The organism is Bacillus timonensis (assembly GCF_000285535.1).
In the GTDB taxonomy this organism is placed as follows: Bacteria; Bacillota; Bacilli; order Bacillales; family Bacillaceae_L; genus Ferdinandcohnia; species Ferdinandcohnia timonensis.
Window position 1 is genome coordinate 1 of sequence record NZ_HE610985.1, and the last position, 57,671, is coordinate 57,671.

General features: G+C 36.8%; 61 protein-coding genes and 1 riboswitch (1 of these 62 running past the window's edge). Of the genes, 48 read left to right on the forward strand and 13 right to left on the reverse strand.

Annotation, left to right across the window (positions count from 1 at the left end; genetic code table 11):
- Positions 1-612: 612 nt before the first annotated feature.
- The gene (locus BTHG_RS00290) at positions 613-1,350 is read right to left on the reverse strand and encodes an AAC(3) family N-acetyltransferase (RefSeq protein ID WP_010280458.1); all 738 of its coding nucleotides are present in this window, start codon (positions 1,348-1,350) and stop codon (positions 613-615) included.
- A gap of 202 nt (positions 1,351-1,552) precedes the next feature.
- Here BTHG_RS00290 and BTHG_RS00295 point away from each other — a divergent pair, with 202 nt between their 5' ends.
- From BTHG_RS00295 to BTHG_RS00355, 13 genes are all read left to right on the forward strand, one after another.
- Complete coding sequence (locus BTHG_RS00295) at positions 1,553-2,107, forward strand: nitroreductase family protein (RefSeq protein WP_010280461.1); 555 nt, start codon at positions 1,553-1,555, stop codon at positions 2,105-2,107.
- A gap of 524 nt (positions 2,108-2,631) precedes the next feature.
- Entirely contained in the window at positions 2,632-3,333 is a 702-nt protein-coding gene (locus tag BTHG_RS00300; RefSeq protein WP_010280464.1) for a helix-turn-helix transcriptional regulator, read from the forward strand.
- 514 nt (positions 3,334-3,847) lie between these two features.
- Positions 3,848-5,038: a MalY/PatB family protein gene (locus tag BTHG_RS00305; protein ID WP_010280467.1), complete on the forward strand. Its 1,191-nt coding sequence runs from the start codon at positions 3,848-3,850 to the stop codon at positions 5,036-5,038.
- A gap of 78 nt (positions 5,039-5,116) precedes the next feature.
- Entirely contained in the window at positions 5,117-6,742 is a 1,626-nt protein-coding gene (locus BTHG_RS00310) for an ABC transporter substrate-binding protein (RefSeq protein WP_042341464.1), read from the forward strand.
- Between the two features lie 55 nt (positions 6,743-6,797).
- On the forward strand, positions 6,798-7,715 hold the full coding sequence (locus tag BTHG_RS00315) for an ABC transporter permease (protein ID WP_042341466.1): 918 nt from the start codon (positions 6,798-6,800) through the stop codon (positions 7,713-7,715).
- A gap of 91 nt (positions 7,716-7,806) precedes the next feature.
- Entirely contained in the window at positions 7,807-8,697 is an 891-nt protein-coding gene (locus BTHG_RS00320) for an ABC transporter permease (protein WP_010280477.1), read from the forward strand.
- A gap of 16 nt (positions 8,698-8,713) precedes the next feature.
- Positions 8,714-10,762, forward strand: coding sequence for an ABC transporter ATP-binding protein (locus BTHG_RS00325; protein ID WP_010280478.1), 2,049 nt, complete (start codon positions 8,714-8,716; stop codon positions 10,760-10,762).
- Positions 10,763-10,796: 34 nt separating this feature from the next.
- Complete coding sequence (locus BTHG_RS00330) at positions 10,797-12,080, forward strand: amidohydrolase (RefSeq protein ID WP_010280479.1); 1,284 nt, start codon at positions 10,797-10,799, stop codon at positions 12,078-12,080.
- Positions 12,081-12,126: 46 nt separating this feature from the next.
- Positions 12,127-12,789: a carboxymuconolactone decarboxylase family protein gene (locus tag BTHG_RS00335; RefSeq protein ID WP_010280480.1), complete on the forward strand. Its 663-nt coding sequence runs from the start codon at positions 12,127-12,129 to the stop codon at positions 12,787-12,789.
- 27 nt (positions 12,790-12,816) lie between these two features.
- Positions 12,817-13,200: a RidA family protein gene (locus BTHG_RS00340; protein ID WP_010280481.1), complete on the forward strand. Its 384-nt coding sequence runs from the start codon at positions 12,817-12,819 to the stop codon at positions 13,198-13,200.
- 42 nt (positions 13,201-13,242) lie between these two features.
- Entirely contained in the window at positions 13,243-14,514 is a 1,272-nt protein-coding gene (locus BTHG_RS00345) for an MFS transporter (protein ID WP_010280484.1), read from the forward strand.
- 20 nt (positions 14,515-14,534) lie between these two features.
- A complete protein-coding gene (locus tag BTHG_RS00350) occupies positions 14,535-15,089 on the forward strand; it encodes a redoxin domain-containing protein (protein WP_010280486.1) in 555 nt (184 codons plus the stop codon).
- A 239-nt stretch (positions 15,090-15,328) separates the two neighbouring features.
- Positions 15,329-16,675, forward strand: a complete 1,347-nt coding sequence (locus BTHG_RS00355; protein ID WP_010280496.1) for an APC family permease — start codon at positions 15,329-15,331, stop codon at positions 16,673-16,675.
- A gap of 123 nt (positions 16,676-16,798) precedes the next feature.
- Here the strand turns inward: BTHG_RS00355 and BTHG_RS00360 are convergent, their stop codons facing one another.
- Positions 16,799-18,295: an MDR family MFS transporter gene (locus tag BTHG_RS00360; RefSeq protein WP_010280497.1), complete on the reverse strand. Its 1,497-nt coding sequence runs from the start codon at positions 18,293-18,295 to the stop codon at positions 16,799-16,801.
- A 255-nt stretch (positions 18,296-18,550) separates the two neighbouring features.
- Here BTHG_RS00360 and BTHG_RS00365 point away from each other — a divergent pair, with 255 nt between their 5' ends.
- The gene (locus BTHG_RS00365; RefSeq protein WP_010280502.1) at positions 18,551-18,817 is read left to right on the forward strand and encodes a hypothetical protein; all 267 of its coding nucleotides are present in this window, start codon (positions 18,551-18,553) and stop codon (positions 18,815-18,817) included.
- Between the two features lie 101 nt (positions 18,818-18,918).
- Positions 18,919-19,164: a hypothetical protein gene (locus BTHG_RS00370; RefSeq protein ID WP_010280698.1), complete on the forward strand. Its 246-nt coding sequence runs from the start codon at positions 18,919-18,921 to the stop codon at positions 19,162-19,164.
- Between the two features lie 117 nt (positions 19,165-19,281).
- Here the strand turns inward: BTHG_RS00370 and BTHG_RS00375 are convergent, their stop codons facing one another.
- The 4 genes from BTHG_RS00375 to BTHG_RS00390 form a co-directional block, all read right to left on the reverse strand.
- Entirely contained in the window at positions 19,282-19,749 is a 468-nt protein-coding gene (locus BTHG_RS00375; RefSeq protein ID WP_010280700.1) for a hypothetical protein, read from the reverse strand.
- Between the two features lie 70 nt (positions 19,750-19,819).
- Positions 19,820-21,517: a M3 family oligoendopeptidase gene (locus BTHG_RS00380; protein ID WP_010280701.1), complete on the reverse strand. Its 1,698-nt coding sequence runs from the start codon at positions 21,515-21,517 to the stop codon at positions 19,820-19,822.
- A gap of 358 nt (positions 21,518-21,875) precedes the next feature.
- On the reverse strand, positions 21,876-23,018 hold the full coding sequence (locus BTHG_RS00385) for an NADH-dependent flavin oxidoreductase (protein WP_010280703.1): 1,143 nt from the start codon (positions 23,016-23,018) through the stop codon (positions 21,876-21,878).
- A gap of 300 nt (positions 23,019-23,318) precedes the next feature.
- Positions 23,319-23,501 carry a DUF2187 family protein gene (locus BTHG_RS00390; protein WP_010280705.1) on the reverse strand — a complete coding sequence of 61 codons (183 nt, stop codon included), beginning with the start codon at positions 23,499-23,501 and terminating at the stop codon, positions 23,319-23,321.
- Between the two features lie 175 nt (positions 23,502-23,676).
- On the opposite strand from BTHG_RS00390, the gene BTHG_RS27205 reads away from it, so the two are divergent.
- Entirely contained in the window at positions 23,677-24,135 is a 459-nt protein-coding gene (locus BTHG_RS27205) for a hypothetical protein (RefSeq protein WP_010280707.1), read from the forward strand.
- A 196-nt stretch (positions 24,136-24,331) separates the two neighbouring features.
- Here the strand turns inward: BTHG_RS27205 and BTHG_RS00400 are convergent, their stop codons facing one another.
- On the reverse strand, positions 24,332-25,360 hold the full coding sequence (locus BTHG_RS00400; RefSeq protein WP_010280710.1) for a DUF3231 family protein: 1,029 nt from the start codon (positions 25,358-25,360) through the stop codon (positions 24,332-24,334).
- Positions 25,361-25,742: 382 nt separating this feature from the next.
- On the opposite strand from BTHG_RS00400, the gene BTHG_RS00405 reads away from it, so the two are divergent.
- Both BTHG_RS00405 and BTHG_RS00410 read left to right on the forward strand, forming a co-directional pair.
- Positions 25,743-26,633: a hypothetical protein gene (locus tag BTHG_RS00405; protein ID WP_010280715.1), complete on the forward strand. Its 891-nt coding sequence runs from the start codon at positions 25,743-25,745 to the stop codon at positions 26,631-26,633.
- 13 nt (positions 26,634-26,646) lie between these two features.
- Positions 26,647-26,973: a hypothetical protein gene (locus BTHG_RS00410; protein WP_010280718.1), complete on the forward strand. Its 327-nt coding sequence runs from the start codon at positions 26,647-26,649 to the stop codon at positions 26,971-26,973.
- A gap of 93 nt (positions 26,974-27,066) precedes the next feature.
- On the opposite strand, the gene BTHG_RS27210 is transcribed toward BTHG_RS00410, so the two are convergent.
- Positions 27,067-27,576: an SDR family NAD(P)-dependent oxidoreductase gene (locus BTHG_RS27210; RefSeq protein ID WP_332306423.1), complete on the reverse strand. Its 510-nt coding sequence runs from the start codon at positions 27,574-27,576 to the stop codon at positions 27,067-27,069.
- Between the two features lie 7 nt (positions 27,577-27,583).
- Positions 27,584-27,841: an SDR family NAD(P)-dependent oxidoreductase gene (locus BTHG_RS27540; protein ID WP_010280723.1), complete on the reverse strand. Its 258-nt coding sequence runs from the start codon at positions 27,839-27,841 to the stop codon at positions 27,584-27,586.
- Positions 27,842-28,025: 184 nt separating this feature from the next.
- On the opposite strand from BTHG_RS27540, the gene BTHG_RS00420 reads away from it, so the two are divergent.
- From BTHG_RS00420 to BTHG_RS00450, 6 genes are all read left to right on the forward strand, one after another.
- Positions 28,026-28,217 carry a hypothetical protein gene (locus BTHG_RS00420; protein ID WP_026021622.1) on the forward strand — a complete coding sequence of 64 codons (192 nt, stop codon included), beginning with the start codon at positions 28,026-28,028 and terminating at the stop codon, positions 28,215-28,217.
- A 79-nt stretch (positions 28,218-28,296) separates the two neighbouring features.
- A riboswitch (SAM riboswitch) is annotated at positions 28,297-28,405 on the forward strand.
- Between the two features lie 100 nt (positions 28,406-28,505).
- A complete protein-coding gene (locus tag BTHG_RS00425; protein WP_010280730.1) occupies positions 28,506-29,159 on the forward strand; it encodes a carboxymuconolactone decarboxylase family protein in 654 nt (217 codons plus the stop codon).
- 274 nt (positions 29,160-29,433) lie between these two features.
- Positions 29,434-30,402, forward strand: coding sequence for an NAD(P)-dependent alcohol dehydrogenase (locus BTHG_RS00435; RefSeq protein WP_010280731.1), 969 nt, complete (start codon positions 29,434-29,436; stop codon positions 30,400-30,402).
- A gap of 161 nt (positions 30,403-30,563) precedes the next feature.
- Positions 30,564-30,827: a DUF1292 domain-containing protein gene (locus BTHG_RS00440; RefSeq protein WP_010280732.1), complete on the forward strand. Its 264-nt coding sequence runs from the start codon at positions 30,564-30,566 to the stop codon at positions 30,825-30,827.
- 8 nt (positions 30,828-30,835) lie between these two features.
- Positions 30,836-31,213: a hypothetical protein gene (locus tag BTHG_RS00445; protein ID WP_010280734.1), complete on the forward strand. Its 378-nt coding sequence runs from the start codon at positions 30,836-30,838 to the stop codon at positions 31,211-31,213.
- Between the two features lie 9 nt (positions 31,214-31,222).
- Positions 31,223-32,491, forward strand: a complete 1,269-nt coding sequence (locus BTHG_RS00450; RefSeq protein ID WP_010280736.1) for an erythromycin esterase family protein — start codon at positions 31,223-31,225, stop codon at positions 32,489-32,491.
- Positions 32,492-32,591: 100 nt separating this feature from the next.
- On the opposite strand, the gene BTHG_RS00455 is transcribed toward BTHG_RS00450, so the two are convergent.
- Positions 32,592-34,781 (reverse strand): FIMAH domain-containing protein, encoded by a 2,190-nt coding sequence (locus BTHG_RS00455; RefSeq protein WP_148361124.1) that lies wholly within the window; start codon positions 34,779-34,781, stop codon positions 32,592-32,594.
- 383 nt (positions 34,782-35,164) lie between these two features.
- On the opposite strand from BTHG_RS00455, the gene BTHG_RS26560 reads away from it, so the two are divergent.
- Entirely contained in the window at positions 35,165-35,341 is a 177-nt protein-coding gene (locus BTHG_RS26560) for an endonuclease/exonuclease/phosphatase family protein (protein WP_010280742.1), read from the forward strand.
- Between the two features lie 31 nt (positions 35,342-35,372).
- Here the strand turns inward: BTHG_RS26560 and BTHG_RS27545 are convergent, their stop codons facing one another.
- Together BTHG_RS27545 and BTHG_RS00470 are read right to left on the reverse strand one after the other, a co-directional pair.
- Positions 35,373-35,504 (reverse strand): hypothetical protein, encoded by a 132-nt coding sequence (locus tag BTHG_RS27545; RefSeq protein WP_269719471.1) that lies wholly within the window; start codon positions 35,502-35,504, stop codon positions 35,373-35,375.
- Between the two features lie 71 nt (positions 35,505-35,575).
- Positions 35,576-36,682, reverse strand: coding sequence for a C40 family peptidase (locus BTHG_RS00470; protein ID WP_010280743.1), 1,107 nt, complete (start codon positions 36,680-36,682; stop codon positions 35,576-35,578).
- 276 nt (positions 36,683-36,958) lie between these two features.
- Here BTHG_RS00470 and BTHG_RS00475 point away from each other — a divergent pair, with 276 nt between their 5' ends.
- From BTHG_RS00475 to BTHG_RS00575, 20 genes are all read left to right on the forward strand, one after another.
- A complete protein-coding gene (locus tag BTHG_RS00475; RefSeq protein WP_010280746.1) occupies positions 36,959-37,282 on the forward strand; it encodes an ArsR/SmtB family transcription factor in 324 nt (107 codons plus the stop codon).
- Positions 37,283-37,285: 3 nt separating this feature from the next.
- Positions 37,286-37,675, forward strand: a complete 390-nt coding sequence (locus BTHG_RS00480; protein ID WP_010280748.1) for an SRPBCC family protein — start codon at positions 37,286-37,288, stop codon at positions 37,673-37,675.
- Between the two features lie 353 nt (positions 37,676-38,028).
- Positions 38,029-38,400 (forward strand): iron chaperone, encoded by a 372-nt coding sequence (locus BTHG_RS00485; RefSeq protein WP_010280750.1) that lies wholly within the window; start codon positions 38,029-38,031, stop codon positions 38,398-38,400.
- Between the two features lie 61 nt (positions 38,401-38,461).
- Positions 38,462-39,169: an FAD-dependent oxidoreductase gene (locus BTHG_RS00490; protein WP_010280752.1), complete on the forward strand. Its 708-nt coding sequence runs from the start codon at positions 38,462-38,464 to the stop codon at positions 39,167-39,169.
- A gap of 361 nt (positions 39,170-39,530) precedes the next feature.
- On the forward strand, positions 39,531-40,070 hold the full coding sequence (locus BTHG_RS00500; RefSeq protein WP_010280755.1) for a DUF1572 domain-containing protein: 540 nt from the start codon (positions 39,531-39,533) through the stop codon (positions 40,068-40,070).
- Between the two features lie 170 nt (positions 40,071-40,240).
- The gene (locus tag BTHG_RS00505; RefSeq protein ID WP_010280758.1) at positions 40,241-41,563 is read left to right on the forward strand and encodes a short-chain fatty acid transporter; all 1,323 of its coding nucleotides are present in this window, start codon (positions 40,241-40,243) and stop codon (positions 41,561-41,563) included.
- Between the two features lie 526 nt (positions 41,564-42,089).
- Positions 42,090-42,815 carry a GntR family transcriptional regulator gene (locus BTHG_RS00510; RefSeq protein WP_010280760.1) on the forward strand — a complete coding sequence of 242 codons (726 nt, stop codon included), beginning with the start codon at positions 42,090-42,092 and terminating at the stop codon, positions 42,813-42,815.
- A gap of 108 nt (positions 42,816-42,923) precedes the next feature.
- Positions 42,924-44,129: an SIS domain-containing protein gene (locus tag BTHG_RS00515; RefSeq protein ID WP_042341376.1), complete on the forward strand. Its 1,206-nt coding sequence runs from the start codon at positions 42,924-42,926 to the stop codon at positions 44,127-44,129.
- The gene (locus BTHG_RS23930) at positions 44,122-44,580 is read left to right on the forward strand and encodes a PTS sugar transporter subunit IIA (protein ID WP_010280766.1); all 459 of its coding nucleotides are present in this window, start codon (positions 44,122-44,124) and stop codon (positions 44,578-44,580) included. Before BTHG_RS00515 ends, BTHG_RS23930 begins: the two co-directional genes overlap by 8 nt.
- A gap of 4 nt (positions 44,581-44,584) precedes the next feature.
- Complete coding sequence (locus BTHG_RS00525; RefSeq protein ID WP_010280768.1) at positions 44,585-45,319, forward strand: sugar isomerase domain-containing protein; 735 nt, start codon at positions 44,585-44,587, stop codon at positions 45,317-45,319.
- A gap of 16 nt (positions 45,320-45,335) precedes the next feature.
- On the forward strand, positions 45,336-45,614 hold the full coding sequence (locus BTHG_RS00530; protein ID WP_010280770.1) for a PTS sugar transporter subunit IIB: 279 nt from the start codon (positions 45,336-45,338) through the stop codon (positions 45,612-45,614).
- Positions 45,615-45,634: 20 nt separating this feature from the next.
- A complete protein-coding gene (locus BTHG_RS00535; RefSeq protein ID WP_010280774.1) occupies positions 45,635-46,990 on the forward strand; it encodes a PTS ascorbate transporter subunit IIC in 1,356 nt (451 codons plus the stop codon).
- A 21-nt stretch (positions 46,991-47,011) separates the two neighbouring features.
- Positions 47,012-47,869: a tagatose-bisphosphate aldolase subunit GatY gene (gene gatY / locus BTHG_RS00540; RefSeq protein WP_010280777.1), complete on the forward strand. Its 858-nt coding sequence runs from the start codon at positions 47,012-47,014 to the stop codon at positions 47,867-47,869.
- 12 nt (positions 47,870-47,881) lie between these two features.
- The gene (locus tag BTHG_RS00545) at positions 47,882-48,814 is read left to right on the forward strand and encodes a 1-phosphofructokinase family hexose kinase (protein ID WP_010280779.1); all 933 of its coding nucleotides are present in this window, start codon (positions 47,882-47,884) and stop codon (positions 48,812-48,814) included.
- A gap of 26 nt (positions 48,815-48,840) precedes the next feature.
- Positions 48,841-50,136 (forward strand): hypothetical protein, encoded by a 1,296-nt coding sequence (locus BTHG_RS00550; protein ID WP_010280784.1) that lies wholly within the window; start codon positions 48,841-48,843, stop codon positions 50,134-50,136.
- 235 nt (positions 50,137-50,371) lie between these two features.
- Positions 50,372-50,770, forward strand: a complete 399-nt coding sequence (locus tag BTHG_RS00555) for a VOC family protein (protein ID WP_010280786.1) — start codon at positions 50,372-50,374, stop codon at positions 50,768-50,770.
- A gap of 79 nt (positions 50,771-50,849) precedes the next feature.
- Entirely contained in the window at positions 50,850-51,785 is a 936-nt protein-coding gene (locus tag BTHG_RS00560) for an NADP-dependent oxidoreductase (RefSeq protein ID WP_010280788.1), read from the forward strand.
- Between the two features lie 274 nt (positions 51,786-52,059).
- Complete coding sequence (locus BTHG_RS00565; RefSeq protein ID WP_010280791.1) at positions 52,060-52,677, forward strand: NUDIX hydrolase; 618 nt, start codon at positions 52,060-52,062, stop codon at positions 52,675-52,677.
- A gap of 92 nt (positions 52,678-52,769) precedes the next feature.
- Complete coding sequence (locus tag BTHG_RS00570) at positions 52,770-53,042, forward strand: hypothetical protein (RefSeq protein WP_010280793.1); 273 nt, start codon at positions 52,770-52,772, stop codon at positions 53,040-53,042.
- A gap of 148 nt (positions 53,043-53,190) precedes the next feature.
- Positions 53,191-53,817 carry an NUDIX hydrolase gene (locus tag BTHG_RS00575; RefSeq protein ID WP_010280795.1) on the forward strand — a complete coding sequence of 209 codons (627 nt, stop codon included), beginning with the start codon at positions 53,191-53,193 and terminating at the stop codon, positions 53,815-53,817.
- Positions 53,818-53,996: 179 nt separating this feature from the next.
- Here BTHG_RS00575 and BTHG_RS23935 read toward each other — a convergent pair whose 3' ends face one another.
- Positions 53,997-55,430 (reverse strand): IS110 family transposase, encoded by a 1,434-nt coding sequence (locus BTHG_RS23935; RefSeq protein WP_010280800.1) that lies wholly within the window; start codon positions 55,428-55,430, stop codon positions 53,997-53,999.
- Between the two features lie 1,153 nt (positions 55,431-56,583).
- Between BTHG_RS23935 and BTHG_RS27550 the strand changes: the two genes are divergently transcribed.
- The 3 genes from BTHG_RS27550 to BTHG_RS00595 all read left to right on the forward strand — a co-directional run.
- Positions 56,584-56,718 (forward strand): hypothetical protein, encoded by a 135-nt coding sequence (locus BTHG_RS27550; protein ID WP_269719472.1) that lies wholly within the window; start codon positions 56,584-56,586, stop codon positions 56,716-56,718.
- Between the two features lie 102 nt (positions 56,719-56,820).
- On the forward strand, positions 56,821-57,204 hold the full coding sequence (locus BTHG_RS00590; RefSeq protein WP_010280806.1) for a hypothetical protein: 384 nt from the start codon (positions 56,821-56,823) through the stop codon (positions 57,202-57,204).
- A 132-nt stretch (positions 57,205-57,336) separates the two neighbouring features.
- On the forward strand, positions 57,337-57,671 hold the 5' portion of the coding sequence (locus BTHG_RS00595; protein WP_010280809.1) for a hypothetical protein. It continues 37 nt past the right edge of the window; only the first 335 of its 372 coding nucleotides appear in the window; the start codon lies at positions 57,337-57,339; its stop codon lies off the right edge, out of view.

Below are 57,671 nucleotides of genomic sequence, written 5' to 3' on the forward strand. Positions count from 1 at the left end.
ATGTCAAAACCGAGAGGTTTTGTGGTAACAAAAGCCTTTTAAACGAAGATTATGTACTTAAGTGTTGGGTTTCGAGGAGCGAAGAGTTCAAGGAAGCAAGGGAGCGACAACCGGAATGTACTATGTTACATGAAATTGGTCCGCAGATGGAAAAGATTAGGTAACGGCGAGCAAGCAAACGTCAAAAAGAAGCTCCAAAATGAAAAAAGGATAACACAAACCATGAAAGGCCAATTACGATCTGTTGCCGCAAAACACCCAGCCCTACCACCGACAATAATAAACAGGTTGAAAAGTATGAGAAAAAGTTAAAAACAACTTAATTAGACAGAAGTTATCATAGTGAAAAGGCATTGGTATTCCAATGCCTTTTCGTTTGCTAATTTCTGTTTAAAAATATTTATATGCCAATTTAGATAACCATCTTCTATTTCAAAACCTAACCCGTTACCATTTTGGATGGTCTATAATTTACCTTTTAACTTCGATCAAATAGAGCATTTACTAACAATATAAATCAACCTTTAATACACAGATACTGGTTTTCAGAAAGTCCTAATTGTTCTTTTCAGGTTTAAAATAATTTAAGTTATTAATAGAAAGTACCCCATTTTAAGAAAATAGATCAGGTTTCTCTTTTAATAATGCGTTTAGCAAGGTCGTCATTTTTTCTGTATCACAGATTCTTACGTTAGCATCGCCAAAATGACCTTTGTACATAACTTGATTATTGAGAAATGCTTCTTCAACACGATTGTATTTTTCAGAAGTATGCCCAATATGTCTTCTCTGTGGTACGGAAATTTCAGTTTTATCCGGTAGTACGGTGTAAAGCTTTTCGTGAGAATCTGTCAATCGACCCGGTATATCGAGCCATTCCTCAACTCCATGAATATAGGTACATCTTCGTAAATCGACTCCTACTAACAAAATAGTTGCCTTGTGGTCTAGTAATTTACCCCAGCTAGATTCCCGAGCACATGGTGTGTCCCATTTTTCATTTCCTGCAATAAATTCTTGAGCTCCTTTTCCCAATGCAGCTACAGAATGTGTAGGATGCCATGAGCGAATAACACCCGGACGTTGCCGGAATAGTTCTGTTAAAAGACCAACACAAGAGGGGGATTCATTTACATAAAATCGAGGATTTTCAGCATTAATATACGACCACGTATGGGTCGGGAAGACCAAAAGGCCATCTTTCATATACTCTGACAAAGCATCTAGGACTGTTTCGGCTCCTCCTTCTACTTGGCCAATACTCTTCATTGACGAATGAACGAGCAATGTTCCATTTTCATCAATACCTAAATCTTTCAGATGATTTAAAAAATCTTGTTTTGTGTACATTAATCTCTACCTTTCCATCTATGTATCTTATATCATAGAATACCATATTTCCCTTTGAAGTCTATGTTTCTATGAGGGTTATTGATATGGTGCCAGCTTACCCTCGGTGAGTTGATGAACAAAAGTCCATAGAAATTATTCGTATACTAATTACCCATTCATCTGTATAGACTTTAAGTAAGAAGGTAAAGGAGGAGATTTGATGGATGTCCACGAGGCGATTAGGTCACGTCGGAGCTTTGGGCTTGTGAAGGATGTAGAGGTCGAAAAGGAAAAAATTGAACAAATCATAGATGCGGGTACATGGGCGCCTTGTCACTTCAGAACCGAACCTTGGCGCTTTTTTGTCTTTCAAGGAGAGGGGAGGAAACGCCTTGGAGATGTACTACTCAACATAGCAAAGAAAAACGGCGAAACTGATGAGAAAAAGCTTGAGAAGATACAAGCAAAGCCATTTCGTGCTCCAGTGATAGTAGCTGTTGCTGTTGAACCTAGTGATAACCCTAAGGCAATAAAATTAGAAGAATATGGAGCAACATACGCTTGTATCCAAAACATGTTACTTGAAGCACATAGCTTGGGGCTTGCAGGCTTTTGGCGAACAGGTAAGCCGACTTACGATCATGTTATGAAAGAATTCTTTGGTTTAACCGAAAATGGAGAAGTATTAGGCTTTCTTTACTTCGGATATCCGTCACGGAGTTTACCAGAAGGAAAACGAAATTCATACGAATCCGTGACAAAATGGATCAACTAAGTTCTTGATAGTAAAAATAGCGATTTAGAATAAATAGGACGGGGGAATGAATTTGTTCCCTTGTCTTACCTTATTCCTATAACCATTTTATATAATCATTATTTGAGAGTGGTAGAACCCATATTCTCCTTGTAGAGTCGTAATTACCGTGTGCAAGGCTAGTCGAATTTTTCATGTTCCTCAACAAATCCTCGAGCACCTATACATCTTCATTATTATCTTCATAAAATTATTAGTTTATGATCTGTAAAATGAATTGTAGATTAGTAGAAGTTATTCAAAAAGATAATCATCTAAAACTATTTCCATTTTCTATTGTTTATAAAATAATTAATCGTGTACAACTTCTGCGACTAAAATATCATTAAAACCTTTTACATAAATATCCTTTTCAGAATTTACATAATATATAGAATATTTAGTTGACAATTCGTATATCATGTATTAATAATTAATTATCGAGACAATAATCCATTATTATGATAAATATTTATTGTCAGTATTATTATAAAGGAGCTGATTGAATGGTGGTGAAAAAAAGCGCCTCAGATCTTCTTCAGAATTATATCCCACTTGTCGAATTTTTAGGCAGTGTAATGGGGCAACATTGCGAGGTCGTTTTGCATGATATCCGAAATCTTGAAAGTTCCATCATTGCCATCAAAAATAACCACATTAGCAATCGCAAAGTCGGGGGTTCTATTACAGACTTAGCATTGAAAATCTTAAAGGAAAAATCGTATACGAACAAGGATTTTCTAATCAATTATGCAGGGAAAACGCAAGAAGGAAAAATTGTAAGATCTTCTACATTTTTTATCAAAGATCTGAATGATGAAGTCATTGGTTTACTTTGTCTTAATATGGACGTTGGTTCCTTAATTGAAACCAAGAATGTGCTTGATAATTTAATTAATGGCTCACCACAAGTAGGCGCAAATGGTCTACAATTAAATGGAAAAGAGCCGGGGGATCCTTGTGACACATTTGAAGATTTACATACTTCCATCGAAGACCTTACAACTTCGATTATTATGAAAACGCTCTCTGAATTTGAAATTCCTCCTGAACGCATGTCCTCCGATGAAAAAATGGAGATCGTTAGTAAGTTGAATGAAAGAGGTGTCTTCTTAATAAAAGGGGCTGTTTCCGAAGTAGCCACAAACTTAAAGAGCTCAGATGCAACAATTTATCGTTATCTCCAAAAAATCGACATAAAGAATTAGTGTAAAGTAAAGGATTAACTACATGATAAATGTTGTCAGTATCACATTTTCATTTAAATTTGTAGAAAAATGACGTATATTTTCAGAATATATTAAATATACGGAAAATAACAAAAAATCATTGACAAGGAATTGCTAATAAAATATAGTGATAATAATAAATTATCATAATAAAAAACTATCTCTTCAATAAAATATTCATCCTCACCCAACAAGTAAATTTGAAATAAAGGGAGGTGTTTCCCAAAAGTATGAGTAAACTGTTGTCTTCTGTCCCGCCTTAAGTGTAAACCACCCTCTTCATGATTAGCAAATGTAAGTATATCCTCACATGTAAACAACACATAAAAGTATAGGGAATTGCTTGATTTATTATTCATTCCAAAATATTTGTAAGCGATTACATACAATTCGTGGCACACTTCCTACCATTCTACCTAATCCAATAAATCTCAACTACCATCAGGATTCTAGATTTTCGAATCAATCTAATAATTTTATTAGGAGGAAGATTATGAAATACAACTTTGATGAAATTGTAAACCGACGTAATACGTTCTCTTTGAAATGGGATGCTGGTAGGTTCTTGAAAGAACGTGGTTTAACTGATAGATACGATGAAGAAACAATTCCATTGTTTACAGCTGATATGGATCTACCTGTGCCGCAACCTTTAGTAGAAGCGTTACATAAAACGGTAGACCATCGGATTTTTGGGTATTCCATTTTTACAGATGAATACTATGAAGCGATTCAGAATTGGTTCAAGAGACGACATGATTGGGAAATTAAAAGAGAAGAGATCATCTATAGTCCAGGAACCGTACATGCATTAAACATTGCAGTTAGGGCTTTCACTGAACCTGGTGATGGAATAATCATCCAACGTCCTGTTTACCCACCGTTTACTTCAGCAGTTGAGGGAAATAACAGAAAGGTGGTAAATAACGCTTTAATTTGTGATAAGGATGGGTATTATTCTATTGACTTTGAAGATTTTGAGAAAAAGGCAAAAGAGGAATCAACAAAGATGTTTATCTTATGTAATCCACATAATCCCACTGGTCGAATTTTCAACAAAGAAGAGTTAAAAAAATTATCGGATATTTGTGCGGAACATAATGTTCTTATCATTGCAGATGAAATTCATGGTGATTTGATAAGACGTGATCAAACATTTGTTCCAATTGCCAAGGCATCCAAAAGTGACGAACATATTATAACTTGTACCGCAATTAATAAAACGTTTAATGTAGCTGGGCTCCATTGTACAAATATCATTATCTCTAATCCTGAACATCGAAAAACATTCAGTGACACATTAGGTTTTCAATTAGCTTCTCCTTTTACAATGGCTGCATTAATTTCAGTATACAATGATGGTGAAGAGTGGTTAGAACAATTAAAGCAATACATCGATGATTCATTAGAATATACTAAACAATTTTTTGCTGAAAGAATGCCAAAAGTAAAAGTGAGAATCCCAGAAGGAACCTATGTGATGTGGATGGACTTCAGTGGTTATGGGATTTCCCCTGATGAGGTTCATGATCGCATATATAATCGAGCGAATGTGCTATTAGAAGATGGAAAAATGTTCGGTGAAGAAGGGTTGAACTACCAACGAATATGTATCCCATCTCCTCGACCAATGATTAAGGAAGCACTAGAACGAATCGCAAGAGAATTTGAAGACTTACATTAAAAAAAGCTATCTAGTAAGCTAGTAGGTTTTTCATTTTTAAATAATAAGGGGGCAAGCACTTTGAAGAAATATAAATCTATGAATTTGATAGCGATTATCACAGTGATTTTAGTTGTATTAGCAGGCTGTTCAGGTGGTGGTGCAGGAACATCTTCAGAACCTACAGATACAAACAAAAATACAACAAAAGAACCGACTCAAGGTGGGGAGTTTACATTTGCATTGGCGACAAACCCTGATAATCTAGATCCACATCAAGCTGGATATGCGGTAAGTGTAAGGGCATTTAGAACGATGTTTGATAGTTTAGTTGTACAAAATGAGGATAATACAATTAGCCCTTGGCTAGCAACAGAGTGGTCCATCTCAGATGATGGGAAAAGCTATGAATTTAAACTTCGTGAAGATGTGAAATTCCATGATGGAACACCATTTAATGCAGAAGCCGTTAAGTATAACTTTGATCGGATTGTAAGTCCTGACATTCAACCAGGATATGCAAGATATCTATTAGTTGAATACGATTCTTCAGAAGTAATTGATGAATACACTGTAAAAATTAATTTAAAAAGTCCAAACTCTGCCTTTTTGAGCTTCTTAAGTCAGGCCTTTATCGGTATGGTTTCGCCAACTGCGGCAGAGGCTGCAGGTGATCAATTTGGAATGAAACCTGTTGGAACTGGACCATTTAAGTTCGTAGACTGGCAAGAAAATGCTCAACTTGTTGTCGAGAAAAATCCAGATTATAACTGGGGCCCTGCAGGGATAGTTGATAATGTGGGCCCTGCTCATGTAGATAAGATTACCTTCAAGATTATACCTGAAGAAGCAACGAGAATTGGTAGTGTCCAAAGTGCACAAGTGTTAGCAGGGGAAACTGTTCCACCCCAAAATGTTCTTAGTATGAAAAATGATCCGAATGTCGAATTGCTCCAGGTCGATACGAAGGGATTACCATACACATTGTTCTTTAATCAAACAAGGGGTGTATGGAGTGATGCAAAAGCTCGTGAAGCTATTAAATATGCACTCGATATCGATGCAATTGTTCAAACACTCTATTTTGGAACTTACACACGTGCCTGGTCTCCACTTGCACCAGGAATGTTAGGGTACGATGAATCGTTGGAAGGTAGCTTTAAACGTGATTTAGATCGGGCGAACCAATTATTGGATGAGCTTGGTTATAAAATGGGCTCAGACGGTGTTCGTGTAAAAGATGGTAAAAAGTTAACGATGCAATATCTTGATGCATCTCCAAATAGAGAAAAACGTAATGACATTGCAATCATGGTTCAACAACAACTTAAGGAAATTGGCGTAGAAGTCAATATTGAAATTACACAAGACATAACGACTGCTATTACAAATTCTAACTATGATGTCTATGGAAATAGTGCTGTAAATTCTGACTCACATGGATTGTATCAGTTCTATCATTCTCCAATTCCAAACCAGATCTTTCTTCCTGGAAAATCAGATGATAAAGAACTTGATAGCTTGCTAGAACAAGGTGGGATAGAGCAGGATCTAGCAAAACGAGAAGAAATTTACAAACAAGCACAGCAACGAATTATGGATACAACAGTCTCGATTCCAATCTATGTCTTCCCATACACAGTGGCCGCACACAAAAGTGTAGAAGGGATTAAGTTTGACCGCTTAGGTTACCCATTATTTAATGATGTATCGGTCTCAAAATAATCTTGCAATATTTTTCCTATAGGTAACTGAAAGGAGTTGTTGACTATTGAATAGGATGATAATTTCAAGGATTGCGACCTCCTTGATAGCAGTATTTGGATCGTTGGTTCTCGTATTTGTCATCATGAACCTATTACCTGGAGATCCTGTTATGTCGATGATTGACCCAAATACTGCCACACCGGAAATGATTGAAGCACTCCGTGTACAGTTGGGACTTGATCAACCCCTATATATGCAGTTTTGGAATTATATCTCTGGGATGATTGTTGGTGATTTTGGTACATCCTTTGCGAATAGCGAACCTGTGCTACCAAAACTTATCGCACATCTTCCAGCAACCTTGTTTTTAACGCTAATGAGTGCAGTATTTTCTGTCGTAATAGGGGTTACTCTAGGAGTATTATCCGCCATTTATCAAAATCGCTGGATCGATATTCTAGCTAGATTAATAGCTTTATTTGGAATTTCAATGCCAACATTTTGGTCGGGGATATTACTTATTATGATTTTCTCATTACGATTAGGTTGGTTACCAGCCATGGGATCAGAAGGATTCCTGACCCTCATTCTTCCATCTATATCGCTCGGATTTATAGGTGCAGGGCTAATTATCCGGATGGTCCGCAGCAGTATGGTTGAGGTCATAAATGAACAATTTATTGTCACGCTACGAGCAAAAGGATTATCTGAAAGAATCGTTATGTACCGGCACGCACTACGTAATGCATTAATTCCAGCAATTACAATCATCGGAATTAATATTGGGGAACTGATGGCTGGTACAGTTGTAATTGAGACCGTTTTTTCAAGACAAGGTCTTGGTAGAGTAATAGCTGATGCTATTCTGGCAAAGGATTTACCGGTCATTCAAGGAGCTGTTTTCATCTCAGCGATTGTCTATGTAACTGTGAATTTATTAGTAGATTTGTCATATTCAGTAATTGACCCTCGAGTTCGTCGTTCATCTTAATTAATTCATAATCTTTCACTTCTAGATATGGACGATATTGAATTGTTCATATCTAGAAATACCTTTGATTTAAGTAAAGAGGGGGAACAAAATGAAAGAAGCATTGGAATCCAAGCAAGCTCTAGAACTTCCTAAGGTCAAAAGTTTAAAAATAAAATCACGCTTCACTGTTACAAACTTTTTTGTAGCATTGTCTGGTATCGTTATTTTCTTTGTTATTTTATTTGCACTTTTCCCACAGTGGCTAGCTCCATATTCACCAACACAAATGAACCCAAGTCAGATTTTAAATCCACCAAGTTCCGAACATTGGTTTGGTACAGACTATTTTGGAAGAGATGTATTAAGTCTAGTCATTTACGGTAGTCGAGATTCCTTATTAATTGGATTTGCTTCCGTACTTGTCGGTGGAATCCTCGGAGGTATTATTGGCTCAGCCTCTGGATATATAGGTGGAGTTGTTGATACGATTCTTATGCGTTTTATCGATATATTAATGACAATACCTGGAATTTTACTTGCGATTGCGATTGCTGCTGCATTGGGACCAAGTTTGATGAACGTTGTTTTAGCGGTTGCAGTTGCGGCCATTGCAGGGTATGCACGGATAATGAGGGGGCAAGTAATTAGTATTAAAAAGCGCCCTTATATTTCAGCATCTCACTCAATTGGAACAAGTAATATGAGGATCTTTTTATGGCATGTCCTTCCAAATTCATGGTCACCAATGTTTGTTATGGCAACGATTGGATTAGGAACTTCCATCTTAATTGGGGCAGGTTTGAGTTTCTTAGGTCTCGGGGTAATTAAGGAAATTCCTGACTGGGGTGCACTTCTTTCACAAGGAAGAGGCTACATATCTGTTGCCTGGTGGATCTCTACATTTCCAGGACTTGCAATCACTTTATTCGTACTTTCTGTCAATGTAATCGGCGATAATCTTCGTGATCGTTTGGATCCAAAAACGAATCGGACTAGATAGTGAGGAGGGAAGGAAAATGAAACAACTGCTCGATGTTCAACAATTAAAGGTTGATTTTGTAACAAAAAGTGGATATTTAACTGCCATTCGTGAAATCACGATGGATATAAAAGTTGGAGAAACGGTTTGTATCGTAGGGGAATCAGGTAGCGGGAAGACAGTCGCTTCTAAAACCATTATGCGATTAATTGATTATGAGAATGGGCAAATAACGGGGGGGAATATCGACTTTAATGGAACTGATTTAGCAAAACTTTCTCAAAAAAACTTACGTGCCATTCGTGGAAAGAAGATTGCGATGATCTTCCAGGAACCAATGGCAGCATTCGACCCGGTTTTTACAATTGGAAGTCAAATAATTGAAATGATTCTAGCTCATAAAGATACAACGAAAGCGAAAGCAACGGAACATGCTGTTTATTTACTTAATCGAGTAGGAATCCCAGAGCCACAACTTCGATTAAAGCAATATCCGAATGAATTATCAGGTGGGATGTTACAGCGTGCCATGATTGCGATGGCACTAGCATGTGGTCCAGAATTACTTATTGCAGATGAGCCAACAACGGCGCTTGATGTGACAATACAAGCCCAAATTTTACAATTACTCCAAGAACTGAAAGATGAATTTGGGATGTCTATTCTCCTTATTACTCATGATATGGGAATTGCAGCAGAAGTAGCCGATCGAATCATTGTAATGTACTCAGGAAGTATTGTCGAAGAGGCAACAATTAACCAGTTATTTGAAAAACCGCATCATCCATATACACGTGGTTTATTGCAATCAATTCCAAAATTGGATAGCGACCGCACGCAAAAATTATTTTCAATTGATGGCAGCATTCCAAGTTTATCGAATCTGCCAACTGGGTGCAGTTTCCATCCGCGTTGTTCGTTTGCAACAGATAAGTGCAAACAAGAAAATCCACCATTGCTGGATGTGAATGGACGAAGAACAGCTTGCTGGTTTGCTGAAGATTTAGTAGAACGAGAGGAATGGTTACAGCAGACAACGCCATCTATGGAAATCTCAGAACAACCCATATTCGTTGAAAAGAAGTTAGGTACAGATGCAGTGAATTCAGACAGTAGCCCGATATTTGAGGTTCACGGAATAAAAAAGTATTATCCTGTAGGTTCTAGTTTCCTAAATCGTTCGCCTAAATTTGTTCGGGCAGTTGATGATGTCTCTTTCACAATTGAAAAGGGAGAAACATTTGGTCTTGTAGGTGAATCAGGTAGTGGTAAGTCAACGCTTGGAAGACTACTCCTTCAATTAGAAAAAGTAACTGAAGGAAACGTTAAATTTGAAGGAAAAGATCTTGCTGAAATGGGTAGAAAAGAACTTCAAGAAACTAGAAGACATATGCAAATGATATATCAAGACCCCTATGGTTCAGTGAATCCGCGTTGGAAAATTGGAGATATCATTGGCGAACCTTTAACAGTCCATGAATCATTAAGCAAACATGAAAAAAGAAAAAGGGTAGAAGAGCTCTTACAAGTCGTTGGACTTAATGCAAATGCATATGAACGTTATCCGCATGAGTTTTCAGGTGGTCAACGTCAAAGAATTGCAATTGCTAGAGCGATTGCACTTAATCCGAAATTTGTTCTAGCAGATGAAGCTGTATCCGCACTAGACGTGTCTGTTCAAGCGCAAATTGTTAATTTAATGCAAGATTTACAAAGAAATCTCGGCTTAACGTATTTATTCATTGCTCATGGACTCAATGTAGTCCGTTATATCTCTACTCGCATTGGTGTTATGTATTTAGGAAAAGTAGTTGAAATTGCTTCAAGCGAAGAACTCTTTCGACATCCTGCCCATCACTATACGAAAGGATTACTTGAATCAATACCAGTTGCCAATCCATCAGAACGCCGAGAATTATCAGCAATCCAAGGTGAGATTCCTTCACCAGCTAATCCGCCTTCTGGATGCAGATTCCACACACGCTGCCCTGCAGCAACAGAGCGTTGTAAACAGGAAGAGCCAGCATTTCGTGAAATAAGTAAAGGCCATTGGGTTGCTTGTCATGATCCAGCCTATACCTATTAATAGAAAAGTCTACCTTTAAGGGGAGTGTTTTTCAATGAAAACGACTGAAACATTTAATATGGAAGTCAATGCCTATCAATCTGCGGTTCAATTAGAAGATTATGTCATTGGTATACGGAGAAATCTTCATCTTCACCCGGAAATTGGATTACAAGAAATCCGGACAATGAATGTTGTGACAGAAGAATTAGAAAAGATGAACATCAACTATGAGATTGTGAAAAATGGTGGAATTATCGGAGTTATCGAAGGTGGGCAAGCAGGAAAAACGATTGTATTACGAGCTGATTTAGACGCACTACCGATGGAAGAGGAGGAAACGAACTTAAAACAAAAGAAGAATGTCGTTTCAATGACTCCAACTGCCGCGCATACATGTGGACATGACGGCCATACGGCGATGTTATTAGGGGCTGCAAAAATTTTATCTGAAAACAAAGATAAGCTAAAAGGGAAAGTAATTCTTGCTTTTGAACAAGGGGAGGAAATGGGTGGAGGAATCTTCAATCTAATGGAACGACTTATTGAAATCGGGGCAGATGGTGTCTGGGGAATACACCTGAAATCAGATATTCCTTCTGGGAAAATCTCAGTAGATCCTGGTCCAAGAATGGCTAGTGCCATGCCTATAAATGTCATCATTAAAGGGACAGGAGGGCATGGATCACGTCCAGATCTTGTAAATTCTCCAGTGGATTGTTTTGTGGATTTTTATAACAGTGTTAAACAAATGAGATTAGATACATTAGATCCATTTAAACCGATTACGTTTTCGCTTGGAACGGTCAAAGCGGGTACTGTTGGAAATATTATTCCTGAAACGATTCAATTCTCCGGTAGTTTTAGATATTTACACTATGATCAAGGATTGAGTGCAGAAAAAGAATTTAAAAGACTTCTAGAAAAAACTTGTGCCTTACATGAATGTGAGTATGAATATGTAGGAAAAAACAAAGCAGGTAATTTGTTTGTATACAACCAAGAAGAATGTGCAGATATTGCAAAGGAAGCCGTGAAGAAATCAATTGGGGGAGAGGCTCTTTATGAATATCCAGCATGGATGGCTTCTGAATCCTTTAGTTTCTTCCAAAAATACTTCCCAGGTGTCTTCGCCTTTGTTGGTATCCAAAATGAAGAGAAGGGGACAGGTGCAGAACATCATAATCCTCATTTTGATATTGATGAAGATGTGTTAAAACTGGGTGTGGCGGCTACTGTACAATACACATTGGATTTCTTAAACAGTGAGAAAGAAATTAACTATACTCCAGAAAAAAGAAGTATGCAAGAAGTAATGAAAGAACTAGGTTTCAAATAATCTGCACACCTAACCTACCAAGCAAGAACTAAAGGAGGAATTTTCAATGGGAGAAGAAAAAGGGTTATATCAAAGATCAAATATTCGTAGATTAGCAGAACTAGGAAAACTTACACCAGAAACATTCAGAGCTTTTTTACAGTTTGACAGACTGGCGTTAGGAGAAGGTCTTCTATCAAGGAGAACAAAAGAATTAATTGCAATCGCAGTTGCCCATGTAACAGGTTGTCCTTATTGTATTGACGGACATGTAACAGCTGCAAAAAAGCTAGAGGTTTCCAAAGAAGAAATGATTGAAGCTGTGATGGTAGCTACAGCATTAAAAGCAGGTTCCGCATATGCACACGGATTCATTGCACTAAGTTCATACGATCAATCCAGCGAAGAAGACTTATACGCGCGTTCAAATACGAATAGACGAAATGAATTAAAAGAATTACATCCTGATGCTGTTGAAGCTTTTGCCAAATTTGATAGGCAAGCAAGTAAGGCTAACCTTTTATCTAGAAAGGAGAAAGAACTCATTGCGATTGCAGTTGCACATGTTACCGGATGTGCCTACTGCATTGATACCCATGCAAAAAGGGGGAAACAACTAGGAATTTCTCGTGAGGAAATGGCAGAATCAATTTTTGTTGCAACTGCATTAAAAGCAGGGTCTGCACTCGCACATAGTGTAAATGCCTTAAACGCATATGATGAAATTTGAAAATTTAAATAGAAAGAAGTGTTACTATTGCTAAGGACAATATATACAGATAAAGCTCCTAAAGCCATTGGTCCATATTCGCAAGGAACTCAATTCAACGATATTATCTTTTTATCAGGTCAAATACCAGTAGACCCAGCTACAAATGAAGTAGTTGAAAGCGACATTGTCGTGCAGACGCATCAAGTTATGACAAATATTAAATCCATTCTGAAAAACGAAAAGTTAACAATGGAGAATATTGTGAAAACCACCATTTTTGTAAAGAATCTCGAACAATTCTCGATTATTAATGAAGTCTATGGAAGTTATTTTGGGAGCCATCGGCCTGCAAGATCTACTGTAGAAGTTAGTCGTCTACCAAAAGATGTGCTAATAGAAATAGAGGTGATTGCTGCAAAAAATAGATAAAGGCCTGTTCATATTATAGATTCCAACTATGGAGGAAAAAATGTGAAAATTCCAAAAACATTAGCTTCGCTTGGGTATCGTGATTATCGGCTTCTATGGATTAGTTCTGCATTAGCAAATTCAGGACAATATGCCTTTACGATTGCAGCCAGTTGGCTTATTTTCTCAATTTCTAAATCATCTGCATTAGTAGGTGTAGCCATGTTTGCTACGATGATTCCTGGTGTTTTATTTGGACCGATTATTGGCGTATTGGTTGACCGGGTTCATCGTAGGAAACTATTAACGGTTGCTGTTTTCTTAAATGCAATGAATCTGGGGACATTGACGATTTTAAGTATAGCAGGATTGGTTACACCGTGGGTAATTATCGCTTGTGCTTTTTTATTAGGCATTTGTTTCAATGTCCAAATGACATGTACGAATGCAATGATGCCAAGTTTAATTCCAAAAGAAATTTTATTTAATGGTACTGCATTACAAGGTACGATCTCACACGGAGCGGGTTTTCTAGGATCAGCCATTGCCAGTCCAATTCTTGTTTTATTTGGACCATATGCCGTATTTGGATTATGTTTTTTACTTTATGTAGCAGCTGGGACTCAATCTTTATGGGTGCATTTCTCACAAACTATTACAAGTACAGATCGGTTAAATATTAAAAATGTGTTCAAACCCATACTGGAAGGATTTGTGTATATAAAGGGAACTCCTTTATTAGGATTAATGATTCTTATGGTATTTTTCCACTGTTTTTTGACGATGGCCTATACCTCTTTATTACCTGAATTTATATCAACAGAAATAGGCGGAGACAGTGGCATTTATGGAACATTAACACTGTTTATTGGCTTAGGTGCAATAATTGGGAATTTAAGTACGGCGTCAATTTCAACGATGCGTGGGCAAGGAGTTCTGTATATAGTTATGGCTATCGCAAGTGGAGTCACACTGTTTTTCTTAGGTTTAACCAAATCAGCCTATATGGCATTCTTTATTGGACTTACAGTGGGAGGCACACAAGCAATATTTATGGCGATAAATCTAGCATTTGTTTTACGATTTGCAAATGATCAATTCCGAGGCAGGGTCGCAAGTGTTAACTTTATTTTTGCATCAGGTGCTATGGCTCTAGGTAATTTCTTATATGGAAACTTAAGTGAGTTCATACCGCCTAAATTAAACATGCTTACAACTGGAAGCCTATTTACCATCCTAGTGATTATCATGCTGGTATTCTCATCAGGTTTACGGTCGCTTTATCAAAAGCAAGAAAACTTTCCTACGAAACAACAAATATCTGCAAATGTTTAGAAATGAAAGGAGAGAAGAAAATGGCTCAATTACAAAAAGGAATGCAGGCACCTAATTTTTCATTTGAAAGCCCATGGGTCAAGACGAATACTCTTTCTGATGTACTAGAGGACAAAACAACCATTCTTGTATTTCTGAGATATTACGGTTGTCCACTTTGCCAATTGGATATTCAAACATTAGCAAAGGGGTATGAAAAGTTTAAAGAAAACAATGCACAAGTTCTTGTTGTACTGCAAACCGAAGCTAGTCTTTTGAAGGATCAGATTGGTGAAAATGGAATGCCACTAACCCTTGTTTGTGACCCAGATCATGAAATCTTTACTCTTTATGATGTTCAACCAGGAAAAACACAGGAGGATCTTGCGTCTGAAGAAGTCTTTAAAAAGATAAACATCGCACGAGATTTGGGGATAACAAAACTAGAAAATAACGGAAAACAAAATGAATTACAATTACCGGCAACATTTATCATTAATCCAAATGGTGAATTAGAATTTGTGCGCTATGGAACAAATGCTGCTGATATCCCGAGTGTAACAGAACTTCTAGAATTAATACCTGTCACCAAGTAATGATTTTTATTTAACAACGGCCTAAAGGTATAAAACTGAAAAGAACAAATCCCAACTTCTACATGCATATTTTCAATAACACATCCAGCCCAATCATTTCAGAATTCCTTCCAAACGATGATTCATTACCATACCTAGCAATGGACACCTTCTATACGTAAAAGCAATCTAAAATCCTTGAGAGTTAATGTGTTCAATTAAAAAAATCTAAATAAAGTCATTTCTAAGGGGGAAATGCGATGACAGAACACAAGAAGGTTTCAACGAAAGATTTAAAAAGGGTTCTAACTAGAGGAGATTTAATGTCTATTGCGGTTGGGCAAATTATTGGAGCTGGGATTTTTGCCTTGGTTGGGGTAGCAATTGGGATGACTGGTAAATCTGTAAACATTGCGTTTATGATTGCAGCATTGTTTGTTATCATTATGGCCTTTACTCAAATTTTGATTAGTGGTACGGTTCGATTGAGAGGTGGATTGTACACGCAAGCAGCTCTTCTGGTTGGGGAGCGATTTGCTGGATTCTATACTATTATCTATATAATTAGTAATATCGCAATTGCGATGTATGCACTATCCTTTGCTGATTACTTTTTAGCACTTGTACCTGGAATAAATTCAAAATTAATCGCTTTCATAATCCTAACCATTTTTTATTTAGCAAATTTATTTGGTGTGAAAGAAGCTGCAAGAGTTCAAAATGCAATGGTTATCATAATGGCAATAGCATTAACCTTATTCATTGCATACGGTATGCCGAAAGTGGAACCAGGATACTTTTCAGGTGTGGATTTTATGCCAGGAGGAATTACTGGATTGTTATCTGCAGCAACGTTGTTGACCTTTGCTACAGGAGGAGCTGCAGTTATTATGAACTTTGGTGCTGAAGCGAAAAATCCAACAAAAGATATTCCAATTGTATTAATCGTTTCGACAGTAGGGGTTGCGATAATCTATGCTTTTATGGCAACAGTTGCAGCAGGTGTATTGCCTATAAGTGAAGTTGTAAATCAACCTTTAACTGTTGTAGCCTTAGAAGTTTTACCTTATCCATTATATGTATTCTTCGTTGTTGGTGGTGCCATGTTTGCATTGGCAACTACCCTTAATGCAACATTAGGATGGGTAACAAAGCCAGTACTTCAAGCTTGTGTTGACGGGTGGCTCCCAAAAAGCTTAGGAGCAGTTAATGAAAAATTTAAAACGCCACATGTATTATTAACCATCTTCTTTGTAATAGGGTTAATCCCGATTTTTACAAATTGGAATATAAGTGGCATTGCCAATTTTTCCCTTATCCTAAATAATATTATTGCACTTGTTCTTTCCATTGCTACTGTTAGATTGCCAAAGGTGTTGCCTGAACTGTGGGAAAAATCAAGATTCCGTACGTCTACAACGCTTCTATGGACAATAAGTATTGTAGCCACATTGACATCAGCCCTCCAAGTATATTTATTATTTCAAGACTTAAGCAAAACATTGGTAATTGGAAATATCGTTCTTCTTATATTTGCTAGCCTATTTGCAGTTTGGAGATATAAATCTGGTAAAGTTCAAATGGAAGTGAGTTATGAAGAGGCGTAAGTAAGTAGTTTAGGAGTTTCGGATTATATAAGTTTTGAAGATTGTTTGATTGCAGATTCCGAATCTAAGAATGGTTCAAAGAGGGGCTGGGACAAAGAACCTGTCCCTCTGTCCCATTATTTACTAGCTTCCCTTGTGTGTTAGGGGAGTTTTATTTTTTTCCTCTTGTTTTATGCGAGGGAAAAGGAATGAAAGCAACAAGCCACCGATGGCAATTACCATCATTGCGATGAAGACATGATGGAGACCTGTGACAAGAATTTCCCGTAAGATGATGCGTGCTGATTCAGATAACTCTTGGGCTAATTCTGGATTGATCAATTGGTTAAGTTGATCAATCTGAATGTTTCCATCTGCTTTCATATTCGCCGCAATCGTTGAATTGAAATAGGTTCCAAGCAATGCTACTCCGACAGATTGTCCTAATGTCCGGAAGAAGGTATTAGAAGCAGTAGCAGTCCCCCTCATAGACCAATCAACGGCTGATTGAACACTAAGTGTGGTAATGGTTACCACCGTCCCAAAGCCAAGTCCAATCAATGCGGAAAGAAGATAGAATAATATCGGTGGTGTCGTAATCGTAAAGAACATTAACCATAAGGTAGAAAAAATTAGAATGACCATTCCAAACGCAATGGTAAATCGTTCTCCTTTTTTTACTATTAATCTTCCACCTATGAAGGATCCTGCCATCCATGTTAGGGACATAGGTGCAAGCATGAGACCAGAAATTGTAGCACCATGTCCAAGTACACCTTGAACCCACATAGGGATATATACGGTGATACCAATTAATACAACACTTGTTAAAAAGGCGACACCATTTGCAACTGAAATCGTACGATGTTGAAATAACTGTAAGGGGATTAGTGGTTCTTCCACTTTCGATTCAATCCATATAAAGAAACCAATCATAAAAATAGCCAACGCCAATGAACCAAGAACCATTGGAGATAACCAGTTATGCGTTTCTCCACCCTTTTGTAAGGCAAAAAGAAGTGCAAGCATTCCTATTGAGAACGTGATGGCACCAACAAAGTCAATTTTCTTCTTCGTTTTCTCAATTTTTTCATGTAATGAAAGAAGAACCATTACAATAGCGAGTATTCCAAATGGAACATTAATATAGAAAATCCAATGCCATGTTAATTGATCTACAAAAAATCCACCTACTAGTGGACCAATGACACCGGCAATTCCCCATGCTGCCCCCATAAACCCCATAATTTTTGCTCGTTGTTCATGTGGATAAATATCCCCAATAATTGTCATGGTAACCGGCATAACGGCACCAGCTCCAATTCCTTGAAGGGCACGGAATAAAATCAATTGTTCCATTGTAGCAGATAGTCCGCAAAGAGCAGAGCCAATTAGGAACACAAGTGTACCAATAACGAAAATCACTTTTCGTCCAAACAAGTCAGATAACTTACCGAAAATAGGAACCGTTACTGCTGAGGTTAACAAATAAATGGCAAACACCCAGTTCATCAATTCAATCCCTTGTAAATCACTCACAATTGTCGGCATTGCCGTACTCACGATTGTTCCTTCAATTGCGGTTAAAAAGGTCGCTACAAACAAAGCTAGTGTGACCGTTTTTGTATTTGTTTTCTTCATAATCATTCTCCCTATCTACAATATCAATTACTGAAAGGATTCATCAGTAGATAGCATCCTTAGGTGCAGTGGGGAACATATTTTGTTAGGAACCCCAGAAGAGTAGTTTACTATAATTTGAGGAATTCTCCTAGGAAAATGTAAGAGGTAACAAATTTGTTTTTTTATAAATTTTTAGGAAATATATGGTAAAATAAAAAGAGTGCTTAATAATGAACGGTGCAATAATGTTGGTCATACAAAGGGGGACTTAATTTGTTTTTCTTTAATAAAGAAGATGTTTATATTGGATCTTCAATGGAAGAATTATCAAAGGTAAGAGAAATTTTAAAAAGAGAAGGCATTAAATATACATATAAAGCTATTGACTCTTCAGGGAAATGGTTGGGACCTGGTACATCAAGAGGAAACTATGGAAGTTTCGGAATGAACAAGAATTACGAAAAACAATATGTGGTTTCTGTTAGGAAAAAAGACGCAGAGAATGCAAAATATTTGGTTCATCGTATTTTGCATTCATAAAGTATACATGACGCATTAAGTTTGGTGAATGGGGAGCTAAACTACTATTTAGGAGAAAACATATTTGTTTTACAAATCAATAAAGGGGATGAATGAAGGTAATGAATAATATTGATAAAAGAAATCGTTTAGGTGACGAACCTTTTCAGTTTCGAGTGACAAAAGATAATACAGTCTTTTTAGATTATAATGGTAGACAGGTGAAAATATTAAAAGGAACAGAAGCGGAGAAATTTCTAAAGCGAATTGGGGGTGCCGAAAATACAACGGAAGCACAATTAATAATGGCGAAGATAACTGGAAATTTCAAAAGGGGTAATGAACGAAAAAATGAAGGTACCCAATAAAAATTAGATTAGTTTTAAGGGAATTCAAGAAAATATAGTTACTATTTGACACACCAACAGTTCTACAAACTGAAAGCCCGAAGGAATGATTCCTTCGGGCTTTTTTGATGCTTATGTTTAGCTTGGGTCTTTGATGGCTTTGATCATCTGTCGTATGGAACCGAGATGGTAGGCTGAGTGAGCGATAGCTCCCAACAGACCATGCGATGACTGTTCATTTAAGGAGTCAAGCGAATTAATCTTGTTCAGTAGTGTTGTGTATTCTTGTTGAAGTTCCTCATTGATTTGTGCCCATGTGATTTTATCTACGTTCGTGATTTTCCATGAAGCTTCCCAATCCTTAATAGGATTTTCTCCATTAAAATAAGAATTCGCAACCCATAGGTAATAGCGGGTGTGATCCGTTTGTGCGGCGATTGTCGTACCATTGACAGGTATGGAAGCATCTTCGGCCGATACTTTTTCGAGCGTTCCGAATAAACCACTACCAGGTTTTGCTTCTGTATACCAGCTTGCGTTTTTATCAGGACCATCAAATGTTTCCTTCAACAATGTTTTAACAGCTACCAACATCGGATTTTCCATCTCAGTACCTCCTGAATTTTTTTCTAACCTCAATAGGACTTTATAAGAACCGTCTCATTGGCCAACTTTGTTAATGAATGTCTTGAATAACTTTTTCTAGGAATTCTCCCATTCGCTTAACAGCTGGCTCTGAAAAATCAAAACTTACCCCAGTTTCTTTATAAATATCTGCGATGGACTGATTGTAGTCCGCACTTGCACCTTTTTTAAAGGATTCGATAGCTTGCTGAGGGTCATTCCGATAATTTTCTAGTAACTGTAGAGCACCAAGCATTGACATGGAGTACTCAATATTATAGAAAGGAACTTCAAAATAATGAAGTGTGCCTGACCAGCTCATGCCAATTTCTTCTTCCAGGTCAGAAGTATCGACAGGGTTTAACCCATATCTTTTAGAGATTTCAAAGTATTTTTCATCACGCTCTTTGGCCGTGTGGTTAGGATTTGTATACATCCAATGCTGGAAGAGATCCCCTGACAATGGGCCGAATAACATTGTAAATGCCCGTCTTAACTCTTCACGCTGTGCACTTTGGAAATCCTCTTTTTCTGGATAAAAACGATCCAGTTTATCCAATAAAAGCAATTCCATTCCGTGAGAATACAGTTCAGCAACTTCCATTCGTTGCTGGTAGTCTTCAATAGGACCGTGTTCGGAAAACTCGAGGTACCCATTTACCGCATGCCCCATTTCATGAATTAACGCGATCAGCGAGAAAAAGGATGGACTAAAGTTCGCAAATACAAAGGTATCCCCTGAAACAGGTAGGGAGGTACAAAAACCACCTGGGCTTTTTCCTTTCCGATCTCCAAGATCTAATAACCCATTTTCTCTCATGTAATCAAAACGGTCTGCAAAATAGGGGTCGGTCTTGCCTAACATCTCAGAAACGCCATCCATAAGCGTAGACACATCTGAGTATGGAGGGTTCTTCATCAATTTAGCGGTGTTATCCCATGGGCGATAGCGATCGACTCCAAGCTTGGATTTAAAAACTTCAGCCAGTCGATTCCAAGCGGGGATAATATGTTTTTCTACATTTTCATGAAAGTCATAACAATCTTGGACACTATATTCACGATTTTTGGCCACAAATATGTAATCACGATAATTTTCAAAGCCTGCATTTAAAGCGATTTGATGGCGTAGTTGAATGAGTTCATCCATGATGGCATCCATATCGGGTTTAATTTGACGAAATGCGGAGCCCATCTTGGTATAAGCTTTTTCTCGTACGCTTCTGTCAAGGTTATCGAGTTGAGATTGAATAAATGGAAAAGGCTTTTCCTCACCATCCCATTCAACTGTTAACCCTCCCATGATTTCACTATACTTCGTACAAAGCTCTTGTTCTCTAACCATTAATGGAATGTTTTCTTCTCTGAACAGCTTCACTTTGGATTCGCGAACACGTCGCATTAAGCCATAGCGTTTTTCATCTAATTGATTAAAATAAGGAGAGCTGCAGAACTTCTCATTCAGTTTTGCCTCATATTTCATTAAAAGTGGTAGAATGACTTGCTGATCGTGAAGATACGTTGATTTGATTTCCGCATCCTCTGTGTTCCGGTAAAAGTCAACTTGGTGACCTGTTATGGCTTCCTCGATTTTAATCATTAAATTCTTTTCATCTTTTAACCAATTTTCAAGGTCAGAAACGGATTCAATAGGAACATCTAGTAAACGTTGAAATTGGGATTCTACCGCTTCTACATCTTGTAAATCAATTAATTCTTTATAATACTTATGACTTAATTCTTTTGTCATCGATAACTCACCTTCCCCTTTTTATTTACCTCTATCATTATATTAACGAATCGTAGTTTTTAAATCTAGTTTTTTCCAAGGTTGGGGAAGGAATAGTTCTCACGCTTTCATTTGTGTTTGAAAAAAAGCCTCTTAAATGGTGGTGGGGGAGAAAGTAAGTATGGATTCACTTGGAATAGACTGGGGGACCTACTAATTACTACACAGGTAGGAATTTCATAAATTTTGTCGGTTCACAAGAAGCAAGGAAGATAATTTTATAATAGATAAATTGAAAATATGAAAATCAAAACTATTGATGGCATTTAGAGAAATCAAATAAAATGGGTCAAGGCAGATTTCACCTTGACCCAGCTTACTATACCCCTGGAAACCATCCAGGTGTGTGAATGATGGCATTCCATAATGGATCTGGAATGACTAATTCGTTTTGCTTGGTTTTATCTATTTCTGTTACAATTTCGTTTTCTTTGCCTTCTGCTATTTTTTGTACCCAATCTGGATCAATGATTATCTCTCTACCTATAGCAAGTAGAGGAACACCTGATTTAAATGCACGGCGAGCGTCATCCGCTGTATAAATGGATCCAACACCAATTAATGGGACGCGATTTTGAATTGTTTCAAGTAAATACTCGATACGAGTTTTGCTGGTATCTTCAACACCTCGTCTTGCTGTTGAAAAGAATTCACCTAATGATACATGTAGATAATCTAAGCCTTTGTCAGCTAGTGTATCAACAAGTGTAAGTGTGTCACCCATAGTAATTCCAGGTGTTTCAGGCTCTTCTGGTGAAAAACGATAGCCAACAATAAACGCAGGATTTGCATGTTCTTTTACAACCCGTTGCACTTCTTCCACGATTGCAAGCGGGAAAGTCATTCGTTTTTCTAAACTTCCTCCATATTGATCCTCGCGACGGTTTGAATGAGGAGAGAAAAATTGTTGAATTAAATAGCCGTTTGCACCGTGAATTTCAACCCCATCATAGCCTGCTTCAATGGCACGGCGAGTTGTTTCTCCGAATGCCTTAATGATTTCTTCGATTTCTTGTTCAGTTAGTGGTCTTGGTTTTAAAGCGGACTCTTCAGCTGATTCCCCACCTCTTACTGCAGGCACATCACTAGCGCTGACGATTTCTCCATTTGGAACTAATTCAGGTGGGCATGATCTACCTCCGTGAAAAATTTGCAAAATTGCCTTAGCACCTTGCTCTTTAATTGCGCTAGCGAGTCGAGTTAAGCTCGGGATCATTTCATCTTTGTCTCCACTGAATTGACCATGGAATCCTTTTCCATTTGGTGTTACATATGTACATGCTGTAATCACCATACTCACTCCACTAGAACGTCGTGCATAGTAGTTCACTTCTGCATCTGAAACAGTTCCATCAGAGTTAGAAGAGAAATTTGTCATGGGTGCCATGACCACTCTGTTTTTTAATTCAACCCCATTAGGGAGAGTAAATGATGATAGCATTGCTTGATTGTCTGGATTCATTGTTTGAAACCTCCTCAACAGTTCGATTTTATGAGTACCATTTTATACTTAGCAAATCTGCGGTACATTATTAGCATGCAAAAATAATGATACATTGGATAATACGTGATCGAAAGTATTCTGCTCATGTGTGAGAGGGAGGTGATGTCTTCCGTTTAGGCCCACCTGCAGAACATAGAAACTGTGAACGTTCAATAACGGCAAAGTATATATAAAAGTGGGACAAAAGCTTCATTCTCCCACTCTAAAAACACAAAAGCAAGGGCAATTTCGTTCTAGAATTTGCTCTTGCTTTTTTACTCACATTGTTTTTGAAATTTTATAATTTTTATGATTGACGATTGTTGTAAGAGGTTCGTCTTTTGCTTCATTGTAACCGTACTCTACAATAACGGAATTATCTCTTACAACCGTAACAGTTCCTTCATAACTTTCCCCATCACGCTTAAATGAAATAGTGTCACCAATTTTAGCAGTTGCCATTTTATCACCTCGAACTTATTATTTTCAGCGGTGATAAAAAAATTCAGGAAATGTTCCATAATCGATTTCTTACGGAAAGAATGAAAAAACGAAACTAATTCATGTTTTATTCGTAAGTATGTTATAACCAATAAATGAAATTTGCCGAATTCCTATCCCATTAGGTGGTGATCTGTTGGAACAACATGTAAATGATATAATGACGATTATTAAAAGAATGCGTAAAACCATCAGTAAAGAGAGTTCAAAAAAGCTTGATTTAAATAAATGTGAGCGAGTGGTTCAAAGGCTGGAATCTTTTTCGGCAAGTTGTGTAGAATATGAGCAATATCAAGTTAAATTAAAGGATCATCTTATTCAATTAGAAGCGAATGTAGATGAAATGAATACGGATTTTAACCAACATAAAAAAGTAATTCAATGCATTGTTTCACATCTCCAAAAGGAACATAAATTAGTACCCGAGGGTATGTATCTCACATTATACATGTCGATAGGTATGAGTTTGGGCATGGTGTTCGGATTTACGGTATTTGATAATCTTACATTAGGGTTACCGATTGGAATGAGCATGGGTATTGCAATTGGTGCTGGTTTAGATGCAGATGCAAAGAAAAAGGGTAACACCATATAGTCTAAAGCACTCACAGTTGCGGGTGTTTTTTTGTTTGATTAAAAGAAATGGCGGGCATTTACGTATAGAAAGGGTTTTGGAAAACGGTATTCCTTTATAACACCAGCATTCTTTATAAAAACCCTTTTTTATATTTTTCGTTATCATTCCGCACCACTCATAATTCAGCTAAAGTCTTTGACTCACCAAAAGAGTCTCATGTTTTCGACCTTTTTGCCAACGACTTTCTGTCAATTGCCTCTGGTTGTTTTTCTAACCAGCCTTGTTTAACCATAATATTGTAGGAGAGGGCACCTGCCTCCATTGCGTGAGTAAATACTTTAGAATAGTTTAATACGATATCCGTTCTCCAACTTGAGCCTAATGATGCACCATAGTAAGACAGACCAGCATGGACTAAAAAACCTCCGTGAAACATAATCAATTTGTCAGAAAATGGACTGATAGTTGATTCGGTAACTTCAGCATCCCATTTTTCTGGTATTGGTAAATGATCCTGTTGCAAAATCGCATCAAAACTATCGGCATCTTTTCCGGCTAATTTAACGTTTTTTACCATAAAATTACGAACTTCTTCTAACCTCGCCACCTGACTAAAAGCTAAACTCAACGTTTTAATAAAACCTGTTTTCGTAGAATTAAAGAAAAGGGTACTAATTTCAGAACTATTTAGTGGCCTTTTGTCACCTATTAAATTGGATACAAAACCTGGTGATTCGATAAACTCGGTCTCAACCGGTGTAGGAATTGTCGGTACACTTGTAAATTTTGGCTCGTTTTTAGCTAATTCGACTATTTTTTGGAAAAGTTCTTTGGAAGATTCCGTGCATTCAAAAAAGTAATTTTGAATATCTTTTCGCTCTGTGTTTGTGATGGCTAAACTATAAGCAGTTAATCCATGGATTGTCATAATATAGGAGTAGAATAGTAAAAATTGATCAGAAAACAGGCGAGGGGCGTTAACATTTACATCACTCTCTGTAAATCCAATTGGAACTTTGAAATTAGCATTTGATAAGAATTTGTTGATTTTCGTAACGTGGCTCTCAGCTAACTGTAAAGCAAATTCTAAAATAGATTTAATCTCTTTGTTTTCAACAATGTTCAGAAAATATTTGTAAACACAAATTGCCATACTATCACCCATATATTGAAGCCAAAGTGCGGATACTTCAGCAGCGGTTAAACTATTGGTCTTGTTCTTACTTTCTTTAAAGATACCCAATGAAACTACCTCCGATTTTTCATTTGTGTTGAGGGCGATTTTCGTAATAAAGTAATCATATTTAACACATTACCTAATGAGACACAGTTGTTTTGTAATGTCCATTTCCCATAAAAATAACATTCCCAAAATATGAAAAAGTATCATAAAGGCAAAGGAAGGATTGGGTGAATAAATCTGGAGAACGTCATTTTTATCATACATAAAAAAGAGTTCAAATTAGATACACCAAAGTATCCGAATTTCAACAGGAAAATTTACATCAAAAAGGAAAAATCTAATTGATGTCTCACAGTAGTAATAAAGATATAATGACGTTGTTGTTGATAAAAAGAAAAGGAGTTCCTTAAACTCCTTATTAATAGGAAGGGGCAATTTTTGATTGAGTAGTATACTTGATGGACTGTTTTCTAAAGATGAACAAAAAAAGTTGGCTGAGTTTTCTCGAAAAGCAAAAAAAGGGCTCGGCTCATTACCTGTTATTTCTGTCATTGGAGATACAGTCCAAGGTGCTTCTGGTCTGGGTGAATTACAGCAAAAATTAAAAGATGAGCCAAATGATCCAAAAAATTGGCTTTATTATTATGAGGCATTTCAGTATTACAGAAAACTAAACATGAAAGTAAGTATTGGCCGTGGAGTGGTGAATCCAATCGGGTTTATCGCAGGAAAAGGTATTTCAAAAGGGTTGAATACCCTTGATGATGAATTTCAATCTTTTGATCCCAAAAAGTGTTTAGGTGTAACAATTGCATTATCCATGAAAAAAGTAAAAGATGAAAACAGTCAGTTAAAAGCGGAGGATTTAGTTGTTTTAGCAAAAGCCTTGGCATATTCCTCATCTTACGCGAATGATATAAACCAACAGAAGAAAATGTTGAATTACGCTATTAATTACGTTTCGAGAGCAATCCAGGTAGAAAACTTACATGAGAGAAAAGGGGAATACTTTTTCTACTTGTCCCAGTTTTACGAGATGGCAGGTAACGAAAAATTGAAACTAAAAGCATTAAACATCTCTAGAAAACTTGGTTTCGAGCCTGCTGATGAACTTTTAAAAACAATCTTAAAAAAGAATATGACAGACAATATTGAGCGACAAAAAATCGATGAAACAAGAACCAATACTCCATACAAGACTTTTCTTTTAACCTACCAGCACAATCTAGATTCTCAGTTGGAAAACACATGGAAACACGTAAAAGAGCAGCAACAAAAGAAACTTTCAATAACCGGAAAACGAATTGGGGCATTTCTCGAAAAACATTTTTAGGAGGAATACGATTATGGCATTTGATTTTGATCCATTTGATACCTTTGACATGAACCATGATATGTCAGTAGATGCAGCAGACTTACAAAATTTTGAAGTATTAAATCATGGCACTTACTCCATTGATGACCTTGATCATGATATGGTCATTGATAAATTTGATAATGACTTGAATAATGACTTACTAATTGATGAATTTCAAGCTGATTTAGACCATAATAATGTTATTGACCAGTTTGAACAAGGCTTCGGACCTACTCAATTGAATTACGATTTTAACTATGACAATGATATTGATTACATGGATGAAGCGTTGGTTCGATATAATTACAATTTGTAATACCTTCAAATAACCATAAGTAAGAGCCTACCTTTGTCGTAGGCTCTTTTCTACAATGTGAAAAGACGTTTGAAAAAGAGTATTCCATGTCCATTACATAATCTTCTTCGCAATGATTTCAGTCGCTTTTTTCGGATGAAGGCGATATAAAAAGTCCATGATTTTCGAATCGTTTCCGGCTAATACTCGGTAATCTTTATTTTCTAATCCTTTTATAATGAGGGAAGCTGCGGTTATTGGACTTAGTAACTTATAGGAACGATTTTCAGCTCCTTCTTTCTGAGCTTTCGCATTTTCAACGAGATCTGTGTCAACTCCGCCAGGAATAATGAGAGTTACACCAACATTGGTATTTCGAAGTTCGGAGTGGAGGGATTCGGTGTACATTTTGACAGCTGCTTTTGAAGCACAATAAATCGATTGATTCGGTATCGGGACAGATCCGCCCATGCTCGCAACATTTGTTATATGGGCTTCTGGTCTAGTTAAAAGATGGGGTAAAAATGTTTTACACATATAAAGAGTTCCGTAGAAATTGACATCCATGACCTTTTGTATTTGTTCATACGTAAGATCAACCATGGAAACAAACGGTTGAATGATTCCTGCATTATATTCCGTCTACACATCCGTGTGCGGCGATGACCTCATCAGGAAGTTTCTCCACAATATCTTTCTTTGCAATATTCGCGAAGTGGATAGAAATCCTGTCGCCATAAACGTCTACAAAGGCCTGCATTTTTTCAAGCCCATTTTTGTTTAAGATTGCTGCGACTTTTGCCCCTTTTTCCAAGAGTTGAAGGACAAGCTCTCGTCCAATCCCGCCCCCTGCACCAGTAACGACAATGACTTTATTGTCCACTCTCATCAAATTCCCCCATTGTAAGAAATGTTTATTCCATATCATATGAACAAAGAAACGCTTGATGAAAGGATTTAAAAAATAGATTAGGCAAAGCACTTGGCTTAAAAAAGTGATTTCTTCTATAATGCAAATATTCTGTAGTTTGTGGAATACAAGCCATTTAGTGGATATTTTAAAGGGAAAGCTAATGAATGGTTCAATAGAGAAAGGCGCGAGCTCTTATTCTGCTGATAAATACAATGTGATTGAAACGATGAATGAGATTGTATTAGAATTCTTTAATCGTTTTGTAAAAGGTGAAGGGAATTTTGAAGTAGAGGAAACGTATGAGGAATACGAGTATGATAGCTTTAGAGATTGTATTCTCTTTTCGGAATAATCGAATATTTCAGTTGACAACCTGTTAGCAGGACATGTAATATAAAATTTAATAAATATGACCAAATGAATACGATTTTCTCTTATCGAGAGTCGGGGGAGGAACCTGGTCCGTTGATCCCGCAGCAACCGTTACGATGAAAGTAACAAGGTGCTAATTCCAGCAAGCGAATGCTTGATAGATGAGTGTAGACGTACATATTGCCTCTTCCTCATTGGAAGGGGCTTTTTAAATTTTTAGGGGAGTCGTATTTTATTTGGTGAAAAATAAGTAAGGGAGAGATTTATAATGACAAGTTTGTATAAAAAAGAATATTTTGGTAGATTGCCTGAATTAAACAAGTATGCACCTGAGGCTTTTCAAGCTTTCATAAAATTTGATAGTCAAGCGCTAGCAGCGGGAAAACTTTCCGTGAAGCAGAAGGAACTAATTGCTGTAGCAGTAGCCCATATCACGGGTTGCCCTTATTGCATTGATTTACATGTGGGGAATGCAAAAAAGAATGATTCTACAAAGGAAGAAGTGGCAGAGGCGATATTCGTTGCAACAGCATTGAAAGCAGGTTCTGCATTAGCACATGGAGTAAATGCGCTGAATGCCTACGATGGGAATGGTGATGAAGAACTTTATAAAGCAGCTTATTTTGCAAGACTGAAGGAATTTGCTGACTTGAATGGAGAGGCCTTTAAAGCATTTATTGATTTTGACACAAAGTCTATTAAAGCGAAAAACTTAACAGAAAAGGATAAAGAGTTGATTGCGGTTGCGTGTGCTCACACAACAGGTTGCCCGTATTGTATCGACCTTCATACGAAAAATGCAAAAAAAGCAGGTGCTGATTTAGAAGAAATCTCAGAAGCTATTTTCGTTGCAGTTGCGTTAAAAGCGGGTTCTGCGTTGGCACACAGTGTAAATGCGCTGAATGCGTATGATGAGAAGTAAATCCCGTTTATAAATTCAGATATTTAGATGTGAAGATAACAAAACGACATGTGGCTGACACATGTCGTTTTTCATTATCTTTGACATCGTGGTAGTTTCTCTCATTTCTCAATTATTGATTTTCATTTTTAGTAGCTAAACCCACAAATATACCAATAACCATTCTCATTATTGCATGGAGAAAAAAATACGTCTTTTGAAGGGTGGACTTTTGGTCTATATATTCATCCTTTTCGTAAGATATAGAGGAACAACAAAAATTAGAGGTGAATAAATGAAAGCTATTGTGTATACCCAATACGGTCCCCCCAACGTTCTTCAGGTGAAAGAGGTAGAAAAACCTATTCCTAAAGACAATGAAGTATTAGTAAAAGTACATGCCTCTTCTGTAAACTATGGAAATCTTGTTCTATTAAAAGGAAAACCATTCTTAGCACGCTTTGCTTTTGGTCTTCTAAAACCAAAGTATCCCATTCCTGGTGGGGATATGGCTGGACAGGTAGAAGCAGTCGGCAAAGATGTAAAGGAATTTCAACCAGGTGATAAGGTGTATGGTGATCTGTCCCTTAGTGGGTGGGGTGCTTATGCCGAATATGTAACTGTGCCTGAAAAAGCATTAGCCTTAAAACCAGAGAATACTACCTTTGAAGAAGCGGCTGCTGTACCTATGGCAGGGGTTACTGCTTTACAAGCCTTGCGTGATAAAGGAAAAATAAAGTCAGGACAAAAGGTTTTAATTAATGGTGCCTCTGGCGGTGTGGGTACGTTTGCTGTTCAAATCGCTAAGGAGTTTGGTGCGGAGGTAACGGCTGTTTGCAGTACAAGAAAGATGGATATTGCCACTTCCCTTGGAGCCGATTTTGTTATTGATTATACGAAGGAAGACTTTACAAAGAGTGAAGAACGATATGATTTGATAATAGCGGTAAATGGATATCACCCGATTTCAGCATATAAACGTGCTTTACGTCCGAACGGAACATTTGTCATGATTGGCGGTTCTGAAAAACAATTGTATCAAGCGATGCTACTCGGTCCATGGTTTTCCATGGTAGGGGACAAGAAAATGAGTAGCTTTTTGCAAAGAGCAAACCAATCGGATCTGGTTTTTATGAGTGAGCTTCTGGAGTCTGGAAAAGTTAAACCTGTGATTGAACGAAGTTATAAGCTGAATGAAGTCTCTGCTGCATTTAAGCATTTTGAAGAAGGGCATGCACAAGGAAAAATTATTATTACCGTGTAACGAGACAAACATTTTGCAAATCAATAATTGAACTATTTTAATGGAGAACATATGCCCCTTATTCTAAAAAGTGATTCTGTCTTTTCATTAGAAGGAAGTTTTTGAAGTAATTTTATTGGTTTAGGAAAAGATATGAATGCAAAATACAGGAGGTGTATGACATGAACAATAATGTATATCGAGATAAGGTCGTGGTGATGGACGAGAATGGGGAGGAAAAAGAGTTTTCAATCGAAGCCTTATTTGATATGAAAGAAAAAACTTATGCATTGTTACGCTCGGAACATGATCAGAACAACACATTTGTCATGCAAGTGGAAAATACGGATGATGGTCAATTTTTAGCAGGAATAAGTGATCCATCTGAGCGGGATATGGTACTGGATGCATATGAAATTGCAGTTGATGCAAATCCGGCGGAGTAATATCTTTTATGGAAAAAAAGATTGTTGAAGTAATAGATTCTCAATTGAGAAAACAAATAAACAAAGAGATAGAAGGTATGACATTTACAAAAAATTTCCGGTCTCCTTCTGCGGAGGAATGGTATGTTTTTTTACCAAGTTATCAGGATCCGATTACTGGCGGTGCGGCTGGCAAGCTGATTATTCACTATAACTTATTTGATACAAAAGAGATTTTCATCAACACCACCATTATATTTGACGACCCTGCCTTACATAAAAAATCACTTCATCAGCTTGTTTATGCTATTTCTGATGAGCTTGTTAACCGATTGGTTGGGTATGCGGATACGCTTCTCTCTGTTCATTCAGGTGAAAACTCGTATAATGCAGAATACAAAAACTGAGGAGTTTTTATGGAAGATAAAATCATACAAGCGATACAGCAACATTCGATTCCTATTTCCACTTCGAAAAATGACCTTGAACCACTTGTTACGGCACTTACCAATGAAAAATATGTTTTGTTGGGTGAATCCTCACATGGAACGTCTGAGTTCTATAAAATTCGAACACACATTACCAAAAAATTAATACGTGAAAAAGATTTTACCTTTATCGCTGTAGAAGGGGATTGGCCAGCATGCCAACTGGTAAATCAATATATTAAAGGGTACTCAAATCATTATGAGGATGCTCGCGAAGTCTTAAAGTCTTTTAAACGTTGGCCAACCTGGATGTGGGCAAATGAAGAAATCATTGATTTAATCGAATGGTTAAAAGAGTTTAATCAAGACAAGCCGCTTGAAAAGAAGGTTGGGTTTTATGGATTGGATATTTATAGTTTATGGGAATCCATGGATGAAATTTTAACATATTTGAAAAAAAGAAACTCACCTGATCTTGAGGTAGCAAGGAAGGCTTTCGCCTGTTTTGAACCATTTAACCGTGAGGCTGAAAAGTATGCGTTGTCTTCTTCCTTTTATAATGAAGGATGTCATGAAGAAGTAATAAAACTCTTGACGGACATAAATAAAAATAAACATCTATATCATGATTCACAGGAAAGTAGGTTAAACGTTGAGGTAAACGCACTTATTACAGCGAACGCTGAGAATTATTACACAACGATGATAACGAATGATAATGAATCCTGGAATATCAGAGACCGTCACATGGTTGAGATTATTCATAAAATCGATTCCTATTATAACCATCATGCCAAAGGGATCATCTGGGAACATAATACACATGTTGGGGATGCAAGAGCGACTGATATGAAAAATGAAGGGATTATAAATGTAGGACAATTGGTAAGAGAACAGGTAGGGCCTGAAAACGTGTTTATTGTTGGTTTCGGTACTCATCATGGTACAGTAATTGCAGCGAACGAATGGGGTGCAAACTTTGAAAAAATGAGAACACCTCCCGCAGTTGCTGGAAGTTGGGAAAACCTCCTATATAGAGCGGGAGCTTACGATAAACTCCTTGTTTTCACGGAGGATAATAGAATACTTTTTGCTAACACAATTAGCCATCGTGCCATTGGTGTAGTCTATCAGCCACAATTTGAGCATTATGGTAACTATGTTCCGTCAGTGATATCCGAGCGATATGATGCCTTTGTGTTTGTAAATACGACAAATGCGTTAACACCGCTTGAAGTAACCGGGGTGTTCGTTTAATCGGATTCATTCCAAGAGCAAAGCCGATTTCCAAAGTAGATGGGAAATCGGCTAAAATTTGTTTATGGAATGCTTATTGTTGGGACCTAGACCGCTAGAATTATTTCAATAAATAATCCTTCAATTCCTGGTTGATATCCCATTTTTGGATATGTTCTTTGAGCTTATCAAGGTGACGTTGCGTTTTGTCTAGTTCGCCTTTTTGCTCAAAATGACGAGCCTGTTTGATTTGGTTAGTTGCTTGTTTATATTGGCTGTTATCGAGCAAGTTATTGGCATGTAATGCTTCAATTTTTGCCTCTTTCTTATCTAGTTCAGAACCACTATTGTTGCTTGTTACTTCAATTTTAACGAGCTTTGTACGATTTTCGATAGGGGCGTAGTAAATGTTGCCATCTTTTCCGAGTGTAAATGTGATGGTGTTCGTTATATGTTTGAATGCTAACGTTATCGGATCAAGAACGAATAACTTGCTACCAGCATTTGCATACAAGAATCCATCTTCTGACCATTCAAGATGTACGTTATTCCACGCACCAATAGCAGGGTTAGGATCGAGATTTACACTCTTTTCAACTTCAAGCGTTTCCGGGTTCAATGCAAAAACGAAACCGGAGGAAGCTCCCCATAAATAATCATCATTTAATCCAAACTTTAACTGTCCAATGTGAGTCGGCTTGTCGAGTCCATCAATTTGGAGAGAAACTTCTTTTGTCTTTTGTTCTGTCTCCACATCGAACACAAATAATTTTGCTTCTTCTGCAGTCGGGGTACTTCCTAAACCACCTGTAATCGAGGTTGCACCATATACTTTGCCTTCCTTATACACAATGTCGTTCACACTTTGATCTTGGACAATATTTCTAAAAACTTTATGGGTTTGGCCATCATATACAGTAAGAGCTCCACCTAATTTACCGTAAGTTGGAATGCTTCCAACAAATAACTTTCCATCACCAGAAGTCATCGAATGGAGTCGTTCCTGTTCTTTACCAATCACAAATAGCTTGGTTGGTGTTTGATACGGATCCACCTGTGGATCGATAACCTGCACACTTCCTTCAGGGTAAAGCCCAAAATACAATTTTCCATCCATTTCATGCATGACATCAGCTTGGCCTAACGTAATATTTTTAATCTCATTCGTTAGCGGATTAAACACGGCACCGACAGCCCCGGTCATTCCACTCATATAGATTTTATCCTCCGAGTAAGCGTAAAATTTATTCGTCACATTCGCTGTTAGGGGAACCATTTTTGGATAATTTACAACAGTTTCTGTTTCAATGTTAAAAAATACAACATCACCAGAAAACGTAATCGTGGCAAGACTTTTTCCTGGAAGTCTTGGGTCACTTTCAATTTCTACCCAATCGGCACCACGAAGGCCACTTCCATAGGCCATCTTTGTTTCATGAACTTCAAGGGTCTCAAGGTTTACATATTTAAGTTTACTATCCGCTACAAAATAAACATTGTTATCTAGTGAATCTGTCACATGTAAGCCTGTTACATTTGTAAGTACGACATCTAACCATTTCTCTTGTTGAATATCATAAATATACATTTTCTTTGAAACAGAGTATCTAGCAAAAATATAACGGTCATCAACGACATTCAAGTCATAAACAAATCCAGATTCATTTAATTCTTCGGCAATATCAACTTTTTCTCCAGTCTCGATGTTAAGCTTCATAAGCTTGTCATGAGCTGTTCCGGCATAAATATAGCCATTATGATAATCCATGGAACGAACATATTCTTGATTGATTTCGCCAATCATTTTTCCATAGTCATGTAGGTTTCCTGTTGCTTTTTCATATTTAAAAACCTTCCCACTAGGATACGTACCAATATATGCATTGCTGTCTTCATCAACTGCTAGAGCCCACAAGGAGGATTCTGGTATTTGTGCGAGCGCCGTAATTTCTTTCGTTTCTGGTGAGTATCCCCAAAGATAAGGACCACCTGCTACATACACGGTACCATCTGGTGCAACCTCATGATGCCAAGAATCGTTCGCACCATCCATTAACAATGTTCGAAGTGTTTCTTTTGTTTCTAAATCAATAACACTAAATTGAGCCGGAACACCTTTTGATGTCGTATACATCACATAATGTCCGTCTTCAATCCCAACGGCTCCATCATAAATCGTCGTACCGCCACTTAAGGGGAATCCAATTTCCTCAGGTTCAGAATATGTAGGAAATAAAGAGTCATTGGCTGACACCTGATTCAAAGGTGAAAGTACTAAAACAACTAATGTAAAAGCGAGAAAAAATTTCATGGAAAATCTTTTCCTTTTACCCAATCCTAAGTCACCTCCAAAATTTTTAAATCGAAGTTAAATGAAACAGCTATAAAATGTATGCGTTTGCAATAGAGAATACGGTCACCTCCTATTTAAAATTAGTAGTAGGCGAAGATGAAGGAAAATTTTGAATTTATTACCACTACCGAATATTCTAATCAACAAAACGGTTATCGTAGGGACGAAAATGTGACGGTAAAGTCGATAAACTGTCTAAAAATCCCATTTGGGCCTTTTTGTTTATAGTGGATTGTGACTAATTTCCTGTTTTAAAAAAGAGAATAAGTCAAAGGGAGGGGGGGGGAGAATACAAGGTTGTATAAAAAAATCTACTATAATTTAAAAGCAGTTTTGGTTTTATGAACTTATTGATTTGGAATCGTTATTTTTTGGAAAGAGGTAAGTATCATAAGCGATATGATTATATATTGATAAGTGATCATTTTCATGTGCGAAATGTGGAATATCGTTTTGATGAAGCCGTTCAAGCTGGAAGTGACCACGCTATGGTTGTAGCAGACCTTCAGTATAAATGAATGGAATGTTTATAATGAAAAAGATTTATGTCTATTTTCTTAAAATCCAGACTAAAACGATTCCTAGACCCACTAAAATCATGCCGATATGAACATACCAGTAATCAATCAATAGTTCCCATTGAAGGTGGTGAATTTCTTTAAGCCTATCAAAATAGTCCATTAAATTACCCCCATGTATAGTAAAAGAGGAAGTTAATCCTAAAAACCAACTTCCTCACATGTTCCTATTTTTTAATAAAATCTCTTAAACCCTTCAAAATGCTTCTTCCAATATGAGTCATTTACATTAGATATAACGACGCCATCATTTGCAGCATGGATGAATTCATTGTTACCAAGATAAATACCAACATGAGAAATGCCAGATTTATAGGTTCCTTCAAAGAATACTAAATCTCCAACATTAGGTGTCGTTACATAATAAGAGCGCATATGGTAGCCTTCGCTCGAATAACGATTCGTATCTAGACCAGCTTGCTTGTATGCATAGTAAATGAACCCACTGCAGTCAAAGCCACTAGGTGTAGAACCACCCCAAGCGTAGCCTACTCCCAATTGGCTTTTAGCTACGTTAACCAACTTATCTACATTATAGCCCATATCCTTTGGTGGGGTATCCTCTTTAGGAGTTTCTACTTTAGCACCATCGCCAATATTTAATTTTTGACCAATATAGATAATATCTGAACTCAAGCTATTCCATTTCTTAAGGTTTGCAACTGAAACTTTATAATTTAGTGCAATCCCTGATAAGGTGTCGCCTGATTTCACTGTATAAACAGTCGCAGATGGAGCCTTATCTACTTGAGGTTTCTCTGTGTCTTGGTTAGTAGGATTATTTGGTTTTTCTGTACTCGGACTAGTAGAATTATTCGGTTTCTCCGTAGTGTTAGGTTTACTTACAACAAACACATTTCCTGGGAAGATAAGAGTAGAATTCAAGTTATTCCACTTCATTAACTCAGTAAGTGAAATCTTATGTAAAGATGCAATACCACTTAGTGTATCGCCAGGTTTTACAGTGTATGTAGTTGCCTTAGACGTACTCGTGTTTTGGTTTTCTTTTTGAGTCGAAGTTTGATTGTTGTTATTTGTTGAATTGTTGGTGGTAGTTACTTCTGTCTTTAGTACTTGATTCGGGAAAATGATATCGCTTGTTAACTGGTTTAAAGACTTCAATTGTGGAACAGTAATATTATGTTTTTGAGCAATCTTCCACAGTGAATCACCACTCTGAACTTTGTACGTGCTTGCTGCTTCAGCCTCACCAGCTCCATACAAGGCAGCGGCAATGAATGCAGCCGTAGTCACGGACATATAAATTTTCTTATTACCCACCTAATGTACCTCCTTGTAAATCTATTAATCTCATAAATTATACTATAGTATTGTCTAGGTTTGTAGATAAATGTGGAAATAGAGGAATAGTTATCTAATTTTAAAGGGCATACAGCCATGATTTTTGTAGAAAAGATAGATTTTCTTACAAATAGTAGCGAAGTGTGTTTGGTGTATAAATGAATGTCTTATGTAAAAAATATATTGACTGGACACCAAACAGTGTCATATAATCAGGACACTAATTGGTGTCCTATACGAGGGGGGAGGAGGCATTTGAACGAAAAAGATCAAGGACGTGATGTTTATGTAGCCATCGCTGATCCAACAAGACGTAAGTTACTACGGTTATTGGCAGAGGCGGATGAGTTACCTCTCTATAAAATTACCTCTCAGTTTCAAATGGGACGTACCGCTGTTTCAAAACATTTAGCAATCCTTAAAGAAGCGGGATTAGTGTTGGACCGAAAAGTAGGGAGAGAAACAAGGTATCGAATAAATGCGACTCCATTAAGAGAAATTAAAGATTGGGTATCATTTTACGAGAAATTTTGGACCGACAATGTGGCAATGTTAAAAAACATTTTAGAGGAGGAATAAAGAATGGCAGAGGTTTCATTAGATTTTCAATTTAAGAGTTCAATTCAAAAGGTGTGGGACGCATTAACCGATTCAGACACACTTGCGAAATGGGTAATGGAAAATGATTTTAAACCAATCGTAGGACATAAATGTCAATTCCGTAACCCACAGTGGAATTTAGTAGTAGATAGTGAAGTATTAGTAGTAGATGAACCCCTTAAGTTATCTTATACATGGGTGGGTGGTCCAATCGATACAATCGTTACCTGGACATTAAAAGAAGAGAATGGAACAACTTACTTACATCTTGAGCAAACAGGATTTGAAAAAGAAGATCAAGCTTACAATGGTGCGAAATATGGCTGGGCAGGCATGGTCGATGAAATGAAAAAAGTGTTAGGTGAAATGTAAGACCGAACTTAATCTCTATGTTAACGAGGGTAGAGAAATGGCTCTGGTAAGTCATGGCCTTTTTTTAATAAGAGATGCGAATTTGTAAACGGGGTAATAATCGGAATATCACTGAGCTGTAAAACAATAATTGATATCCCGTAAACGAGATAATCGTTATATCACGGAGCTTCAAAACGATAAATGATATCCCGAAAACGGTGTAATCGGCATATCACGGAGCTTCAAAACGATAAATGACCATCCGAAAACGCTGTAATCGGAATATCGCTGACCCGCAAAGCGATAAATGATATCATTTTCACAACGACTAGGTCATTGAAAGATAAATTTTAATGGAAGGAGGAAAAAACATGGAAACTTTGGCTGAATTTTTAAAAGGGATTGATGACCCACTTCAACGGGAACGAGTGGAAGCAATATTTACTTGGATAAAAAAGAAATATCCAAATCTGAAGTCAGAAATCAAATGGAATCAACCGATGTTTACGGACCATGGAACATTTATTATAGGCTTTAGCGTCTCGAAAAAGCATATAGCAGTTGCCCCTGAAAATGTAACCATTACTCACCTAGAGGATGATATTGTGAAAGCAGGCTATGACTACACGAAGGGGATGATCCGTATTCCTTGGAATGGCCCAGTAAACTACGAGTTACTTGAAAAAATGATTGATTTTAATATCACGGACAAGGCCAATTGTACAACTTTTTGGCGGAAATAGAAAAATTAATTTGACTCTCATACAGAGTAGAGGGTTTGTAAAGATGTAAAGGGGTAGTGAAATGAGTTTTTTGAAAGATGCAATAGCAGTATTTAAAAAGAAAGATGTAGTTTTTCTTGACAGTCAAAAAGAATCAGATGATGTGTATACCTTTTTATTTGAAAAAGAGAATGAATTAACATGGAAAGCGGGGCAACATGGTTTATTTACAATTGCTCATAAGAAAATTAAAAATTCGATACGACCATTCACTGTTGCATCTGCTCCCTCAGAAAACGTAATTCAATTAACAATGCGTATTAGTGACACACCAAGTGAATTTAAGAAAGCCATGTTGGAATTAAAACAGGGTATGACAGTCAAAATGAGTGGACCTGTAGGGAATTTTTATCTAAAAGAAAATCATCCTACGCTCTTAATCGCGGGCGGGATTGGCATTACACCATTTCGGGCCATTATAAAACAAATAGAGGCAGAGGGGAATGCCGCTGAAAAACAAATTCATCTCCTTTATATGGATAGCGAAGAGTCGTTTATCTTTAAAGACGAACTTGATGCCATTGCGAATAATGCTTCGATTCGTGTAACATACCTTAATTCACGTGACGCATTACATCAGGAGATTGAACAGTTTACCACCTCAATTAAAAACGATGGTTACTATTATCTTGCGGGACCTAAGCCAATGGTAGATTCGATTTCTACTTATCTACAAAACCAGCGTGTTCCAAAACGGAATATCAAAAAAGATGCGTTTTTTGGGTATTAGAAGAGGGGGCAAATCCAACAAATAAAATAACAAGAGGTAGTGGAAAGAAATGATGTGGGGTTTTCATACCTTCTTAACCCCATCAAATGATCCGCTTTCATCTGAAAAATTCCGCAAAGAATTAGCTCAACCAGCTATTCATGCAATTGAAGAATTTATTGAGTAATAGGAAATGCCAACGGGTTGTTAATCTATTACGAAAAACAGACGAATACACACAAATGAATAGTCTCCAATAATAAGGTGAATGGTTATGATTCTATTAAAAACGGGAATAATTTCCCGTTTTTTTGAATTAAAATAAAGTAGGAGAAAGAATGAGTGTGAAATTTTTCTACTTTATTTTGCGGAGGGAAAGCTTGTGAATATTGGAAACGAGTACATAAGAATTGTAATAGAAAGATTTAAAAGTGTAAAAAGCCTTGGTGATAACACAATAAATCAGTTATCGGAAGAGGATATACACTGGGCCTATAATGATGAGTCCAATAGTGTTGCCATAATTGTTAAGCATGTAAGCGGCAATATGGTTTCAAGATGGACTGACTTTTTATCATCAGACGGAGAAAAAGAAGATAGAAATCGTGATGAAGAATTCGTCGATGATATCTCTTCTATATCCGAGTTAATACGTGTATGGGAAAAGGGATGGAATGTCCTACTAGATACACTAACTGGTTTAAATGAACACGATTTATTGAAAAATATTTATATCCGTGGAGAAAGGCATTTGGTTATTGATGCGATTGAAAGGCAAATGGCACATTACGCATATCATGTCGGACAAATCGTTTATATTGGTAAATTAGTAAAGGATAATGATTGGAAGAGTCTTAGTATCCCAAGAGGGAAATCTGAAGAGTTCTTGAAGGAAATGCTTGAAAAGCATAAAGAGAAGTAGGGTGAGGTATTAGAAGAGTCATATCTTAAATATGACTCCACTCTTTGACGACAGTTTTCTACTGTCGTTTTTTTATTTTCCTAGTCCAAAATAGCGTTTGGATATGCATTTGTATATTTTAGTTTATTTCGAATATAAATGAATTAAATACAGACAAGGGGAGTGAATAGATGAAGGCGTTAACAAACTTTTTTGTTCGACTCGTTCAGCGTTTTCTGCCAGATGCCTTTATTTTTGCGATTATTCTTACCTTTTTAGTGTTTTTAATGGGTATCTTGTTTACAGAAAGCGGACCCGTTGAGATGGTGTCGCATTGGGGTACAGGGTTTTGGGATTTGCTTGCCTTTACCATGCAAATGTCTCTTGTAGTAGTAACAGGTTATGTTTTAGCCAACGCACCTGTTATCAAGAACTTCTTAGCCAGATTGAGTAAGATGGCGAAAACACCAGCACATGCAGTTATGCTGGTAACGTTTGTGTCGGCAATTGCCTGTTTAATAAACTATGGATTCGGACTAGTAGTGGGGGCACTGTTTGCCATCCATGTGGCGAGACAAGTACCTTCTGCAGATTTTCGTATTTTAGTAGCCGGGGCATATAGCGGATTTTTGGTTTGGCATGGTGGATTTTCTGGATCAATTCCATTAACAGTGGCAACTCCTGGTCATTTTTTAGAAGAAAAAATGGGAGTCATTCCGGTAGTTGAAACGCTGTTTAGTCCAGCAAATCTATTTATTGTGGCAGCTCTTGTAGTAACATTACCCATTTTTAACCGTTTCTTGATGAAAAGCTCCAATATGCTTGACCAAGATCGATCTGGTTGGGTGGTTCCAGATGATAATGTTTCTACAAAAGACGTGGTCACTCCATCCACACCAGCAGAAAAAATCGAAAACAGTGTGATTGTTTCGATGTTAATTGGCATCATGGGTCTAAGTTTTATTGTCTATCATTTTGTGACAAAGGGTTTCGATTTAAATATTAATATTGTAAACTTTATTTTCTTATTCTTAGGAATCATGTTGCATAAAACACCGAAACAGTTTTTAAATACGGTAACGAACGGCGTAAAAAATGCAGGGGGAATTATCATTCAATTCCCGTTCTATGCTGGGATTATGGGAATGGTTACGTTGTCAGGGATGTCCGAGCAAATGGCTTTATGGTTCGTCTCATTTGCAAATGATCAAACGTTACCATTCTTTTCATTTATCAGTGGCGGGCTAATCAACGTATTTGTTCCATCCGGTGGTGGTCAGTGGGCCGTTCAAGGACCGATTATGATTGAAGCAGCGGCTAAGATAAATGCAGATCTAGCCAAAACGGCAGTAGGTGTTGCATGGGGAGACGCTTGGACCAATATGATACAGCCTTTCTGGGCATTGCCAGCTTTAGCGATTGCAGGCTTGCATATACGAGATATCATGGGCTTCTGTGTTATGATTCTCCTTTATAGCTTTATACCGATTACAATTGGATTGTTACTGTTTTAAAAGAGGGGCAAACGGAAAAATCCGTTTGCCTTTTTAGTTGGTTACTAGTTTATAAAATTCGGTGGAATAAAAAGGAGGACATCGTATGAATAAAAAATAGGTAGTATGATTTCTATTTGAAAGAACCTAATTATACGAGAAACTTTTGACCATATAAAGACTCTCATTAAGGGTTGCTTACTGGATTTATATATAAGTTTCTAGCTTTAGCTATTTCTTTTTAATTTTTCAAATTTTGGGTAGTTCAAATTATATTTTAAAGTTTGTAGATCGTTCCCCACAATTCTCAAACTGGCTGGGACACAAAACCTGTCCCTCTGACCCACTAACCTTCTCAACGAAAAGTGGAATTCCCAAGATAATGGAATACAAAATCGTAAAAGGAAATACATATTAGTAAGGCAGGTGATAAAAGTCGGGCATGTTATAGGCTAAATGTAGGATATTCAAGAAACTAGCTAATCATAAAGGGTTAGTCAGGACTTTGCCGCTGTAATTTTTAAGCCACGGGTGCCTGGGGGTAACTATGAAACGAATTGATAAACAAAGTAGGATTCCACTATATTTGCAGTTAATGGATATCATTTTAAATAAGATAGAAAACGGTGATTACGCAGAAAATGAGAAACTTCCTTCAGAACGAGAACTTTGTGAAATGTTTGATTTGAGCAGGATTACCGTCAGGCAAACATTCCAAGAGCTTGAACGCGAAGGCCACATTTATAAACAACATGGTAAGGGAACATTTGTTGCTCCGAAATTATATAACCAAAGTTTATACAAACTTTATAGTTTTACAGAGGAAATGAAGAAAATCGGTAAAATTCCTACGACGAAAGTATTGGAGTTTGAACTTGTAACAGCAGATCAGCGTTTAGCAGCAAAAATGGGATTGAGTCCTATGGAAGAGGTATACAAGGTTATCCGCCTGAGGTTAGCAAATGAGGAACCCTTAATGTATGAAGTTTCTTATTTGCCAACAAAGTTATTTCCTGGTCTAACTTTACATGACTTGTCTCAAAAGCCTATGTATGAAGTTTTTAATGAAAAATATAACATAGGGGTTAACAAGGCAACGGAACGATTTGTGGCTACCTTAATTCGTAAGGAAGAAGCTTCCTTTTTAGGTGTACCTCCAAATGGCCCAGGCATGTTAATTAGACGTTATGCTTATTTCCAAAATGAATTGATTGAATACACAACGAGTATTGCACGAGGAGATAAATTTAATTATATGGTCGAGCTTACGTAAAGTTCCTTAAACAGCAGCTATGTGGAGATAAAGTGATACACAAACTGGTTATGACAACATGACAATATGACCTCATGATAACATAACCAGAATATAGGCAGGGGAGGAATGCTTGTGTTCCGTTTTACAAAAGAAACCTTACAACAGATGAATGCTGCAGCAACAGCAACAGAGATACACCAACAACCAATTGTGTGGGAACAATTATTTGAAAACTTGGATCGGCAAAAAGATGACATGAGTCAATTTATTGATTCGATAAAAACAAAACATTCGAGAATAAGAGTAATCTTAACTGGCGCTGGAACTTCTGCATTTATTGGGGATACGTTATTACCTGTGTTAAATAAAGAAAGTAAGGGGACCTTTGAGTTTGAATCCATTCCTACTACAGATATTGTAACCAATCCAGATTATTATTTAAAAAAAGATATGCCCACACTCCTTGTTTCGTTCGCAAGGTCTGGTAATAGTCCGGAGAGTGTTGCTACTGTGCAATTAGGTGAGCAGTTAATTGAAGATTTTTATCAATTGGTTATAACCTGCAATAAACATGGCCAACTAGCAAAAAACTCAATAAATGACTCCAATAGCTTTCTCTTGTTGATGCCAGAGCAAGCACATGATCAAGGTTTCGCAATGACAAGTAGTTTTACTTGTATGTTGCTATCTGCATATTCATTTTTTGTACCGGAAGCGTTAATTTGGAACGACTCAAAAAGGAAAAAGCTTATTACCTCTGGGAAGAATATAGTGAATTCAGTTACCACGACCATTGACGAAATAATTGAAGAAGGATTTGAACGAATCGTTTATTTGGGGTCTGGACCTTTTACACATTTAGCACATGAATCTGCATTAAAAATGCTAGAGCTAAGCGCGGGCAACATAGTGGCTGTGCATGAATCCACCCTAGGATTTCGACATGGTCCAAAATCAATTCTGAAGCCTAATTCCGTAATTGTCATCTTTCTATCCTCCAAATCTTACACCCAACAATATGATATTGATATGTTAAAAGAATTATATAGGGACAGTCATGAATACAAGCTTGTAGCTCTAATGGAGCGGAGTAATGAAGAAATCGAAAAGTATGTTAACTGGGGAATTGAAATTAATAAAGAAAACGAAGATTTCAATGATGATCTATTTTTAGCTGTTCTCTATATCATCTTTGCCCAAGTATTGGCGCTGAAAAAGTCAATCCAACTAGGCATTACACCCGATAATCCAAGCCCGGATGGAAAGGTAAACCGCGTTGTAAAAGGGGTTACTATTCATAGGTATGGATTGGAGGTAAAAGAGGATGATTAAGAGTTTACTAAATGAGTCTACCATACGGCTAAAAGTAGAAGTATCTGATTGGAGCGAAGCAGGGAGAAAGGCGGGTGAATTACTCCTACAAAATAACTCAATTGAAGAAGCTTATATAGATAAAATGATTGAAGCTGTCTATGAATTTGGCCCTTATATCGTTATTGCAAAAGGGATTGCCTTATTTCATGCCAGACCAGAAGATACGGTTAAAGAGATATGCTTAAGTATGATTACGCTTAATCAAGCAGTGTCATTTGGGGCAGGAGAAAAGGACCCTGTGGATTTGATTTTTGCTTTAGGTGCTATTGATCATGACTCCCATTTACAAGCCATTTCGGGGCTGATAAAGATTTTGCGTGATGAGGAACTGTTAACGCAAATTCGAAATGGAAACAGAGTGGAAAGCGTACTTGATTTAATTTATCAAAAAATAGAACAGGAGGAATAAGCGAATGATTTTTAAAGAGTATTTTCTGAAGATTCAATCATTGCTTGAGGAAGTTGCAGAAAAAGAGCAGCAAAACATTTTGAATGCCGCACAATTAATTTCAACCTCTATTAAAGAAGATGGGGTCTTACATGTTTTTGGCTGCGGACATTCACAAATGTATGCGATGGAACTTTTTTACCGAGCCGGGGGATTAGTTCCTGTAAATGCCATCCTAAGCCCACCCTTATCATTGGCACCATCTGCACCTCTAAGTACTTTTTCAGAAAGACAAGAAGGGTTAGCAAAAGTTATCTTAGACGCTGAAAAAGTGAAATCAGAGGATATTATGCTCATAGTCTCAACCTCTGGTAGAAATTCTGTCCCAATTGAGATGGCGCTAGAGGCAAAAAACAGAGGGTTGAGCGTGATCGCCCTTACTTCTCTTGCTTTTTCAAATCAAGTAACTTCTAGACACCATAGTAATAAAAAGTTGTATGAAATTGCAGACCTTGTTTTAGATAATCACGGTGAACCAGGGGATGCCATGATGGAGTTACCTAACGTTCCATCCAAATTTGCATCATCTTCTTCTATTGTTGGTTTTACAATCCTTCAGTCAATTGTTGCTCAAGTAATAGAGAATTTAAGCAAAGAGGGTATTGATCCACCAATATATGTGAGTTCAAACCTTGATAAGGGAGATACGATTAATAAAGCGTACATTGAAAAATACCGAGATAGACTAAAGTGTTTATAACAAGGAGGTGAAGAAAATGGAGATAATCACAGTTTGTGGAATGGGGTTTGGAACGAGTTTAATGCTTAAAATGACGGTCGATGACATTTTAAGTGAGGAAGGAATTAAAGCCGAAGTGAATGCCTGGGATTTAGGATCTGTGAAAGGCAGAACAGCTGACCTAATCATTGCATCAGAGGATTTAAAAAGCTCCTTAGTGGGGATGGAAGGTAGAAAAATATTTATAAAAATTTTAACTGATACAGAGGAAATAAGAAGTAAGCTGTTGCAAGAATTAGGCAATATAAATTCTTAATGAATAAGGGGTGGTTAACTATGTTTCAAACCTTTGCTGAAATTATTACGACTCCTGCTATTACACTAGGTTTAGTTGCACTAATAGGCTTACTACTACAGAAAAAAGGTCTTTCGGGAATCATTAAAGGTACTGTTAAAACGATTTTAGGTGTTTTAATATTAGGTGCTGGAGCAGGTCTCATTGTTACAAGCTTACTCCCATTTGCAACGATGTTTGAAGAAGCATTTGGTTTAACGGGTGTCGTTCCGGTAGATGAAGCGGTAATTGGAGCACTGATTGAGGCAGTAAAGGAAATCTCTAGGATGACATCTTTTATCTTACTGTTTGGATTTATCGTAAATATTATTTTAGCTCGCATTACCCCTTTTAAATATATTTTTCTTACGGGGCATATGATGTGGATTATGGCAGGTGCTTTAGCTTGGGCCTTCTATGATTTGGGTGTATCGGAAGCGAATGGAATTATTTATGGATCAATTATTCAAGGTATTGTACTTGTTACTCTTCCTGCAATCTCACAGCCAATTGTTAGAAAAATTATTGGAAATGATAACATCGCGTACGGCCATTTAACAACTACAGGGGTAGTGGCATCGGCATATGTTGGCAAATTGTTTGGAAACAAGGAAAAAGATAGTGAAGATATCAAAATGCCAGAAAAACTAGATTTCTTTAAGGATACTGCTGTTTCTGTTTCGTTAGTAATGCTAGTAATATATGTGATTACTGCGCTAGTTGCTGGCCCGAAAGTAGTGGAGCCACTATCAGGAGGACAAAACTATATTACATTTAGTGTATTAAATTCATTAGGATTTGCTGCTGGAGTCCTAGTCTTACTTCAAGGGGTAAGGATGTTTTTAGGTGAAATTGTTCCTGCTTTCAGAGGTATAGCGTTAAAGCTGGTTCCAGGTGCAAAGCCTGCATTGGATTGTCCAGTTATCTTTCCGTACGGTCCAAACGGGTTAATGATAGGGTTCTTATCTTCTGTCGTAGGAATGGTAATAGGAATGCTAATTGCCACTCTTTTTGGAACAGTAGTACCTTTACCATCCATTATTGGAGGGTTTTTCACAGGAGGAATCGCAGGTATCTTTGGTAATGCATTAGGAGGAAGAAGAGGATCAATGGTATCAGGTTTCACTTACGGACTTATCCTAACCATCCCAGTTGCTTTATTCTATCCTCTATTTGGTTTAGAACCTTATGGCATTGAAGGTCTAGCATTCCTTGTACCGGATGGAATTATCGTTTTGGCACTTATAAAATTGTTCTTCTCATTAAATATTCCAATCATTGGTTTCGGCCTACTAATCATCGCATTCATTATTGCAAGCGTTATCTTTAAGAGGAAATCAAAGCAAGTAGACATGTAATACGTTTTCGGGAGGGACAGAATGGGGTATCTTCAAAACACAAAAGAAATGTTGATGAAGGCACGCCAGGAGGGCTATGCCGTGCCTGCCTTTAATATTCATAACTTGGAAACAGTTCAAGTAGTTGTAGAGGCAGCTGTAGAACTACAATCGCCGGTGATATTGGCGGCAACACCAGGAACAATGAAATATGGGGGAAGAGACTATATCCACGCAATCGCTGAAGTGGCAGCAAGGGGAAATCATGTACCTCTGGCACTCCACTTAGATCATCACGAAGATGTGGATGAAATTTTAGAATCATTAAAAATGGGAACGAAATCAGTGATGATAGACGGTTCCCATAAACCCTTTGAGGAAAATGTTGCAATCACTAAATACGTTGTCGACATTGCTCGGAAATTCAGTGCAACAGTTGAAGGGGAGCTTGGAAAATTGGCAGGCCAGGAAGATGATTTAGTTGTGGAAGCTAAAGATTCGGCATATACAGATCCAGAAATGGCAAAGGAATTCGTGGAAAGAACGGGTGTTGATTCGTTGGCAGTCGCAATTGGGACTGGACATGGGCTTTATGAAACAAAACCAAATTTAGATTTTAATCGATTAAATGAAATTCAACAACTGGTTACGATTCCGTTAGTCCTGCACGGTGCTTCGGGCCTTTCCAAGCATGATATACAAAATTCAATTTCACTAGGGTGTTCAAAAGTGAACATTGCTACAGAACTAAAAATTCCATTCTCTCAAACTTTAAGAAAGTATTTAATCGATCATCCAAACGAGACTGATCCACGAAAATATATGAAACATCCAAAGGAGAAAATGAAAGAAGTTGTTAAAGAGAAAATCAGGCTGTGCAAGAGTGATGGAAAGGCTTAGAGGTGAAAGTGAATGATAGTAACGGTTACACTTAATCCTTCGGTAGATGTTTGTTACCAGATTGATTCGTTTCAAGTGGGTTCAGTTAACCGAGTGACAAATACAATGAAAACGGCGGGTGGGAAGGGGCTCAATGTAACAAGAGTGATTCATTCTTTAGGTAAACAAGTTACTGCTACAGGATTTCTTGGAGGAAGTTTTGGGAATTTTATTAAAGAAGAATTGAATCAATCAAATATCGTTCACAGCTTTCAAACTATTAATGAAGAAACACGGAGTTGCATTGCAATCTTACACAATAACACGCAAACAGAGCTTTTGGAAAAAGGGCCTGTCATTCAAGAGTATGAATGTCAAAGCTTCCTAAATAACTATAAAAAATTACTTGATAATGTGTCATTAGTTACTCTTTCAGGGAGTTTACCAGAAGGCGTACCAAGTGATGTATACTCGTTATTAATACAGATAACAAGTGAGAAGAACATTCCGGTGTTACTAGATTGTAAAGGTGATGTACTGAAAAAGACTCTTGAAAGTAACCAGAGGCCTTTCATGATTAAACCGAATCAAGATGAAATAGAGAGTTTATTAGGGAAAGCGATAAAAAATGAGGATGATCTGATTAGGAATTTGTTCTCATCTAAATTCCAAGATATTGAATGGGTAATCGTTACCTTGGGTAGTCGTGGTGCGATTATTAAATATAAAAATAGAATTTACCAAGCGATTCCTCCTATGATAAAAGCGTTAAATCCGGTAGGCTCTGGTGATTCAGTGATTGCCGGATTTGCAGTAGGCTATTTGGAAGGATTAGACGAGGTAGAGTTAATCAAGTTTAGTGTAGCGATGGGTGTATTAAATGCTATGGAGGTGAAAACAGGAAGTATTAATACCAATAAAATACAATGGTGTAAGGATCAGATTGTCGTATCACGATTGCATTAATCATATTACATCTAGGAGTGATATTGATGAAATTGAAAGTCTTCTTGATGCTTGTCTTGTCAATGGTACTACTCATTTCGCAAACGGCTTTTGCAAGTCCATCCACTACCAATAGCGAGGAAAACCCTAAAAAGGATAAAGAAATCAAATGGCGATTAGTTTATAATGAAACATTTAACAAACCTTTCAACGAGCCAGATCAATGGATACAGGATACGTATGGAGATGATAGTCCCTATCATGTAGGGCCATATGATGAGGATGGTAACTTCTTTGTAGATAAAGGTGGGCAAGATTTTCTTGATAGGTTGAGTACTTTCGATTCATATAGAAAATCATTCACATACGGTGAAGATGGATGGTTAACTGTTGAACTTTACGGAAGGGATTCTGATAAGGATGGAACACCAGAAACAGGTGGGAAATTTGTAAGTGAAAAAGGAAAAGCAAAGCTGATTTCAGAGCGACACTACGATGGTGCAATTATTCGCCCAACCAATGAATTACCTGACAGATATAGAATTGAGGTTGAGGTTTCGAATATCAATTTCGGTGGTAAAAATAATGGTAGTTGGGATTATGAAAATGGAAAATCCAATGGATATGATGGTGATGAAATAGCAGATCCTTGGAGATTCAATAATCGGAATACTACGCCATATACAGCAACCGATGAAAATGGGGTCTATTTCTTAGCAATTACAGACTATCCGAACCCTGCACCACATAACAATGTATTTATTCATCACCATCGCAAGGTAGTAATGGATACCGATAATAACAAAGACGAATGGTCCAATGTATGGAATCCTACTCTAAATAATGGAGAAGGTGGTTTTGAACCTGATGGCTCTCAGTATATCAGTATGATCTGGCTTCAAGGAAATGATTTCGGAGATGATTGGACGGGGAATAGATTTACTACGTATACACCGGATGGGTTTAAAGAGGGTGGAACAAGATTCGTTGATAAATATATAGATGGTGAGAAATATAAGTTTGCTATTGAAAGGGACGGAGAAAGCTATACAATGTCTGTCTCAGGAAATTTTCATTATGGAGGGAAAACAACCTACAAAGCTACTAGAAAATTTGAAACTGATCCAATCTGGCACTACAATCAAACAGCCGACGAATACAATGGTGAATACAACCAACAAAAAACATTTAACGGTGATACATTTGATACATGGCCAGAAGGTTCAGCATACCCTGACTTCTTCTTCTTCGGTGATCCGCACATCAATTATTATGAAGGAACGGCAGAATACGATAATTTGAGACTATATGTGCCAAAAGAAGATGCAAAAGAGTATAAATAAAATGTGAACATGTTTTTGTTTAGGGACGGATATATGCCTATTTCAGTTACAATTGAAGCGCATATTCCCGTCCTTTTTTTTAGGAAATTAACAATAAAATAAATAAAAAACGAAAAAAGCGGCCGATAATCTAGGAAGGATTATCGCTTATTTTGTTGAAGTTATAAAGTCGATGAAGCAGATTAGTGCAATGAGGCAGGGATTTTTCAGGAAGGAAAAAAGGAGGGATTTTTCAATGTCAAAAGGGTTACTCCATCATATTGAAATATACGTATCAGATTTGAGTAGAACGGTAGATTTTTGGGGATGGTTGCTTGAAGAATTAGGGTACACATCTTATCAAAAGTGGGAAAAGGGACAAAGCTGGAAAATAGATAACACATACATAGTTTTTGTACAAGCTGAGGAAAGGTTTTTAGATATTCCGTACCATAGATGCCGAGTAGGTCTTAATCATTTAGCGTTTCATGCCAGTTCCCGTCAACAGATAGATGAAATGACAAACAAATTAACAGGAAAAGGAATAAATATTCTTTATCCAGAAAGCCATCCTCATGCTGGAGGAGAAAATCATTATGCCGTTTATTTTGAAGACCCTGATAGAATAAAAGTGGAACTTGTCGTTCCAGAATAACTCTTACGGGAAAGGAATGACATCTCAGGAAGAAACAAATACTATGTTCAAATACATTTTGTAAAAGGGAGTGCGATTCATGCGTGCGGTTATCATAAATGAATATGGTAGTAAAGATGTGTTAGTAGGGCAGGAGCTACCGAAACCGGAAATAAAAGCAAACCAAGTCCTTGTAGAGGTTTATGCAACTTCCATTAATCCAATTGATTGGAAGCTTCGTGCCGGTTATTTGAAGCATATGCTTGATTGGACATTCCCTATAATCCTTGGCTGGGATGTTGCTGGTAAGATAGTTGAAGTTGGAGAAGATGTGAAGAATTATCAGGTCGGGGATGAAGTTTTTGCACGTCCTGATACTACCCCTAAAGGTACATATGCGGAATTTACGACTGTAGATGAAGAGCTGCTTGCCAAAAAGCCTGGTAACTTGACATTTGAAGAAGCTGCCTCTGTTCCGTTAGCAGGGCTTACCGCTTGGCAGTGTTTAGTGGATAAAACAAAAGTTAAGCAAGGAGATAAAGTGCTCATACACGCTGGAGCTGGTGGTGTAGGAAGCTTGGCCATTCAAATGGCAAAACATTTAGGTGCCTATGTTGCAACAACAGCGAGTGAAAAAAATGAGGCTTATGTCAAAAAGCTAGGTGCTGATGAATTTATTAATTACCGTACACAACAATTTGACGAAGAATTAAGTGAATTTGATGTGGTGATAGATACAATGGGTGGCGATATTTTAAATAAAAGCTTCAAAATATTAAAACCTGGTGGCAGACTAGTAACGATTGCCGGACAACCTGATCCAGCATTGGCCGAGGAGCATCAAGTAACGGCAAGCTCCTATTGGTTAACCCCAAATGGTAAACAGTTAGGTGAATTAGGCGAATTACTTGAGAAAGGTATACTTAAGCCTCAAGTCGGCAGTGTATTTGGTTTTTCAGAAGAAGAATTACAAAAAGCACATGAGTTAAGTGAAACAAATCATGCCAAAGGGAAAATTGTCATCAAAGTTAAATAATCGGTGGACAGTCCCACTCTCTAACAGGTAGAAGGATGAACGAACTAATTTTTAAGGTGAAAAACGACGATAAGGTATTTAGTGTACAGTACAAGGTACGAATCAATAGAAAAATAATAGTTAACTATCGGGTGCGTTGATCCAAGAGAAGGATTAACGCATTTTTTGTGGAAGTTAGTAATCTAAAGGTGCAGGATAGATGAAAAAGGGAAAGTTTAGTTTTTAATAAGAATGAGGTAAAATTAGGTAAAAATCAGTTGGTGGTGAATAACGATTGGAACCTAAATGGTTAGAATGGGCAAAACAGCTTCAATCCATTGCACAGGCAGGGCTAACGTATTCTAAAGATGTTTATGATGTGGAAAGATTCGAATTAATTAGAGATATTAGTGTTGAGATTTTGACAAAGCATACAAATATGGACAATACAACTATAAAAGAACTGTTTGCAAATGAAACTGGGTATGCAACGCCAAAAGTTGATATTAGGGCTGTTGTATTCAGGGCTGATAAAATATTAATGGTGAGAGAAACAAATGATGGAGATTGGTCATTACCTGGAGGTTGGGGTGATATTGGATTAACTCCAAGTGAAGTTGCAGTCAAGGAAGTAAAAGAAGAATCAGGGTTTGATGTCAAAGCGATTAAATTAATAGCTGTACTCGACAAGAAATGCCATCCTCATCCACCTTCTCCATATCACGTTTATAAAATGTTTATCCAATGTGAAATCATTGGAGGGCACCCTAAAGAAAGCATTGAAACAGATGCAGTGGAATTTTTCGCTGAAAATGAACTACCACCATTATCGATAGCTAGAAATACGGAATCACAAATTCATCTAGCATTTAAACATTTGCATAATCCACAAGAACCTGTATATTTTGATTGATACTCCAAGTTGGACAACGAAAGAAGCAAGAGAATGCACGAAGAGTGAAGAATATTCTTTAATACAAGGAACTTATTTGAGGTGATTTTTTTATGAATGAGACGAAGAGTGCGAGATTTAATGGTAATAAATCTATAATGCTAATTCAAATCGTCACTACAATGATTGCTGTAATTTTATTTATGTACCTCATTATTTCGGATAATATGGTTGTTGCTCCATTCTTTTATATGTCACTTAGCCTATGCTTTTTTATAATTGGTTTTCGGCTGTATAAGAAAAATAGAATCATTGCTCAAAAAGTTGTTTTATATATTGTTGGTATTGTTTTATTTATCATTGCTCTTCAAGATTTATTCCAATAATGTACCTATTAAATAATGTAGATATCATTTTTTATTGCACCAGGTGCTGCGATGCAAGGTGGGCTAAGGCAACTTTTTGTTGAACTTTAGCTAACGTAGGAGATTAGTCTAGGAATGAGAGATAGATAAGTTACTAGGGGGAGATTTTATGGGGGAACAAGAAAAAATAAGGATTTTTGATGATAATAAGAACCTAATAGGAGTAGCTTCTCGGAGCGATGTACATAGGATTGGATACTGGCATGAAGTGTTTCATTGTTGGTTTATCAGTAATGAACAGGGAATTGATTATATCTATTTACAAATTCGTAGTAAAAATAAAAAAGATTATCCAAATTTATTAGATATTACTGCTGCAGGCCATTTATTAGCAGATGAAACAGTTGAGGATGGAGTAAGAGAAATTAAGGAAGAGATTGGAATAGATGTAGCTTTTAATGAATTAATAAAGTTAGGTGTACTTAATTATTGTGTTGTGCAAAAAGATTTAGTTGATAAAGAATTAGCAAATGTTTTTTTATATAAGACTGAAAATACCTTTGATGATTTCACTCTCCAAGTGGAGGAGGTTTCAGGGATAGTAAAAGCTAAATTTACCGACTTTTCTAAACTTTGGTTTGGTGAAAAAGATGAAATCGAAATCAGCGGATTTGAAATAACTGATGATGGAAAAAAGCAAATCATTAAAGAGAATGTAAGCAGGAATAAATTCGTTCCACATCAAGCTTCTTTTTATAAAGAAGTTATTCAAAAAATACACGAACATTTGGGATAACCGGATCATTGCTTTATTAACTGCGAGCGATTAATTTTTTTTGCTATTGCTTCTTCAATGTAGTGTAGTGCTTTAATAAATTAATGCTAATTCCTAAAAACACAAAATCGCCTATTTTTTTGTTTAAGATTAGGCGATTTTGTGTTTTTAATAGACTTAGGATTTTGTTGAAAATAAGCCTAATTTTTATTGCTAGATAAAAGTTGAGGTTCTTTTGATGGATTTTTCAAATAAAGATTATCCATTTTAATACCGCAAGCCCTAGCGTGGATTACCGGATCGTATATCTTTTTGTTTTTTAGAACTGTATAAATAAGAGCCGCTATTTTACCACAAAGATGACCAATGGCCTTTTTCTTATTCATTCCTTCGTTAACCTTTCGGTCATAATATACTTTGAATACGGTAGGGTGCTTTTGACCGTTTGCTAAAACGATTAAAGCTATTTGATATAGAACTCTCCTGGCATCTCGTACACCGCTGTAAGTTTGCCTTGTACCAGTTACAGATGTTCCTGATTGCTTATTTTCTGCTGAAACTCCAAGATATTTTTTGAACTCTTTATATGTCCTAAATCGTTCAATATCACCTATTACCCCAATTAATGTACAAGCTATATTTTCACTTATGAAGGGTAGGGACATAAGAATCTCAGTGTATGGATGTGGCTCAACACCCTTTTCTGGATTTCCCCATAGTAGTGTATTAATCTCTTGATCAATAAGTTTTATACTCTCTTCAAGCCGTAAGGCTTCTTCTATAACCCATTTTTGCCTTTCTACAAGATGTTCGGCGGGTACCGCAATCGTATTTGGCATAACTTTAGCCAAGGTATTTGCTGCTCTTTTTGCTACTCCCTTTGCTCCAGCTTTAATTAAAGTTTCATATATTTCTTCAACCGTAGCTTCTTTCATATGAAGCCCAGTAGGATACTGTAAGACTAATCTCATCACAGATGGGCTTGATAGACTTTTAAACGCCTTATTTAAATCTGGGTGAGTTACTTTTAAAAGTTGTTGCACCTGGTTTTTTCTGCGTGTCAACTGCACATTTAAATACCAACGATCACGCATTACTGTTCTAAACAAAGATTGGAGAACAGATTGCGGTCTAATAAGTGATACACCCTGCATATGCGGGTGTAACTGCTTATGCCATCCCATATATGACATTACTTTGGCATCCATTGAATCAGTCTTTTCAGAGATACCTAGGTTATTTTTGCGAAATTCACCAACAGCTCTATTCTCAACTTGAAACAGTTCATAGCCTTCGTTTAATAACAACTGTTGGACAAGGTAAGAATAGTGTCCTCCAGTTGGTTCTAATAGAATTAAAAAATCTTTTTTTGTAAGAGAAAATTGTTTTTCAATCTTCTCTAAAGCCTTTAAAAATTCAGCGATTCCAGCACTATCTGAGTTGAATTTCATTGTCTTCGTTCGTTTCCAGGCAATGCCTTTTGGATCTAAGAACGCATCAAATGGAATACAGGAAGCAACGTGAAAACTCGCTCCTATATCAATACCAACATAAAATTGATAAAACTTACGCTTAGTTTGGTGGTCATTTTGCGTGTCATTTCCATAACTAAATGGAGTAATGGTATCTTTCATCATTTCTCCTCCTAGATGCAGTATGACATATCTGACTATCCAAGTTTCTGTTAGAGCTTTATGCCCAGTGTAGTATGTCAGGATTATATCGCCAGATATTAAATCTCATGTTTAACACAAGAGTCTAGTTTCCTAGCTCCAACCAACGGTAGAGTTTCAACTGCTTAATATGATATTGTTTTTATAGATTACTCAATATAGTCTATTAACAAAAATTTATATACGACAAAAATCTATGAATTCCTCCTAAAGAAACAAAAAAATCCTGAAAAAATGACAGGATTTTATTAAATAATTATGTATTTAAGTGCAGTGCCACTAAAATAGTGGAGTGCCTCACACCAATATAAGAGGTCTAGAATTTTAGCCCCAACTCTAAAGGTAGAATCATTTAAAGGTCACTGCACAATTATATTTTACAGCACTTTTGGCAATAAAAAAACAATGTCCTCAAACTAACGGTAGAGTTCCACTAAATTAGTGATCCCACGTTTAAGTCAAAGGTACATTGATAATACAATTATAATTCATTAAAGAAATCATTCAAATATTTTTTGCTTAAAACTAAGTAAGTAAAGCACTTAGAGTCCCCAGTATGTAGTGTATTAAATGAGGTAATAAATCAGTTAAATTACTACAGAAACTAACGGTAGAGTTCCACTAAATTAGTGATCCCACGTTTAAGTCAAAGGTACATTGATAATACAATTATAATTCATTAAAGAAATCATTCAAATATTTTTTGCTTAAAACTAAGTAAGTAAAGCACTTAGAGTCCCCAGTATGTAGTGTATTAAATGAGGTAATAAATCAGTTAAATTACTACAGAAACTATAGGGTAGTTGATAAAATAAGGATTAACTATCTCTTTTGTTGGATTCCTTATTGAACAAACGGCGCAAATTAGTTGAAGAAAGATAATAATGAAATTTGAAGTAAGATAATTCAAAAAAGTCAATAAGTGAGGAATTACTTTCAACTATTGGGGTAGGTTAGTGGAGTAAGAAAAAATTATTGAAATATTGAAACGTAGCAGAAGACTAATTCGTCTATAAATATAAATCACTTCAAGTATTTGGAAGGGGTAATAGTGAAAAATACATTGAAATTTTGTATAACGTGGATTGTTGGTGTGATTATAGCAGTATTCATAATGAGTTTATGGAGAAATGAAGAGGTAGATTGGCAACTTTTGGTAAGTGTAATTGTAGTAGGTCTCTTAGGGGTACTTATTGTTTCAGGACTTAGAATGTATATTAAAAAAGCGAAAGATAAAGCCAATGAATAGTAGTTACTTCGTTTTTTACTATTGGGTGCGTTGATCCAAGAAGACTTAAGCACCTTTTTGTTGAATAAAACAGTATTGAACTGCTTTATATGGGGGGCTTTGATGTTAGTAAGGAAATTTTTAGGATTTATTATAACCACTCTTTTAACTGGATTACTGCTTAACCTATTTTTTGTAATATTTGATGGCTATGATAATTATAATTTCTTTGCTGCTCTTGGTGTTCTTCTTGTTGGTGTGGCTCCATTCATACTTCTTATTGGTTTACCAGTATCTGGATTATCTGATTATCTAACTAAGAATTTAAACGGCAAACAAAGAAAGAAAAAAACATTTTTAATTCATATTATTTTTGGTCTACTTATTGGTTTAATTCTTTCATTCTTTTTTGAACATTTATTTCTTATTGTAATAACTTTACTTGCTGCATTAATATTCTGGATAGTTGATGAAATATTGAGAAAGAAATTTAAGGGTAATAAATAAAAATTATTTAACAAATGGGTGCGGTAGTCCAAGAAGGAATATCGCCTATTTTTGTAGAAGTTTTTGTACTTAACGGTGCTGATTAAATTCCTGTGAAACAATAATTTTATGTTATATATGAGGGAGCATCCTATGAAAAGTCAAAAGATATTCTATTCTTTTATTTTAGCATTTTTATTATCTGCATGTAATCAACAAACCGTTGAAGACCCGGCAAATCCAAAAGTTAATAGCGAATTTGAACGTACAGCAGATATTAAAGGAATAATAGTAGAAGTTGATGAAGACAAAGCTCAACTGTTTATTAAGGGAAGTGGTTTTGGGCTGAATGATGGGGGAGAGGGAATTATTCAATTGGATACAAGGTATTATTCTTCTGCAAACTTTGAAAAAGAACAAAATGTTGAAATATGGGTTGATAATCAGGTGCAAGTGACAGAAGAACATAACCTCCCAATCATTAGTGA

Bases quoted from the DNA above. Each gene is read 5' to 3' on its own strand.
- BTHG_RS00360 (WP_010280497.1), bottom strand. From the start codon at position 18,295: ATGAAGAAAACAAATACAAAAACGGTCACACTAGCTTTGTTTGTAGCG.
- BTHG_RS00535 (WP_010280774.1), top strand. From the start codon at position 45,635: ATGTTTCAAACCTTTGCTGAAATTATTACGACTCCTGCTATTACACTA.
- BTHG_RS00570 (WP_010280793.1), top strand. From the start codon at position 52,770: ATGAATGAGACGAAGAGTGCGAGATTTAATGGTAATAAATCTATAATG.
- BTHG_RS00410 (WP_010280718.1), top strand. From the start codon at position 26,647: ATGGCATTTGATTTTGATCCATTTGATACCTTTGACATGAACCATGAT.
- BTHG_RS00505 (WP_010280758.1), top strand. From the start codon at position 40,241: ATGAAGGCGTTAACAAACTTTTTTGTTCGACTCGTTCAGCGTTTTCTG.
- BTHG_RS00325 (WP_010280478.1), top strand. From the start codon at position 8,714: ATGAAACAACTGCTCGATGTTCAACAATTAAAGGTTGATTTTGTAACA.
- BTHG_RS00335 (WP_010280480.1), top strand. From the start codon at position 12,127: ATGGGAGAAGAAAAAGGGTTATATCAAAGATCAAATATTCGTAGATTA.
- BTHG_RS00330 (WP_010280479.1), top strand. From the start codon at position 10,797: ATGAAAACGACTGAAACATTTAATATGGAAGTCAATGCCTATCAATCT.
- gatY (WP_010280777.1), top strand. From the start codon at position 47,012: ATGGGGTATCTTCAAAACACAAAAGAAATGTTGATGAAGGCACGCCAG.
- BTHG_RS00510 (WP_010280760.1), top strand. From the start codon at position 42,090: ATGAAACGAATTGATAAACAAAGTAGGATTCCACTATATTTGCAGTTA.
- BTHG_RS00310 (WP_042341464.1), top strand. From the start codon at position 5,117: ATGAATTTGATAGCGATTATCACAGTGATTTTAGTTGTATTAGCAGGC.
- BTHG_RS00305 (WP_010280467.1), top strand. From the start codon at position 3,848: ATGAAATACAACTTTGATGAAATTGTAAACCGACGTAATACGTTCTCT.
- BTHG_RS00545 (WP_010280779.1), top strand. From the start codon at position 47,882: ATGATAGTAACGGTTACACTTAATCCTTCGGTAGATGTTTGTTACCAG.
- BTHG_RS00590 (WP_010280806.1), top strand. From the start codon at position 56,821: ATGTTAGTAAGGAAATTTTTAGGATTTATTATAACCACTCTTTTAACT.
- BTHG_RS00420 (WP_026021622.1), top strand. From the start codon at position 28,026: ATGAATGGTTCAATAGAGAAAGGCGCGAGCTCTTATTCTGCTGATAAA.
- BTHG_RS27540 (WP_010280723.1), bottom strand. From the start codon at position 27,841: ATGAGAGTGGACAATAAAGTCATTGTCGTTACTGGTGCAGGGGGCGGG.
- BTHG_RS00385 (WP_010280703.1), bottom strand. From the start codon at position 23,018: ATGAATCCAGACAATCAAGCAATGCTATCATCATTTACTCTCCCTAAT.
- BTHG_RS27545 (WP_269719471.1), bottom strand. From the start codon at position 35,504: ATGGACTATTTTGATAGGCTTAAAGAAATTCACCACCTTCAATGGGAA.
- BTHG_RS00530 (WP_010280770.1), top strand. From the start codon at position 45,336: ATGGAGATAATCACAGTTTGTGGAATGGGGTTTGGAACGAGTTTAATG.
- BTHG_RS00380 (WP_010280701.1), bottom strand. From the start codon at position 21,517: ATGACAAAAGAATTAAGTCATAAGTATTATAAAGAATTAATTGATTTA.
- BTHG_RS00490 (WP_010280752.1), top strand. From the start codon at position 38,462: ATGAGTTTTTTGAAAGATGCAATAGCAGTATTTAAAAAGAAAGATGTA.
- BTHG_RS00555 (WP_010280786.1), top strand. From the start codon at position 50,372: ATGTCAAAAGGGTTACTCCATCATATTGAAATATACGTATCAGATTTG.
- BTHG_RS00300 (WP_010280464.1), top strand. From the start codon at position 2,632: ATGGTGGTGAAAAAAAGCGCCTCAGATCTTCTTCAGAATTATATCCCA.
- BTHG_RS00445 (WP_010280734.1), top strand. From the start codon at position 30,836: ATGGAAAAAAAGATTGTTGAAGTAATAGATTCTCAATTGAGAAAACAA.
- BTHG_RS00290 (WP_010280458.1), bottom strand. From the start codon at position 1,350: ATGTACACAAAACAAGATTTTTTAAATCATCTGAAAGATTTAGGTATT.
- BTHG_RS00550 (WP_010280784.1), top strand. From the start codon at position 48,841: ATGAAATTGAAAGTCTTCTTGATGCTTGTCTTGTCAATGGTACTACTC.
- BTHG_RS00575 (WP_010280795.1), top strand. From the start codon at position 53,191: ATGGGGGAACAAGAAAAAATAAGGATTTTTGATGATAATAAGAACCTA.
- BTHG_RS00350 (WP_010280486.1), top strand. From the start codon at position 14,535: ATGGCTCAATTACAAAAAGGAATGCAGGCACCTAATTTTTCATTTGAA.
- BTHG_RS00525 (WP_010280768.1), top strand. From the start codon at position 44,585: ATGATTTTTAAAGAGTATTTTCTGAAGATTCAATCATTGCTTGAGGAA.
- BTHG_RS00455 (WP_148361124.1), bottom strand. From the start codon at position 34,781: ATGAAATTTTTTCTCGCTTTTACATTAGTTGTTTTAGTACTTTCACCT.
- BTHG_RS00515 (WP_042341376.1), top strand. From the start codon at position 42,924: ATGCTTGTGTTCCGTTTTACAAAAGAAACCTTACAACAGATGAATGCT.
- BTHG_RS23935 (WP_010280800.1), bottom strand. From the start codon at position 55,430: ATGAAAGATACCATTACTCCATTTAGTTATGGAAATGACACGCAAAAT.
- BTHG_RS00370 (WP_010280698.1), top strand. From the start codon at position 18,919: ATGAATAATATTGATAAAAGAAATCGTTTAGGTGACGAACCTTTTCAG.
- BTHG_RS00390 (WP_010280705.1), bottom strand. From the start codon at position 23,501: ATGGCAACTGCTAAAATTGGTGACACTATTTCATTTAAGCGTGATGGG.
- BTHG_RS26560 (WP_010280742.1), top strand. From the start codon at position 35,165: ATGAACTTATTGATTTGGAATCGTTATTTTTTGGAAAGAGGTAAGTAT.
- BTHG_RS00450 (WP_010280736.1), top strand. From the start codon at position 31,223: ATGGAAGATAAAATCATACAAGCGATACAGCAACATTCGATTCCTATT.
- BTHG_RS00425 (WP_010280730.1), top strand. From the start codon at position 28,506: ATGACAAGTTTGTATAAAAAAGAATATTTTGGTAGATTGCCTGAATTA.
- BTHG_RS00440 (WP_010280732.1), top strand. From the start codon at position 30,564: ATGAACAATAATGTATATCGAGATAAGGTCGTGGTGATGGACGAGAAT.
- BTHG_RS00375 (WP_010280700.1), bottom strand. From the start codon at position 19,749: ATGGAAAATCCGATGTTGGTAGCTGTTAAAACATTGTTGAAGGAAACA.
- BTHG_RS00355 (WP_010280496.1), top strand. From the start codon at position 15,329: ATGACAGAACACAAGAAGGTTTCAACGAAAGATTTAAAAAGGGTTCTA.
- BTHG_RS00295 (WP_010280461.1), top strand. From the start codon at position 1,553: ATGGATGTCCACGAGGCGATTAGGTCACGTCGGAGCTTTGGGCTTGTG.
- BTHG_RS27550 (WP_269719472.1), top strand. From the start codon at position 56,584: ATGAGTTTATGGAGAAATGAAGAGGTAGATTGGCAACTTTTGGTAAGT.
- BTHG_RS00485 (WP_010280750.1), top strand. From the start codon at position 38,029: ATGGAAACTTTGGCTGAATTTTTAAAAGGGATTGATGACCCACTTCAA.
- BTHG_RS23930 (WP_010280766.1), top strand. From the start codon at position 44,122: ATGATTAAGAGTTTACTAAATGAGTCTACCATACGGCTAAAAGTAGAA.
- BTHG_RS00320 (WP_010280477.1), top strand. From the start codon at position 7,807: ATGAAAGAAGCATTGGAATCCAAGCAAGCTCTAGAACTTCCTAAGGTC.
- BTHG_RS00315 (WP_042341466.1), top strand. From the start codon at position 6,798: ATGATAATTTCAAGGATTGCGACCTCCTTGATAGCAGTATTTGGATCG.
- BTHG_RS00480 (WP_010280748.1), top strand. From the start codon at position 37,286: ATGGCAGAGGTTTCATTAGATTTTCAATTTAAGAGTTCAATTCAAAAG.
- BTHG_RS00435 (WP_010280731.1), top strand. From the start codon at position 29,434: ATGAAAGCTATTGTGTATACCCAATACGGTCCCCCCAACGTTCTTCAG.
- BTHG_RS00560 (WP_010280788.1), top strand. From the start codon at position 50,850: ATGCGTGCGGTTATCATAAATGAATATGGTAGTAAAGATGTGTTAGTA.